This window comes from Spirulina sp. 06S082 (assembly GCF_034932145.1).
Taxonomy (GTDB): Bacteria; Cyanobacteriota; Cyanobacteriia; order Cyanobacteriales; family Spirulinaceae; genus CCY15215.
In genome coordinates this window covers 1-57,671 of record NZ_JAYGHV010000123.1, presented here as the reverse complement: position 1 = coordinate 57,671, position 57,671 = coordinate 1, and the positions used below count along the sequence as shown (strand labels likewise).

The following is a 57,671-nucleotide window of genomic DNA, read 5'->3' as shown; positions in this document are numbered from 1 at the left end:
CCCATTTTTGCGGGGATTTTTCAAGACTTGGGAACAACCCTACCGTTACTCACGCAAATCATGTTGATTTTGAGTAATTTATTCATTCCGGATGCTAACGATTGGTGGTTTTGGCCGAGCTTCATTGGTACGATTGTGGGGTTAAGCACAGCCTACAAGCTCTACTATAAGACCCCCGCCGGACACTTACAAATTGACGGATTCTTTTTAAAAGCCCCTTTAATCGGCGATTTGAATCAAAAAAATGCTGTAGCGCGATTTTGTCGGATTTTCGGGACTTTGACGCGATCGGGGGTTCCCATTCTCAACTGTATGGATATCGTGCGAGATGTTGCCGGTAATAAGGTGATTGAGGATGCGATCGAACGATCGAAAATGGAGATTCAACAAGGGGGAATGATCAGCATTGCTTTGGAAAGGGAAGGGGTATTTCCTCCTCTCGCCATTCAAATGATGAGTATTGGCGAAGAAACTGGGGAATTAGATACGATGATGATGAAGGTGGCAGACTTTTATGAGGATGAAGTCGAACAAGCAGTTAAGGCTTTAACCAGTGTCATCGAACCGCTAATGATGGTGGGGGTTGCGGGAATTGTCGGCGTGATCTTGCTGTCGATGTATCTGCCCATGTTTGCCGTGTTTGATGAATTAGGTTAGGGAAAGATTATGTCTGTCAAACAGTTTGCTTACGAAACTCTCCTGACGCAATATAGCGATCGCGATGGCGCGATCGCCTTGTTGCGGCAATATCGACCCTATTTAGAAATGATTCCCAGTTTGCGCCGTCCTCTCGAAAGCGTTCTGGTTTTACCGCTTCCGGTGGCACGCATTCGCACGCCAAAAACGGGGGAAAGTGCGGACAAACGCTTTACACCCAATACAGCGACTCAATTGCCTTGCGATCTGGCAGTTTTGATGTGCGATCCAGAGTGGAAGGTGAAAATGGGGCCGGAAATTGTAGTCTTTATTCATCGTCCCCATGAGGACTTTTCCGATCTTTTGATGCGCTGGCGACAGACTCAAATGTATTTGGATAAGGATTATGAATGGTTAATGCCTCATTTTTATGAGGATATTCTTTGCGAAGGGACGGATAAGTTATACCCGCTTTTTGTGCTTTCTTCTGATAGTCCCAGTCGCATTCTCAAGGGGTTAGCTGGCGCTCATCTTCCCTATGTGGTTCAGTCGATACCAACGATGCCTTTTGACGATGATGAACCGATTGAATCTTTAACCCTTGAAGATGGTTTAGAAATTGAGGAATGGGAGTAAATTTGGGGATTGAAAAAGGCGATCGCGTTTAAGGAGTTTTCGGGTAAGCGCGATCGTTTTTCAATGAGCAATGAACAATTTTTAACAGAAACGAGATTGTTTTGACTTTATAATATAAGGCATCAATAACCAATAAAACAATGGCTGAAATCACACTAGATGAAACTAGACTAAAAGAATTGCTCAAAGCAGCTATTTTTGAGTTAGTCGAAGAACAAAAAGATATATTTATCGAACTTGTATCGGAAGTTTTGGAAGATGTTGGTATGGACAATGCAATTAAGGCAGGGGAAAATACTGAGATTGTCAGTCGTGAAGAAATCTTTGAAATTCTGAATCGGAAGCTATTACCATCGATGCGATCGCCACATTTCAGGAAGTCGTCAATACTTTAAAACGCGATCGCCCTTAAGCAAAATTCATAGAGGTATTTTTCCGGACTTCAGAATGAAGTGCGGAATGTTGATTAGATACAGAGGGAGGCACCTCGTGCAGACAATGAAACCAGTCCGAGAAACTCCGGTAGTGCAATGCGACAGAGGTTCAAGGGATTATTAACAGATGCTCACCTTTTCTGCTAGAAACAATCGCACCTAACGGTCGGTCTATTATAGAAGAATTTGCTGTAGAAAAATTGGCCAGAACTGGTGACAGCGCTAGGAGGTGATGTAACAGAAGAGGCGATCGCCGAATTTAACCAACTCCGAGCGGACGATCTGGGTGTTGACGGGACTATCGATTAAACTTTACTGGGGATTAATTCGAGTATTCTAACATTTCTTGTACATCTTCGCGTTTTCGTCCCCGAGTCCACAACTCAACTTGGTACATTTAAAGAAGATTGTCAATTTGAGCATCATTAAGATGCGAAATTTCTACTAACACAGGGAGACTGCTTTGATGAACAATATAACCCCCTCAGTCGGCATTATTATGGGTAGTGATTCCGATTTACCCACCATGCAGGCCGCGATCGCCGTCTGCGAGGAATTTTCCGTACCTTACGAAGTGGCGATCGTTTCTGCCCATCGTACCCCCGATCGCATGGTTAACTATGCCCAGGAAGCCTGTCAGCGCGGTCTAAAGGTGATTATCGCTGGGGCGGGGGGGGCTGCACACCTGCCGGGAATGGTCGCCTCTTTGACCCCCTTACCCGTCATTGGAGTACCCGTCGCAACACGACATCTCCAGGGTCTCGACTCTCTTTATTCCATCGTGCAAATGCCGAGGGGAATTCCTGTTGCTACTGTGGCGATCGGCAATGCCCAAAATGCAGGTTTACTAGCAATACAAATTTTAGCATCCCATGACTCCAAACTTCTTGAAAAAGTTCAACAATATCGCCAAAATCTGGCTCAGACTGTCTTAGATAAACAACAAAAACTAGAACAAATTGGTTATCAAAAATATTTAGAGTTAGATTAAAAAATGTTGTTTATTACTTGTTGTTTGTTGGCTGTAAGTCTGTCATCAGTAAATTGATTGCCAAATAACGAATAACCAATAAGAAGCATTATGTCTTATTTTCTGGTCTGTAGTCCGAATAGTAACAACGAAAAAATTTTTAAGTTAAAGTGGGGAACAAATACTCTCGGCCGTTCTCAGAGTAATAGTATCTCAGTGAAACATAATAGTTTATCTCGTCATCATGCAGAAATTGTCATCAGTCGCGATCGCTCTATTGCTAAAGATTTGAATAGTTTAAATGGCACATTTGTTAATCGAAAAAAGATTAAACAGCAGACTCTTAAGCATGGCGACTTAATTATTTGTGGTACGATTGTTTTTAAATTCCTTGATGCTTTTGCCAATTCTGAAGATAACTTAGAAGACAGTGAAGATTTGCCCATTGTTCGTCAATTTTCTCCACAAAGCAATCAGGTTTCGATTGAAGATATATTAGATATTACCAAATCTTCTTCCTCCGCTTTACGCCTCAAACAAAAAGATGTTAATCGAAGAGATGTCGATAAATTAAGAATTTTGTTAGAGGTTAGCAAGCAACTTTCTTCACCGGAAAATCTAGATCAGTTATTGGATAAAATACTTGCGCTTTTATTACAAATAATGAATGTCGATCGCGCTGCGATTTTGTTGGTTAGTGAAGAGACAAAGCAACTAGAACAAAAGGCGGTATGTTCGCGATCGGGTATCTCTGTTAATTATCAATTTTATAGCACTAAAATTATTAATTATGTTTGTAAACATGGCAATGCAATTTTAACAGATGATGCGGGGGCAGATCGCCGCTTTCAAGGTTCAGATTCGATTTTAATTCAGGCTATTCGGGCTTCGATGTGCGTTCCTCTGCAAACTGGAGATTACATTTTTGGGGTATTATATGTGGATAATTTATCAAAATCTAAAGTTTATACCGAAGAAGATTTGGAGTTTTTGAGTGCTTTAGCGACTCAAGCTGCGATCGCGATCGATAATTCTCGCTTGACGGAAAAAATGCAGGAAGAAGCAATTTGGCGAGATAAAATGGAGCGCTTTTTTCCTAAAGCTATCAGTCGCAAACTTCGCGAGGAAGGACATCTTGAAATTATCGATACGGAAGTGACGGCACTATTTGCAGATATTAGTAATTTTACCAAAATGTCTTCAACAATGGAACCCCGTCAAGTGATTGAAATGTTAAATGATTATTTTAATGTAATGGTTGAGGAGATTGTTTTTGCTTATGAAGGCACGTTAGAAAAGTATATTGGCGATGCTTTATTAGCTGTTTGGGGTGCACCTTATGCCCAAAAAGATGATAGCGATCGCGCCATCCAAGCAGCTATTGATATGCAATATGCTGTTCGTCGTCTCAACCGAGAATGGGCAGCTAAAAAGCGCCAACCCATTGCTATTCATATTGGTTTAAATACAGGGAAAGTTGCGGCAGGAAATATTGGCTCAAAAAAACTGATTCAATATGCGGCGATCGGCGATACAACGAATGTAACGAGTCGTATCTGTAATGTTGCTAAAGCTAATGAAATTGTTATTTCTCAAAGCACTTATAATAAACTCAAACATCGCGAGGATTTACCTTTAGAAAAGCTACCTCTAGTCCGTGTTAAAGGCAAAGAAAAACCCTTACAACTTTATCGCTTACATTGGCAACGAATTTCAGTAGATCGGACTATTCCCTCTGAAGAAATTAATGAATCTTGACAAGATTTTTGATAAAGTAACTCATAATTCATAACTCATTATTGCTTTTTCCCAAATTTTCAAATCTTCGGGATAGTCAACATCGCCTAAAATCGGAAGTTGTGCGATCGCGCATCCTAAAGATTCAGCAATTTTTAGAGTTTGCGGTAAAACTTGAGAAGTTCCCCAGTTAATGTCTTGAAATAATTGAGGCAGATATCGACTTAAACCGACCAAATAATAACCCCCATCCTCTGCTTCCCCCAAAACCAAATCGTTGTTCTGGAGTGTCTCAAAGGCTTCAGAAAGGCGATCGCAATTCAAATCTGGACAATCAATCCCAATAATCATAACACCTTCCATTCCTTCCAAAAACCCCTGCTTAAAAGCACTTTGAATGCGTTCTCCTAAATCTCCTGTTGCTTGGGGAACATAAACCCATTCAGATCCCAACCAAGACTGCATTAATGTTTCATTTCCACCCGAAAAGTGAATTTCTAGAGAAAGAGAACGCATTTTAAGCAATTTTTGGGCTTGTTTTAATGTATATTCTGTCATTTTGCGCTGTAATTGCGCGGCACCTTCTGCACCTAATGCAGGAATGAGGCGAGTTTTTGTTTTCCCTGGTTCGGGGTAGCGTGTAAATATTACTAAACGTTCCACATTTCAAGGATTAATTACTAATTAGGGGAAGAATAACATAAAATGTTGTTCCCACACCGATTTCACTGGTAAAACTAATAATTCCCTCGTATAAATCAACCGCTTTTTTGACAATTGATAATCCTAGTCCCGTTCCTGAAATATCCTTAACATTTTTAGCACGATGAAAATGTTCAAAGAGACGCGATCGATCTTGATAAGGAATACCAATGCCGCGATCGCGCACTGTAAATTTAACCTTGTCTATTTCTCCATTAGTCCCAGTCGAGGCTATTCTCATCGCTGTAAAATCAATAATACCTCCATCTGGGGAATATTTTATCGCATTTGATAGTAAATTGGTAAAGATATGGCGGAGGAGTTTTTCATCCATACGAATTGAATCAAGATCGGCAGAACATTGCAACTGGATTTGATATTTTTCACCGGCTGTGAGTTGAAATTCTTCAACTAATTCTCGACAAAATTCTTCTAAATTCAATTTTATCGGTTTGACTTCTAATTTACCCGCTTCGGCTCGCCCAATTGTTAAAATATCTTCTAATAGTCTGGTCATCGTATCTGTAGATTGTTTGATCCGCTTCAAATGCTTGCTTTTTTTCTCTTCTGGCCAGCGATCGCCAAAATTTTCCAGCAGTTCAACGGACATTAAAATACTCGAAAGAGGATTGCGAAACTCGTGGGAAGTCATGGAAATAAAACGGGACTTTAAATCATTAAGTTCCTTTTCTTTTGCTAATGCTTTTTCTATTTCTGCTTCGGCTCGTTTTTGTTCGGTAATATCTCGCCCAATATAAATAAAAGCGGGAATTTTCTTTTCAGTTTGGATAACGCTGCAAGAAAAGCCAACAATTAAATTGCGACCTTGTTTTGTCCTGCATTTAACTTCAATATCCTCGATCGCTTCTCCAGCGAGTAATTTTTGGCGATCGCCTGCTAATAATTCTTCTCTATCACTAATAATTTCGACAATAGATAAGCCAATTAATTCCTCCTCACTATATTGAAATAATTGTTTAGCGGCTTGATTAACTGTTTTTATTTTCCCCGATCGCGTCGTGACAAAAAGAACATTTCCCATCGAGGAAATAATTTTATTAGTGTAGTCTTTAGTTACCGTTAATTCTGCAATAACGAGTCCATTTTTATTAATTTGCTGAAATAAAGTTTGATTGAGATTCATCATTGCGGTAACATCTTCAATTAAAACAATTGCGTTACTGCCGATCTTTTCAAAAAACAAGTCAACATAAACGAGATTTTCATCGCTCTTATTTTCATCCTTAATCTTTTCATGATTCAGAACCCGAGAAATTCCTTGAAACTTAAACTGATTTCTTTTTCCTTGGATAATTTCCAGCAAAATTTTTTCCAGTCCAATGAGTTCTGGAAAAGATAAACGAGCATCTTTTCCTAAACCAAACTCCTGCGGAATTTCAGAAAAACTTTCTAGATTTTCAGAATAGTCTAAAATCTTAAATTCTCCATCGAGAATAAAATATTTCAAATGACTAGGAATAAAAATCTCCGATGTAACCATTTGACTCATGAACTGTTTCCTCCTTCAACAATTGGTTAACCAAAGTTTATAGGCCAATTCTTGGAAAATTGTATCGACATTATTTCCGGTTTTAGCGGAAGTATTGTAAATCCCTAAAATACCATCGGGAAGACTTAACTTATTTTTCATTTCTAGCACTTCCTCCTCTTCCAATAGATCGCTCTTATTGAGGGCGATCGCAACTTGGCCGTGAGGATTAATTTCGCGATATTCTTGAATGCGATCGCCTAAATGATCGATAGTTTCCTGACGAGTTAAATCTGCAACCACTAAAACCCCGCTCGATCCTTGTAAATAAGCTGGCGAAATACTCTTAAACTTAGTATGCCCTTCAATATCCCAAATTAATAATTTTAATTCTTGTTCCTTTTCTGTTTGTACATCCTTAAGATGAACAGTTTTGCGAGAAATTTTTACTCCTACTGTCGAAAGATAGCGATCGCTAAACTGACGCTCGACAAAACGGCGAATCAGACTCGTTTTACCGACTCCAAAATCCCCCAGCATACACATTTTTTTAGAAATAACTGTCATTTAATTGATAGATTGTATTTATTTAATTTGCCTGAGTAGATGCCATTTTAACTTCCTCAAATCTCACGCAGCGATTGACCCAAAGCGGATCGTTTTGCGTGACCCCTGGAGGAAGTTGCAGATCCCCCTTAGTTGTTTCCAGTCTGTTGCTGGCAATTCCGGCATTTCTTAACACTTGTCTGACCACAACCGCTCGTCTGGGTGCGAGATCTTCGGTTAATTGAGCTTCTCCACTGTTATCTACGTGACCGATAATGCGAAGTTTCAGATCGGGATTTTCTTTGAGATAGTCAGCGAGGGGTAAAAGTTTGTTATTAATCTCTTGACGAGCTATTGTAATCCCCCCGCGATCGAAACAAACTCGCTCTTGACTGGGAACAGGTCGTGCGTTCAAGGTGAGCAAGACAGAATTCACCCCTGGAATTTTCTCAAAAGTTTCCACAATTTTTTCACTATTCTCGTTTTGGCTAATTCCTCCTTCTACAATAACGTTTCCTTTGGTTTCATCGTAACGCGCCGTAATTTTTACTCCCGGTAATTGATTGAAAACCAAACTCTGTCGCTGGATTTCTTGACGCAGGCGATCTGGATCTGTAGGTAATCCTACCGTGACGATTTCATTCCTTAATTGCCAACTGGGAGCGAGGGAAACTGCAATATTTTCCGCTTGTTGGCGCAAGCGATCGCTCGGGACTTGTCCGCTTAAAATAACTGTTTTCCTCTTAGCTTCAGCATTAATGCGATAAAAGGCTAACTCCGAATTGGAGAGCAAAGCCGCCATAACTTGGCGTTCCAACCCACGAGCGACCTGCTGGCGATAAATTGAGAAACCCCAAGGAATGCCCACAAAAATGAACAAAAAGAGGGCGATCGCCAAAACGCCAAAAGGTCGGCGTTTCTTCTTCGTTTTCACTTCCTCAATGGGATTATTGATGAGAGACTCCAGCAACTCGTAAACAGCGCGAGGAATCATGCTGGGATCGCCGTTATATTTCTCAATCAATTCCCCATAGCTGTAATTGAGAATAATGGCGCTCAGGGTATTTCTCAATTTAGTATAGAAACCCGCAGGGGGCTCCCCTTGAGTCACCGTGGCAATATAGCAATATCCCGCCACTTCCATCACAATTTGGAAACTTTCGTAATCAACCTCGGTTAATTCGGAAGTTTTCCCTTCTTGGGGGACGCACTCGCTGGCAAAACTGCGAATTGCCGTGAGCATTCCCGCCATCATATCAGCCTCGAGAGCTTGAGCATCGGCTTTTTGTGCCTCAGCAATCACCAATCCAGAATCTTTGTGAATTAAAAAAGCCGCTTGCACTGCAAAAGGGACCGATTGAGTGAGAATCAGTTCTGCTTCCGAAACACCCCGGATCCGAGCGCGAAATTTCCGATAAATCCCCTGTAAGCTAAAAGCATCCTCCACCTGCTTGTTAATACTTTTGATGATTTCTCCCATGTATTTGGAGATAGTATTGCCAATAACGGGATAAAGGGCATCCACCATAGCATCTTTATCAAGGCGAACTTGTTCCTTAATCGATCGCCCGATCGCTGGCGCGATCGCTTGAATTACTTCATCGGGAGCATCCCCAATTTGTTTGGAGAGGGCCCCAGGAATAACCCCCGCTAAGGCTTTACTCATAGCCGCTTTATCTTCTCGACCTCGTTCGCCAATCATCAGATCGATGAGGGGAACGAAAATTTCAATTACTTCTTGGGGGGATTGAGCAATTTTTCGCTGCAAAAGTTCCCCAAAAACCGGAAAAATCAACTTTCCTAGGGTTGCGGGATCGTGCAGTTTCCGGTCGATTTTGGCGATTTGTCTCTGAGTTGCTTTGTTAAAAGAAGGGGCTTCTTGGTTGGTATTATTGGCGGAGAGATTTTCTTCGAGGAGCAAGTCTAAGAGCAACAACCGCAAGCGTTCTACTGTTTCTTCTGTTTCCTCTACTTCCTCCCCGTACAACCATGCCGATAAAGAACTGGATTTTTTAGCCGAGGGAAATTTTTCCTGGGGACTTTCTGCAATCGTTTCGGCCTGAATTTCGACGATTTCCCCCTCATCGTCGTCGGGAGTGGCTAAGGGTAATTGTTCCTGTGCAGAAACCTCTAATTCCGATAAAGCAGAAGGAAGCGGAGGCAAGAACACGGGATCGTCATTCTCGCTCGTTTGTAAAAATTCTTCAAGTTCTTCGCGATCGAGGTATTCCTCTTGCCTGTTGCCTGTTGCCTCTTGCTTCTTGACCTCTTGCCTCTTGCCTCTTGCCTTCATCAGAGAAGGAGGAGGGGGAGGAGGAGGAACTTTGCGTTTTCTCTTATCCGTCAAATTCTCCGGCTTGGAAGGGTTAGGAGAATTTGCGAGAGCAATTTGCAGATCGCTCATCAGATTGAACAAGCCCTCAAGTTGTTCGGGGTCTTGAGGGCTTGACGGGGAAGATTCGGTCTTGGCTTCCGCCTCGGCCTTGGGGTTTTGAGGCGATAGGTTTTCTGACATAGCTGTCAATGAATTGAGCCGAAGCCGAGCGTCAAGCTGATACTCGGATTGCTATATTTTCAGTTTGCACCCTAATTTTGCAAATACAGCTTTAATGATCTGATTTTAGCCACATTTAGCAAACGCGAAACTCAGATTTTACCGATGTTTCTCGTTGATTCAGGGAATTTATTCCTCCATTAAGCTCGATCTGCTGGGGCTGTCTTGCTCTTCAGAATCATCGTCAGGCAAGAGAAACTCAGCTTGCAGTCGGCTTTCCATTGCTTCTTTGAGATCGGGAACAAATTCCGTCCCCTTGACTTTGATGCACAACTCAAATAGCACTTCTGCCAGATCCGTGCGGGAAACTTTACTTTCTTTAAGATTGGAAAAACATTTTTCGAGTTCCGCAAAAATTTTCGTCTTTAGGGTTTGACTGTCAGACTGAAAATGCTCGCGGGTTTGGGTTAGTTCGTCTTTAAGGGCGGAGGTTTTACTATTAAAATTTTTATTGAGTGCCTCGAGGGTACCGGATTGTTTTTGGTTGGTCTGATCGATTTTTTGCCATAACTTGGTGGTTTCCTCGTGGGTGGTCAAACTGAGATATTTCAGTTTTTTCTCCAGAGAATCCGCCATTGTTTTCATTTCCGAGGATAGAGAAGATTGCATTTGATCTAGGCGATCGCGCACTTCTCGTTGCAAGGCAACAAATTCAGCCTCCATTCTGTCAAATTGCTGCTCGTATCCCCGCAATTGCGTCCCAAAAAGGATTTCGCGAATTTGCTCGACGTTTCCGAGACGATCGCGCATTTCTTTTTTGTTGAGTTCAGCCATATCTACTCCTCGTGCTGTAGTCTTGTCGCCTTGTAATGGGATTATCTGCCCTTGCTGAATATTAGCAGGGAATGGAAGCAGTGGAGAGAGTGCGATCGCAAACCCAGATAAATTAATGGATTTAGGGAAAATGTTCAAATTTGTTGCTTCATTATTTTTTCCCTAATTTCAACAAACAAAAGACCCCGATCGCCCCGAATAATGCCAGAGAATCTCCCCTAAAAACCAAAGGGGAAGGCGCGATCGCCACATTTTCTATCTCCAATAATTGAGAAACTGCCCCACCTCTCACTTGTGGATTGCCCGGCCTCGGGTGAGTCGGTACCGCCCCACCATTATCCGCACAAGCACTCAATTGCGGATCGATTAACTTTACTCCTGCCGTTATTTTCGTATCCTTGGGATTAGGATCGGGAGATTGCACATTTCCCCCAGCGTCGCCAAAAGACTGCCCTGTATGATGATGGACGTTATAGCCATTGATACCGCGATTATTGCTCAAAATAGAATTAGCAATGCGGACATTGGCACCTCCCCCCCAAAAACCTCCCCCTTGAAAAGCGGCGGTATTGTTGGCGATCGTGGTTTGGGTAATGCGTCCCGGTACCCCAGCAATTAACATCCCACCCCCCAAATTAACCCCTCCACCCTCAGACCTGGCCTGATTGCCGCAAAATGAGCTATTGGCGATCGCAAAAGGAGAGTTATCCCCAATCCAAAACCCGCCGCCCTGGACATGAGCGCGATTGTTCGCAAACATCACATTTGTAATTGTTAATTCCGCACCCCCCCCAACTCGCAAACCCCCCCCAAAAGATTCGCCTTTGCGATCGGGAATCACTTCATTGTTGGCGATCATACTATTTTCCACTAGGATTTTATCGCCGCTATAGCCATAAAGAAATAACCCGCCGCCCTGTCCCGCCCCGCGACTACCCGCAATGCGACTGTTGCGGATGATAATTTGCCCTCGGGTGCTGGCATTGGGAGTCGCCGAGGCACCATCAGTATAAATGGCTCCCCCGTAACCGCCGCTACTAATGCCCCCCAGTCCTCCACCTCCTGCCGAAGCGTTATCGCTAAAAGTAGAGTTCTCAATGGTGAGGTTTCCTAACAGACTGTTAATTGCTCCCCCAACAGAACCGCGATTATTAGTGAAGGTACTGTTTTTAACTGTGAGATTGCCCTCACTTCCCCCCGCGATCGCGCCTCCTCCTCGTTCTTTCCGCCCCGATGTCCCATTATTCCCAACAAACGTACTATTAAGAATTGTCGTTGTGCTTTGATATCCCGTCCAAATTCCACCCCCTCCTTCTCCCGTGGAAACATTATTGCTGAGGTTGCTATTTTCGACGACAAGGGTTGTTTTTGCTTCCATCCGAATCCCACCCCCTAAACCATCTCCACCCGCTTTTCCGTCGGTAATGGTCAAGTTACGCAGGGTTGCGCTTATACCCTGTTGGTTCAGATTAAAAACCCGGCTCTGGCGATCGCCACTAATGGCGATTCCCCTAGCATCTTTTCCGTCAATTGTCAAGTTTTTGGGAATTATTAATTCTTCCCCGAGAGTAATGGTTTTTCCCGCGAGATTGGGTGCAAACGTAATCGTATCTCCTGGGGAAGCATTGGCGATCGCCTCTCGCAAACTGCCCGCACCGCGATCGGCTGTACTGGTGACAAGACTCATAAAATATTTACAGGTAGATTTCTCAATTATTGACCGATAGAGAGACGTAAAGTTTCCCAAGTTCTTGAAAAACAATATTAAATTTACTTGCGATTTGGTATTCTACCGTATATTTTGAGGATTAAGAGAACCAAAACTCAGTAATATTATGGATAATATTGAACGTATGGCGGCTCATTATAAAAAGCTGCCCCATCAAAAAGAAGCCCTAGAGTACATTGAAGAACAACTCGGGCAAGAAAAAACCAAAAAAGCCCTCGAACTCTATCGCTCTCCCCAAGATCCAGAAACCGGAGAGCCTTTACCAGGAGAAGTTCCTTATCCTGGCATAAAATTAATTAAACAATTTGAAGGTTGTTATCTGGAAGCATATCCCGATCCTCTATCAGGAGGAGATCCCATTACAATTGGTTGGGGAAGTACGAGAAAAAGAGATGGAGGTAAATTCCGACTCGGGGAAAAAATCAGCCAAGAAGAAGCAGACGATCTCTTAGAATATCAACTCGAACAAGATTATCTTCCTCCTCTCGAAAAAATTCCGGTTTGGTCGGAATTAAATAACAATCAACGCGGTGCATTATTAAGTTTTGGTTATAATTTGGGGGCGCATTTCTACGGCTTAACCGGTTTTGAAACCATAACTCGCAATCTCAAAGAACGCAACTGGGGAGATATGCGACGTGCCTTTTTATTATATGTTAATCCTGGCAGTAATGTAGAAGAGGGATTGCGAAGAAGAAGAACAGCAGAGGCAGAATTATTTCTCTCAGAAGCATCTTCTTCTAAACCTGTTGTAAATGCCGGAATTAATTGGAGAGATGATAATGCCAAAATATCAACATATTTTACAGTAGGCGAAGTCACGCAGCGCGATGTGCGACGAATTCCCGAGGATGCTAAAATCATTGCCAATATTTTCGCGATATCCAAAGAACTTGATATGATTCGAGATGAATGGGGACAACCGCTTTTAGTCACATCTTGGTATCGTCCTCCCAAGGTTAATCGAGAAGTGGGGGGAGCGAAAAACTCTCAACATTTGTATGGAGGAGCCGCCGATATTAAGCCTTTGAATAGAGATGTCGAGCAATTCCAAAGTTGGTTGGATAAAAGTTGGTATGGTGCCCTCGGATATGGTGCCAAAAAAGGCTTTGTTCACCTTGATATTCGCAATGGTAAAGGTTGGAAATCTGGGGGGGAAAAAGGACGACACTGGAATTATTAATAGGACTTACATGGTGTCCCCCAAATCTGGGAAAATTTTCTCCCGATTTGGGGATTGAGGAGGACTATAATGCCATTACTCATTTTTGATTACCCAAACCATGCAAATTCTTAGAATTAATCCTAGCCGCGCCATTGATATCAGTATTTTACGCTATCGGGTCAAACACCCCGAAGCCGAACCGCGTAATATTTTAGAGAAGATTGTTTGGTCGAAAGAAGCTGAAGTGGAAAAGATGCGCGATCGCGTCCCTTTGCTAGAATTGCAAAAACAAGTCTCAACTGTTTCTCCTCCTCAAGATTTCTTAACAGCTTTAAAAACAGGCAAAACGCAACCTGCTCTTATTGCTGAAGTTAAAAAAGCCTCTCCGAGTAAAGGAATTATTCGCCCTGACTTCGATGCCGTAGCGATCGCGCAAACCTATGAAAAAGCTGGTGCGAGTTGCATTTCCGTCCTCACCGATCGCGAATTTTTTCAGGGAAGTTGGGAAAATTTAGCCAAAGTTCGCGCTGCGGTTAACTTGCCCTTATTGTGTAAAGAATTTATTATTTACCCTTACCAAATCTTTTTTGCCCGCAGTCAAGGTGCAGATGCGATTTTACTCATTGCCGGGATTTTAGGCGATCGCGACCTGCACTACTTTATTAAAATTAGCGCAACGTTGGGCATAATTCCCCTGATCGAAGTTCATTCTCTGGCGGAACTCGACCGCGTTCTCGCAATTGAAGGTGTTAAGCTAGTGGGAATCAATAATCGCAATTTGGAAGATTTTTCAGTGGACTTGCAAACCACAGAGCAACTCTTGGCACAACGACAAGAACAATTGCGCGATCGCGATATCGTTATCGTTAGCGAGTCCGGTTTACATTCTGCCGCCGATATTGATATCGTGCGTAAAGCAGGAGCAAATGCCGTTTTAATTGGCGAATCCTTATTAAGGAAACCCGATCCGGCTGAGGCGATCGCGGCATTATTTCCCCGTTAAAATCTTTCTTTCTCAACCCGAACGAGACTATGGGAAAATTCCTATACTCTCTTCTGTTCTCTTAAACTCGGTCTTCAATGGATCAAATTCCTCTTCCTTCTCTCATTCACTATGAATTGCTCTTGCAACTGCTAGAGCGTAAAACTTTCTCTACGGTGGAAAAAAATCCCGCCCTCCGCGAACCCGTTCAACAATTGATTATTACCCTTCGCAAAGCCTTCGCGCAACAGCGTCAAATTGAGACAATTTGCGAACAGGGAAACATTCCCTACGAACATCGCTGGTCGTTGAATACTTTAAAGATCGAACCCGAACTTTTACCGGAGATTTTAGAAGTGATAGAAGACGACAAAACTGAAAATCGCGAAATTGTGTCGTAATTTTTGTTAAATTAACTACCAATTATCAATTATCCCTTACCGATTACCCCTTCTCGATTACTGATGGAAGACAAACAATTATTAATGATCCCTGGTCCAACTCCCATACCCGCGCGGGTTTTGCAAGCGATCGCCAAACACCCCATCGGCCACCGCAGCAAAGCCTACAGCAAAATTCAAGAGGAGGTGACGGCTAATCTCAAATGGCTACACCAAACGGAACAGGACGTGCAAGCCCTGACCGTTAGCGGAACTGGGGCGATGGAAGCGGGAGTGATTAACTTTTTGAGTGCTGGCGATCGCGTTTTGGTAGGCTGTAATGGTAAGTTTGGCGAACGCTGGGCAGAGATGGCTGCAACCTTTGCCCTGCGGATAGAATGTATCAGCGCTGAATGGGGCAAACCTCTCGATCCGGCTGCGTTTGAGGCGAAGTTAGAAGCGGACAAGGAGAAGCAAATTAAAGCGGTTATTATCACCCATTCGGAAACCTCAACGGCGGTATTAAACGACCTGGAAGGCATCAATAAAGCTGTAAAAGCCCACGGAGAGGCATTAATGATCGTTGATGCTGTCACCAGTTTAGGGGCAATGAATATTCCCATCGATGAATGGGGGTTAGATGTGGTCGCGTCTGGGTCGCAAAAAGGTTATATGGTTCCTCCTGGTTTGGGATTTGTAGCGGTGAGTGCCAAAGCGTGGAAGGCTTATGAAACGGCGACTTTACCCAAATATTATCTCGATTTGGGATTGCATCGCAAAGCAACGGCGAAAAACAGCACCGCTTTTACGCCTCCCATTAATTTAGTTTTTGGGCTGCAAGAATCCTTGAGAATGATGAGAGAAGAAGGGTTAGAGAATATTTTTGCCCGTCACGATCGCCTCAAACGAGCAACGCGGGCAGGAGTTAAAGCTCTCGGATTGGGTTTGTTGTGTGAGGATGAGGTGGCCAGTCCTGCGGTTACTGCGGTTATGCCAACAAATGTAGAAGCTGAGAAAATTCGCTCTTTGATGCAGGAAAAATTCGCGATTTCTTTAGCGGGAGGTCAAGATCATCTCAAAGGCAAAATATTCCGCATTGGTCATTTAGGTTTTGTCTGCGATCGCGATATCCTCACGGTAATTGCTGCTTTAGAAGCGGTATTACAAGAATTGGGACAAACCAATTTTACTCCAGGTGCAGGGGTTGCCGCCGCAAATCAAGTGTTTGTAGGATAAATTGGAGATGTAGTAGGTTACGTTGTGAGTAGCGTAACCTACTATTCATTTTGACTTGTTTCAGAATTCGTGTTTTTGAGTTGCGATAATAGGTTTTGAGTGAGTAAATTTTCGCTCAATTCGGATTCTTTATTTTTGGATATAACTTGCTGGAGAAAATCTTTAAAGTTACTGTTAAATTTCATTGTGTGAGGATGGTTGTCTCCTAGTTTTTGGAGTGCGATCGCCACAGCATCTAAATACAAAGATTCGGCTTCTTGATAACGATCTTGAGATTCATATAACCTAGCCAAATTGTTCAGGATAGAGGCAACATTAGGATGGTCTTCTCCGAGGAGTTTTCGTATCAATTCTAAGGATTGAACATACAAAGGTTCGGCTTCTTCGTAACGTCCTTGAGATTGGTACAGTGCAGCCAAATTGTTCAGAGAAGAGGCAACATTAGGATGGTCTTCTCCGAGGAGTTTTCGTATCAATTCTAAGGATTGAACATACAAAGGTTCGGCTTCTTCATAACGTCCTTGGGATTCATACAGTGTAGCCAAATTGTTCAGGACAGAGGCAACATCAGGATGGTCTTCTCCGAGGAGTTTTCGTATCAACTCTAAGGCTTGAACCAACAAAGGTTCGGCTTCTTCATAACGTCCTTGAGATTGATACAGTAAAGCTAAACTGTTCAGGGATAAGGCAACATCAAGATGGTCTTCTCCGAGGCGTTTTCTGCTCAATTCTAAGGATTGAACTAACAAAGGCTCGGCTTCTTCATAACGTCCTTGAGATTGGTACAGTAAAGCTAAATTGTTCAGAGAAGTAGCAACATCTGGATGTTCTTCTCCCCAACGATCGCGCGTCACTGACAAACATTGCTCCAGCCAAGGTTCAGCAAGAGTATAAAGTCCTTGCCCCTGATAATAACGACCTAAACCAACAAACGTCCAAATTAAGTCCTCATCTCGCACCCAAGCAATCAAATTTGTTACAGTTTCTATGAGGTGAGGAATGGCGGGGGAAATTTGCTCAATGTTTTTTAGAGTTGGTGTTTGAGGAATCTGCTTGGCAATTTTTACCATTTCCCGACAATATTTCTGTTTCAATTCATCAGCCCGATCGCCGCTCTCGATTTTTCTCTTAGCAAACTCTCTAATTAATGGATGTAATTGAACGATATCAGCCGAAATAGGGTTCAACAAACTGAAAGCAATGAGGCGATCGCGCAACTCGTTTAAGCCATCAAGATCGGGAAAGCAATTTTTAACAATTCCCCAAGGAATTGGGGCAAAGGCAAACAAACCTAGAAGACAGAAAAGTTCTTGCCCTTGAGAATTAAGTTCTAGCCAACTCAGTTCAAAAACTGCCGCTATATCTAACTCGACTGCCATTCCAAGAGTGCGAACCCGCAGAGCTTTTTGTTCTAGTATTTTGGCTTCTAATTGCTGTCGGAGATCGCTAAGGGATAGATCGGGTTTTTCGACCAAATAATGCCCCACCAACTCCAAGCCTAAAGGTAAATAGCCCAACCATTCACATAAATACTTTGCTTGTTCTGTTTCTGATTCGATACGGGATGAACCAAGCAAAGATTTTAATAATTCCAGAGCAGCAGATTCCTCTAGCACATTGATTGAAAGTTGCTCGATCGCCCCTTCCAAGCGACGCAGGCGCGTTGTTAGCAGAACTTTGAAGCGGGAATCATCTGGTGGTAAATACGCTTGAATGGCTGCATAGCTGGAAACATCATCAAACACGATCAGTACGTCACCATCTGGCCAATGCGTCCAGCAGTAGTGAACCTGTTCTAACAAATTCAAACCATCGGGAGCAGAGAATCCCAAGAGAGTGCGACAATAGTTAATAATTTGAATCCCAATATCGCGATCGCGGGCGTGCAGCCAACAGATTCCCCCTGAATAACTCTCTTTTCCATAGCGAAGGGCATATTGCAAGGCCAATGCAGATTTACCAACCCCTCCCATGCCTGTAATCGCTGCGATCGCCGCTTTATCTGCTTGTTGTAACCGCTCGTGCAATCCCTCTATATCTTGTTCTCTTCCAACAAAGACAGCATTACCACTAAGAGGCAAGTTTTGGGGAGGTGTTGATTTTAGCTCAGAGATAGAGGAACTAGGAATTGTTCTTGCTTCAATATCTAGTCCTCTAAAGTTGAGACTAACGCTATTTGTTCGAGCAAAATCAATATCAACACTCAAACGCAGCAGAAAACATGAACTTAAATCCGGCATTGCGCGACTTGCCTCAATTGCAAAGGAACGAGACATCCACCAAATCTGACGCAAAGAAGGACGAACCAAACGCTCGCGATTGAAATTGATCACCCTTAGCCCCTCAGATAAAGGAATTTCTTTGGCGATCGCCGTTGCCCAACCATTCACCGAAACGACACCAGACTCAATCGACTCAAGGCGATCGAGCAAAAAGTTCAAAACAACTGAAGGATGTTCCCATAGAGGCAGATGGATTTCGTGAAAAGGAATATCCCCTTCACGAAGTGATAATTTGAGTTGTTCGACGACCTCACGACGAGCAAATTCCGAAGAAAAACTAACCCGAGCCAGCCCCTGGGTTTTGCGACGACACCACAACGACAGCCGCGCTACAGCATTCTCAATACTTCCCTCAACTAATTTAGGACGTGCCACCAGGAATCCCTCCTTGCGAAGTACCGGGAATTCTCCCTTGAGCATTCAACAGATCGACCACCAAGGGATGAATGCTAAACCAACCGTCAAATTCTTGTACTGCGCGACAGTTTAAAAGCGTATAGAGAACCTGATTGGGGATATAAGCCTCTTTCTCGCCATCATAAATTCGTTTCATCAATTTGGCTTTGTCTTCGTAGACGATTTCCTTATCGTAAGCATTGGCACCAAGACTACGTTCGTATTCAGTCCGCATATTTGCGATCGCGATCGTGACATCCTCATCATTTATTTTGCTATTATCAGATTTTCTCAAAATCGCTGTATCAGCAGCATAGTTTGTCATTGAAAATAAATCCCGCAAATTCCCCCCCGACGCTACAATTATACGCTCCATTGCATTTTGTTCAAATAAGTCTGGATCGACTCGAGCCATTAATACTTCTCGAATTGCTCCGCGCCCTTTATCATTCGGTTCGTAGTTTTCCTTAAAAACTGGCATATCTGGGATCATCAGTCTATTTTCATGGGAAAATGGCAATTGCCCTGCATTGGAATCGGTGTAGATGCTGATGGGCAAATTAAAAATTAAATGTGTTTTGAGTTCGCTAAAAATATTTGCTTTTTCAATAAACAAAGATGTTAGAGATCGTGCTGTAATTCCCGCCTTATCAAAGTCCTCGCCAATAAATAACCAGTCGCGTCCGTTGTTTCCGTTGTTAGCTTCTCGTAAAGATTGATTGCATTCATCTAACAAGCGATTTGCCATATCAATTAAATCGTTAGTTCTTGCGAGACGATATTCTATAATCTCTTTTTTTTGGGTATAGGCGTATTTGAAATCACCTCGAAGAGAAGCAAATAATCCCAAAACTTTATTCCAGAGAGAATCTTCTTTAACTCCCGCACCAGCATTAACGGCGATCGCAGATTCTCCCGTCGAAATTCGTATTTTCTTTTCTGTTGAAAACCAGTCCCAAATTTCTTGTAAGATTTTTTCAGATGGCTTCTTTCTAGCCTCACCTTTTTCAAAAGCCATCTTGGTGTTTTCAGTAACCTCGACCATCATCAGCAATAGTACATCTAAGGGATTAAAATTACTTGGATCTAGATTGGTAATAACACTGAAGCGAATAACAGAAAACTGATTTTCTACTTCTTTAATTAATCTTGTGAGTTCCGTAGACTTGCCAACTCCAGGATGTCCCATTAAGCAACCTTTAAAGAAAATACGCTGCTTGTAAGCTCGTTCCAAACCCAGTTTTAAGCGTCCGATTTTATCTCCTCCTCGGACTTTATTTAGTGTTTCAATGTAAAACGCATCAATCTCTTCCTGAGTTTCTAAAGGTTTGGGCTTGAGAGTGAGATAAATTTCGTCTAGAGAGGTGGCACGAGTTGTTTGCATATCAGGACATTCTCGGAAGATTCACGTACAAATACTATACAGCAAACTCGGTAAGTTGAGCCATAAGCCAACGTGCAATAGCATCGTCACCTCAATTATCATGTATCGTAGTGGGAGCGTCTCGCTCCCTAGCTTCCTAAATTATGAGAGGAATCGCGCATCAAAAAGGCTAAAGATACCAGGGTGAATTAATAAGTTTTAGCTTCTTCGCAGAGTAACTTCTTTAATTTGTAATGGTACTTCAATATCTGGATGAGTTTTACGAATTTGTAGTAAGGTTTGAATGGCATTTGCTTTATCGCCGATCGCCACGGTTAGAGATTGACGAGTGAGAATTTCTGCGACAATTTCTGAGGCGATTTTGCTCTTTTTTGCTTCTTCTTGCAGGAAGTTAAAAATGCGCTGTTTGGCAATTCTACCGCGATTCACGCCGGATAAAACAGTGATAAAATAAGGTTTGAGTTGGGCAAGGCGATCGCAATTTCCGGCGGCATAATTCTCTAAATAATTAGTGGCAAACACCTGCATATCGGTGCTGGGATGTTCGCTAAATTTAATTAAATATTCTTGTCCGTCGTCGGCTTGGAAATAGCGGGTTACTAAGTCTCGTCCAAAGCGTCGCACGTCTTCTTTAATACTATCACAAGCAGTAATAATAACTTCTGGCGACCAATATTCTCGGGGTAAATCTTGAAATACTTGGAAGGCAAATTCTCGCGAATCTTCCCATTTTGCCTCTAATAGGCGCACGGCTGCCAGCATTTCTTCTGTATTCCCATTAATCATTATTAAACGTTGAGGAAACATTTTTCGTGCTGCTTCTCGCACCGTTAATATTTCGTGATTTGCGAGTTTAACTAACTCTTTTGTGGTAAAATTGGGGAAGAATTGATCGCAATTTTCTTGTAAGACTAATCCTGCCAATTCTTTAGCACTGGGAGATTTTGCTCGTAGCAATTGTAAGGCTTCCTCTTCTGCAATTTCTGGCATCCAATTCGGGATATATTCTCGCAGTAATGTTACTAAGTCTTTATGAACACCTTCGTGTCGTTGGGGTTCGACTAATAAATCGATAATATCGATGGCAAATTCGAGACCAAATTGGCGATCGCGATCGCTTAAACGACGAATTACTGGGCGAATAGAGATACGAAGATCGGGGCTAGAACTGACTGCCATTGCCAATAATAGCAGGCGATCGTTCATTAATGTTTCATCGGGTAATTGGGCAAAAATTTGTATCCCAATACCCCTTACAGATGCGTAAGGAGAAACTAAAAGAGACTCGATCAAATCTGTTGGAAGTTCGCTGGCGGGAGTTTGATGATTGAACAAAATTCTGCTGCCGATCGCCTGCACTTCTTCCATTGGATGTTGCAGTAAATCGAGAACGATCGGCAGTCCAATTGTTCTGAGGGGTAAGGAAAATGTTATTAATAAAGTTTCACCAATTTCTCGAACTAAATTCCCATCGGTTGTGCCGCGATCGCCCGCTAATAAAAATGCAATAATTTGACCAACTAATACTTGTATTGTTTCAGGATTTAAAATTGTAGAACTCAGCAAACGACGAATAAAAGCGCGGGTTTCAGGGTAAAAACTGGTTATTAATCCCATCACAAATTGACCCGATCGCAGGAAAATATCCTTCTGTTGTTCGATCCATTGATATGCTTGCGATCGCGCTTCTGGTAATATACAATTAGCAAGGGCAAGAACGAGATCGAGTTGAGGATTATTTTCATTATAGCGATCGCCTGCTAATTCAAAGGCAAATTGTACGGTTTCTGGATAAGATTGTTTTAAAAGTTGAATCAGATTTTCCTCCGTCAATTGTTGCCAATAATCCCGACAATCTCGCATCTCTTTGATGGCAAATTGATGAACAGGATGACAATAACTTTCAAGTAATAACTTTAACAGCGCTTCGGGGTGCTGTCGCCAAAGTTGAGGGAATGCTTCTTCGCGAATATTAGGGAGAAATGAACCCGCTTCAGATCCTTCTCTCAGTTGCCATGCTTTAAAGTGAGGAATATAACGGGGGCTATTTTCGTAGAGAAGATGATTGAAAACTTGTAAATGAGCAAATCGATCCCAATAAGTGGTAATGGAATCGTATCGGCGAGTTGTGGAATTATAACGTTTAGAAGTTTGGTTTTGAGGATAAGTCCCGTCTGTATCAGAGTATTGTAAAAGAGTATAGGTTGCAAGGTCGATATAAGCGCGATCGCCTTCTTCTCCTAACGCTTTCAAAGTCCGCCAAACTCGCCGCCGCAAATAGTCTCGCGTTTGTTTACTATAAGCACGAGTAGAGCGATCATTTTTCAATTCTTGTTCGTAATAACGATTTCCTGTGGGGCGATATCGGCGTTTTACGGGATCCCATGTCAATTTCTGAAGATTACTAAATCTGCCTGATTCGGTATCAAACCGATGTGCTAAAATTCCGAAAACTTCCCCATCTTGACGATATTCTGCCATTTTAAAAATATGGCGCAAAGGTTTAAAATAATTAGGACGCAAGGGGGCTGTTTTAAGGGTTGCTAATAAGGCAGGACGGACGGTATTATTATTAACTTGGTAGATTGTATCTAACACTGCAAAACGTCGATAATCGCTGCTATCTAGATAGGTGTGAAGCGATCGCGCAAACCTGTCCGAATTGTTATTTTCTGCGACTCCTCTCAACTCTTCTGGAAGTTCCCCTAATTTCACTCTTCGCATTTCCTCTCTTTCTCTTTCATCAGAGAGTTTAAACAGTGCTTCCCAGGCAATGCGTCGTACAAAATCTGGCGTAGCAGCAGAATTGAGCAAATTTCTCACTTCCGCGATCGCGATCGCATTTCCGCACCATCCCAACGACCAAACAATACTATAGTCCCTTAACTCTGTTCCTGTACCTAAAAGAGAAATGAGATCGGGAACAGCCTCTGCTATTTTCAACTCTCCCGCCCGCCAGATCGCCCGATCTAATGACCATTTGCCATCATCCCTAGCAGCTAAACGGTTGAGAATAGCTTGATGGCGGGGATCGTCACTGCTAGAGGACGGCGATCGCCTTGGAGCCGCATCGGGTTGGGGGGACGGGGTACTATATTCGATATTAGTTTCCTCACTCACATCGCGATAGCCACTCGCTAATTTAGAGGAGATTAGCTGATTGAAAATGCGCTCCCCTTGTTGTAAAGTAACAGGAGCAACGGTTTTTGAGCCTTCTTTGAGTTGTTTTCCCCGTCGTCCATATCGGAAGTTAACCAGATAGCGATCGCCGTCCATTCGACAAAGATCGACTTGATAAATTTTCTCCGATCGCCCTGCCTGATACAGTAAGGTTTTGCGATTGACCCGTTCCATATTCGTTGTTTTGTATTAGTCTCACAATACTGTTATACTATAGCATAGATGGAGTTGGCCAAGATAGTGAAATTTTGTGGCAATTTTGTCTACAGTAGACTTATAACCACGATAAACAACGCCGTATGTCAGCCGCGATCGTTGAAATTCTTTCCCCCGACGAAATGCGTCGTACCATTACCCGTCTTGCTTCTGAAATTGTCGAAAGAGTAAGCGATCTTTCTAATACTATTCTTTTAGGCATTTATACGCGAGGAGTTCCTCTCGCAAAAATATTAGCAAATCAAATCGAAATGTTAGAGGGAATTAAAATTCCCGTCGGTGCCTTAGATATTACCTTTTATCGGGACGATCTCGATCGCGTCGGAATGCGGACTCCGGCTAAAACAAAGATTCCTTTCGATTTAACCGGAAAAAATATTGTTTTGGTGGATGATGTAATTTACAAAGGACGAACCATCAGAGCCGCATTTAGTGCAATTCCCGAATATGGTAGAACAGAGAGTATTTATTTAGCAGTGTTAGTCGATCGCGGACATCGGCAACTTCCCATTCATCCAGATTTTACGGGCAAATATTTACCCACATCTTCGGAAGAAAAAGTAAAAGTTTATCTGCAAGATGTAGATGGGAGAGATTCTGTCGAGTTAATCCGTACTCATTAAAAGATAATTATTCAACTCCAATCAATGCAACCCACAGAAATTCACTCCCTCAGTCATTCTTTGCGACAAATAGATCGCAAACTCCTCAGTCACGACCGTATTGCGGGAATAGAGCGGGTATGGTATCAGGGAGGAGAACCGTATTTCGATCTCTTTATAGACCTGCGAGAAGATGAGATTGAATGGTTTCAGTTGACTTTGAGAGGGCGATCGATTTCTTGGCATCGTCAGGAGAATTGCTGGAAAACAGGTAATACCAATGAATTCCGTAATGATGATATAACCTTTTATGCCGCAAGCAAAATTGTTGAGAGCGATCGCACCCCCGATCGAGAATTTTTTGACTTAGCCAGGGCGATCGTGCAGAATCGGGCAGGGGAAGCCCTTTTTGATAGGCTTTCCGACCTTTTTTACACAACCCAAGCTCCAGTATCTTAGAAAATTTGCGCCTAGCTCTTCCCTTTTAGAAAATTTTTTGCTATCCTAGGTATTCGTGTGCAAAACGCACCTGGGTTGCTAGCTCAATGGTAGAGTATTCGGCTTTTAACCGACTGGTTCTGGGTTCGAGCCCCAGGCAACCCATTTTGGGCTTTGGTGCGTGCATAGTGCTGTATAGCGCCCTCTTTCGTCATCAAATAGAACATGAGAATGATAGCGATCGGGAATAGAATCTCGGAATTCAGCGTGTTCTCGTAAGATATTTTTAATGATTTCTTTGTATTTTATTGTGGTATCCATAACAAGAGACTTAATTTTATTTTTCAGAAGCGCGATCGCAGAATACGGTAAAATTAAAAGATGCGATATTGGGAGAGTAAAGATGACAAATCCAGAATCAGTTTTATTGGAAAAACTGCGTCGTTTACCTTCAGAGCAGATTGAGGTTGTCGAACAGTTTATTGATGAATTATTGATGCAAAGAGAAAAACGATTTTTAGTGCGTTCTGCTATGACACTCTCAGAAAATTCATTAGCAAAAATATGGGACAATTCTGAGGACGCAGAATATGACAATTTATAAGTTTGGAGATGTTATTTTAGTTCCGTTTCCTTTCACCGACCAAACAACTATCAAAAAGCGTCCGGCTATTGTTATCAGTTCTGATATGTATAATCAAATTCATATCGATCTCATCGCAATGGCAATTACCAGCCAATTGAAAAGTACGCTCGTTTTAGGAGAGCTTGTAGTGAATGATTGGAGTGCAGCAGGTTTACTGAAACCTTCAATTATTAAACCCGTTGTCATGACTGTAGAAAAAAGTTTAATACTGAGGAAGTTAGGTGAATTGGAGAATAGCGATCGCTTGGAATCAAAAAAGATGTTACAATCTGTTTTTGGTTAATACATTACTAGCGCTTTTTTCTATTCTGGCACATTTACAGGATCGCTCGTCCATTTTCCGTAATAATAATTTTCTCTTTTTGGCTGTCTTGAAGTACGGTTTTGAGGTTTGCTTGTGCTTCTGCGATCGAAATTGTTTTCATAATTCTTTCAAATGAGCAGGTAAATCAATTTCTTGGAAATTCTCAACAGGTTCAGGAGGAATACCAGAAAGCTCTCGGATATCGCGAATTTTTCGAGTTAGCATGGTTATAAATGTTCCATTTTCTCCCAATTTTAGAATTTCATCTTTATCGAAAACAACAATATATTTTTGAGTTTTAGCATGAAAAATAACTTGGCGAAGTTTGCAATCACTAATTTTTCTTTGTCTGTTCGATTTTTCTGTTGTGGGAAAGCCTGTTGCTCCTTCTAAAGTAAAAAATATACCCAAGCCGCATCCAGTTAGATTTAACTCCATAATACTGCAAAGCCTAGCAAAATCTTTGTCTTGTAATTTATCTTTTCGCGCTTTAGATTCGGTGATAATTCCTCGCTGAGTAAAACCAAGATATAGCAGTTCACAGACAGTTTTCCATTTTTCATTATCTCCAGTTACCAAAAGATCGTACTGAGATCCGGCTGATTGAAAACTTTTAAAGCTCGTTGCACCTTTTAGTCCTTGGAAAACAAGATATACAATTTGTTCTAATAAATTTCCTCGCTCTTTGAGTTGAGATTGACTGGGATTTTTGATTTTGAGATGCTTGGCAAATTTTTCTAAGGTGTTTGGGAGTCTTTTATCAGCCGTATAACAATAAGTCGCTAATTTATCTGTTGCAGGCTCGTCTCTATCTAATGTTTCTAAACTTTTTAGAATAGAGTCAACAAGCTCTTCTTGAGTGGGCATAATTTAATCAAGCAAACTCAATAGGTTCTTTAGCTTTTGCTAAAATATCAAACAATAATTCATCATAATCTTCAACTTCTATGTCACACTCAGGGCAAGACCAAGGTAAATTGGGGAAGCCTTTACCATAAGGAATTGAACCAACAGGAACATCTGGTTCGCATTGATGGTAAATTAAAAGTTGATTTTCACAGAGTCCTTCCGCTTCTAGAATGACTAATATTTCTAAAGCATGAGTGTAATCTATTCCAAGGAGAACTGCTAATTGATGTGCCATAGCGGTTTGATCGGGCTTGCTAAAGTGTTTGCTCAGCTTGGCCTTTTGGTCGCTGGATAGAAAATCTAATCGCTGATGCCATTGTAAGCTGAGCATGGTCTTAGCCTCCAAGTCCTAATTCCTTCAGTAAAAATCTCAGAGCGTTCGTACTACCTCCATAGTAACCAGAATAACATTTAAGATGCTGTAAAGAATCTTGAGTTTTAGATTCAGGTTTCAGTCCAAAATAGCAGTGAGCCTTGAAAAGTCCTGTGGTTTGTTGATTTTGTGCTTCATCTGTTTCAGTAGAGCTAGATGGAGTGTTTTGGTCAAGGCGGAACTCATAAGACTTTGTTCCCCATTCTTTAACTAGCGTGCGTAATACAGCATTTTCAGCACGCTCTAGTTTCTTTAAATCTCCTGAAACACCCACAGATTCTACTACTGACTCTGCTAATGTTCTCGATAAGGCTTGCAAACCTCTGACATCAATTTCTGATGCTCCTGCACTATGAGCATTTAAAGCAACTCCTGATGCTTCTGCTCGAATCCTCAAATGTTGCCATCGATAGTTATGATTCGTTGTATATTTGTCCCAAAGCGTATGAAGAACTAAACCATGTAAATTAGGTTCTTGCCATTGACCTTGCAAAGATTGTGATAATTCATCAAAACACTGAGGGATATAATATGATTTCCAGAAGGGAAACTGTCCGGGAACAATCTTGTTTTCATCTTCAACAATTTGAGTGTATGTAAAATTATTCCATGATAGAGCAAGGTAATTTTTTCCTACTTCAGCAATTACCGTCCATCGAATCTTATTGTCTTGAAACTGTTGTCCTGTATCAATATTTGTCTTAACATAGTACGGAATTGTAAAAGTTCTAATATACCATTTTGGGGAAAGATTTGAGGCTACAATGGGTCCATACCAAGTATTTGAGCCAAACTCTGTAAGTAATTTTTCAGGAGATTCAAATTTAGGAGCATTAACAGATTGACCAATTTTAAAGCTCAACCATTGTCTGGGTTGTTTAACGTATTCTAATAAAACGCGATTGTTAGAGATTGTACCTGTCTCAATTGCCTGAGAAATTCGTTTTGCTTTATTATTTTTAGTATCGTTTTGTCTTTCTGATGGATCTAAATTTTTTAGAGTGATGCTTTTAAAATCAGGACTGGACAAGAATGCAATACGAAATTCTTCGCGGGAGGAAAAGCCCGAATCTATAAAGGCTTGAGGTTTAGACATACAGTTTTACTCGTACTGCTTGGCGATCGCATTTCAAGATTTATCGTGTAAGCAAAAAATCTTGAAAGCTAAACAATCATTATAACAGTTTAAGTGAGTCGAAACTATAATTTTTCTGTCTATCTGACAGAGCTATCCTGAGATTCTAGGATTGCATTCTCAATGAAGTTATCGGAATTTCATCTAAACAAACAAGGAACTGAGTTAATTTCAGTTCCTTGTTCATTCTAACTCAAGCTCACACAGAGGAAAGAGCTTTTTCCTCACTCGCCACAGCATTCACTTCCGGCGTATCTGCCTCCGAAGGCGGTACCACCTGCCAGAACTTGCCTAAATACTCAGACCAGTTCGCCAGAATAGCCTTAGCCTTCGCACTTCCGGTTCGTGACTCATGGGCAGAAATCAACTCCTTCAACTGCGCCTCACCTGCGGGAGTTGTCACGCGCTGAATTGAGACGATCTCCGGGTTGACGCGGGCGGCAAACTTGCCATCTTCATCGAGGAAATAACCTAAACCTCCCGTCATCCCGGCACCGACGTTGCGACCCACAGAACCGATCGCCACGATCGTTCCACCAGTCATATATTCACAACAGTGATCGCCGGCACCTTCAATCACCGCGACACCTTTGGAATTCCGCACCGCAAAACGTTCCCCCGCCCGTCCGTTGGCGTATAATGTACCGCCAGTGGAACCGTATAAGCAGGTATTGCCCACGATCGCATTCTCGGAGGGGTCGTAGGTGGCTTCAGCAGGAGGAGTGAGAATAATCTCCCCCCCGTGCATTCCTTTACCCACGTAGTCATTCGCTACCCCCGATAGGCGCAGAATCATACCGGGTAAATTAAACGCCCCGAAACTCTGACCCGCAGCACCTTTGAAGTTCAAATTCAATTGACCCTCAAAGCCAGAATTGCCGTAGCGTTTGGCGATTTCCCCGGCGATCCGGGCTCCCGTAGCGCGATCGGTGTTCACAATGTCAACTTCCTTTGTTACCGCCCCTTGATGGGCGATCGCCGCCGCAATTTCTGCATCTTTTAAGAGGCGATCGTCTAACACGGCACCATTACTGTGAACGGGTTCGTGGTTTAAGAAGGTGCGATCTTCAGTGACAGGAGGCAGGGTAAAACAGGTTAAATTTAAGTGTTGGGTTTTGGTCACTTGCTTATGGCGCACTTTCAGCAAATTAGAACGCCCGATGACTTCCAAGAGGCTGCGATAGCCCAGTTTTGCCAATAATTGCCGCACTTCTTCCGCGACAAACAAGAAGAAATTCACGACATGATCGGGAGTACCGGGGAAACGCTTGCGAAGTCGTTCTTGTTGCGTCGCGACTCCCACCGGACATTGATTGGTATGGCAAACTCGCGCCATAATGCAGCCTTCCGCGACCATGGCCACGGAACCGAAGCCATACTCCTCTGCCCCCATTAACGCGGCGATTAGGACATCGTAGCCCGTTTTCAGACCGCCATCAGCACGCAATAGGACGCGATCGCGCAGCCCGTTTTCCATTAGCATTCGGTGAACTTCCGTGACTCCCAATTCCCAAGGAACTCCCGCGTGTTTGATGGAAGATAAGGGAGATGCCCCGGTACCGCCATCATGTCCGGAAATTTGAATCACATCGGCATTGGCTTTGGCAACCCCAGCCGCAACGGTACCGATGCCAATTTCTGCCACTAATTTCACAGAAACTTTCGCTTCTGGGTTAATTTGATGCAAGTCAAAAATCAACTGGGATAGGTCTTCAATGGAGTAAATATCGTGGTGGGGAGGAGGAGAAATTAAAGGAACTCCTGCTTTCGATCGCCGCAACATGGCGATATAAGGACTCACTTTCGGTCCAGGCAATTGTCCCCCTTCTCCAGGTTTAGCCCCTTGCGCCACCTTAATTTCTAGCTGTTTGCCACTCATTAAGTATTCCGGTGTCACCCCAAAGCGTCCCGAAGCAACTTGCTTGGTAAAGGAGGAAGCACTATCGCCGTTTCGCAGTCCTTTCAGGTGGGGGAAGGTGGGAGAATGTCCGTTTTCGTCCACATCGTTAATGGTGAGGAAGCGTTGGGGGTCTTCTCCTCCTTCTCCGGAGTTGGATTTTCCTCCTAAACGGTTCATGGCGATCGCCAATCCTTCATGTGCTTCTCGTGACAATGATCCCAAGGACATCGCCCCAGTACAGAAGCGCTTGACGATTTCTTCTACGGATTCCACTTGATCGATAGGAATGGAAGCGCGATCGCTTTGGAAGTCCAACAAATCCCGTAAAGCCGTGGGGGGACGGCCTTCCATGTATTGTAAATAGGTTTCGTAATGGTCGTAATTTTCGGCAATTAACTCACTTCCCTCTTTCCCCCCCTTATTAAGGGGGGTTAGGGGGGATTCATTGCGGCTTTTTTTCATCTCCTCGAAACCCCGCACCGCCTTATGTAAGGATTTGGCCATTTCCGGAGAACCCATGTGATATTCCCCACCGGGTTTATAGTTAATAAAGCCGAAATTCTTTAACTTTTTATCTGCCAATTCTGGGAAGGCGCGATGATGAAATGCACAAATTTCTTTAGCTAGATCGGACAGATTCATGCCGCCTAAACGGGAAGTTGTACCATTGAAACTTAGATTCACAACTTCTTCACCCAAGCCGATCGCCTCAAAGATTTGCGCCCCATGATAGGAAGATAGCAGGGAAATCCCCATCTTCGAGAGAATTTTCAACAGTCCGGCTTCAACGGCTTTGCGGTATTGAATTTGGGCAGTTTCTACGGTCATTTGAGGGACTCGGCCATTCTCCATCAACTTCTGAGTTTTAGGATTATGCCACCAACCGCGAATCGTTTCTAAGGTTAAATAGGGACAGATTGCTGAGGCTCCATAACTCACCAAACAAGCGAAATGATGGGTACTCCAACATTGTGCCGTATCTACGACTAAAGAAGCCTTCAGCCGCAATCCTTCGTGAATCAAATGATGGTGAACTGCCCCTACTGCTAATAAAGGAGGGATGTATAAATTATCCCCATTGATAACGGATAATCGATCGCTGCTCGGGGAAACGCGATCGCTTAAAATGAGAATCTTACTTCCTGCTTTGACTGATTCTGCGGCATTTTTGCACAATTTCTGCAAAGCTGCTTCTAAACCATTTAACCCCGTTGCTACATCAAAGAGAGTAGATAGTTGCGTGACAGCAAACCCAGAGGTTTTAATTTCTTCTAACTCTGCATTGTTCAAAATCGGGGTTTCGATTTTGAGAACTTTCGCGCTTTCCGGTTGAATTTCTAGGAGATTGCCGCGATCGCCTAGGGTCATATTCAAAGACATGACTAAACTTTCTCGCAAAGGGTCGATTGGTGGGTTTGTTACCTGTGCGAAGCGTTGTTTAAAGTAGTCGTAAAGTAAGCGTGGCTTATCGGAGAGTACCGCCAAGGGAATATCATCTCCCATACAAAAAGTCGGTTCTTTACCGAGCGTCGCCATCGGTACGACGATCATATCTACATCTTCGGCGGTGTAACCGAAGGCCGTCTGCACCTGCAATAATGCCGTTGGGTCTAAAGTTGGCGTTTCCGCGAAAGACTGGGGCGATACTTGTACCCGATACTTTTTCACCCACTCTCCATAGGGATGCTGTTTGGCAACGCGCTGCTTGATTTGCCAATTTTTCAGCACTTCATGGGTTTGTAAATCTACGGCAATGGTTTGACCTGGCCCGAGTCTGCCCCTTTCCACAATATCGGCTTCCGGCAGGTTCACGACTCCCGCTTCTGAGGAAACGACAATGTAATTATCCTTGGTAATACAGTAACGGGCAGGGCGCAAACCGTTGCGATCCAAGGTCGCACCAATGGTTTTACCATCGCTAAAGACCAATAAAGCGGGACCATCCCAGGGTTCTTGAATGCTGCTGTAGTAGTCGTAAAATTCGACAATTTCTGGATAATCATCCAAGTCCGGCTGATTTTGATAGGCCTCTGGTACCAGGATCATCGCCGCTTCTAAAGGCGATCGCCCCGTCCGTACCAACAATTCCATCGCACTATCCAAGTTCGAGGAATCGCTGTTTTCCTGATTGACAATCGGGGTTAAGCCCTTTAACTCTGTAGAAGTCCAACCGGGGAAGAGAAGATTATTTTGCCGTGCCGCCATCCAGTTAATATTCCCCAGAAGGGTGTTTATTTCGCCGTTATGCCCCAATAAACGCATGGGTTGAGCTAGATACCATTTGGGCATGGTATTGGTGCTGAAGCGGCGATGATAGACGGCAAAGGCACTGCGATAATCTGGGTTCGCTAAATCCTGGTAAAACTGCTCTAAAATCTCAGCGCGAACCATCCCCTTATAAACGAGGGTACGACAGGAGAAGGAACAGATGTAAAAATCATCGCTTAAGCGCTTACCGACGCGACTGCGGGCAATGTAGAGGGCGCGATCGAGTTCATCTCCCGCTAAAGTCGAAGATGTCACCATGACCTGTTCAATGCGAGGTAAATTTTCTTTCGCCTGTCGTCCCAATATTTCTGGAATAATGGGAACTTCTCGCCATCCCAAGAACTCTAATTTTTCCCCCTTAACCACTTCTTCAATGTACCCGCGATGTTCTTTTGCTTTTTCCTCATCTTGCGGTAGGAAAACCATCCCCACCCCCAACCGATCCAGGCCGGGCATTGTAATATTATTCTCGCTAAACCATGTTTGAAATATTTCTCGGGGAATTCCGGTCATCACCCCAGAACCGTCTCCTGTATCGCGATCGGCACTACAGGCACCCCGATGTTCCAAGCATCCCAAAGCAATTAAGGACTGTTGGACAAGTTTATGCGTTCTTTTGCCGGTCGGATCGGCAATAAAGCCAACACCACAGGCATCCCGTTCTTCTACCAGCCAAGGTTGACCGGGATAGGGATGTTCGGCAACGGAGAGGGTTGAGTGTTGCCGAAGCGAAGAGAAAGAGTTTCGGTTTTCCATATTTACGACTTGACTTAAACGAACAATAGCAACTTGGGGAAGGAGACAAGATTGAATCAAACGAAATGGCGAGAGACTATGAATTCTAGCCAGCTACATTTCTGAACCGCAAACGGCACAACTCAAAATGGATCTGGCGTATAAAAAAGGGGAAATAATGTTTCCGCTTGTCTTTTGCCCTCGCAGAGTCTCTGGGATCGATCCCACTGCGCTTTGCGTAGCAATCGATTGTAATACGATCTTGCGATTCAATTAAGGTTAGTCTGAACATTATCATGGGGAATGCTTGAACTTGACAAATTTTTCACATTATTTCGATCGCCAATCCGTCCAAGAAATCGCGTTTCGATCGCCAGGAGAGAAAAAGTATGAGTATGGAGAATCAGTATCGTAACCGAGAACGCAGCCGCCACTTGCGGCGCAGGAGAAGGGGTAGAATGTCTTTGCGCTTGGGATTGGCGATCGCGATCGCCTTACTCACTTTCGCGTTATTAATTTCCAGTTTATCAATGGCGCGAATGGTTTTCACCGCAGGCGATCGCGCTGTCCCATCTCCGTCTCCTACAGCCCTGCTGGTGGCCAATGATTCCCCTGTTGAAGTTGCCTCTGCGATCGCCATCGAGAAAGGCGATCGCCTCTCCCTCAATGGTAAAACTTTTTCTGGGGCATGGATACAGTGGCAAGATGGGGACGAGACGAGAACTGGACTCAGCGATACTGCGGCTGAAGCCATTTTAGGACTTGAGTTACTCGACACGGAGGATGCCAATGTTCAACCCGTTCGCTGGTTTGGCATCTCTCAAACCTTATCCGTCCATTTTATCGATGCTTACCGCTATCTCGATATTACGGATATCCTCACAGAGATTAACTGTCAAGTGCAAACCCATGAAAGTATTTTAAGTATCGATTTTTCTCCCCCCAGAATTAACAATATCGAACAACAACATCAGGGGGAAGGAGGAAAAATGACGATTTCTCTCGATCGCCCCGCATTTTGGCAAGTCAGCCAAAATCCCAAGGAAGGCGTTGTTATGCTGGAAGGAAGCAATATCACGGAGTTTCCCCTTGATAGCAGCGAAAATAGCAGCCAATCTCAAAATCTGCCTTTATTTTCTCAACTCTTCCCTTCCCGCAAAGATCGATCTGCAAAATTGAATGCGAAGATCGAACCAGGAGAATTACGCACTAAAATCCAGATTGACCTACCCACAGGAAACCAACTCCAAGTCACCTCGACGGCTTCTCCTCCCCAACTGATCGTTGATGTCCGTCCCGATGCCCTGACAGAACGAAATATTATTGTTGCACCTGGAATGCGCTGGCAACGACGTTATGTTCCTTCCGATGATACCCGTTTTCCCGTCACTTCCTTAGAATTTAATCCCCGCAATCCCAATATTGCCCTCAGACCGATTTGGGGCAACCCGCGATCGATGCAGGGCACCGAACCTTTAGTGACGATGGGACGGCAGTGGCAAGCCTTTGCAGCCATTAATGGGGGCTTTTTCAATCGCGATAATCGTTTGCCTCTGGGGGCTATTCGTCGGGATGGAAAATGGTTTTCGGGGCCGATTTTGAATCGGGGGGCGATCGCCTGGGATGACTCGGGGAATGTGGCGATCGGACGCTTGTATCTGCGGGAAACCCTTGTCACCTCAACTCGTCAACGCTTGTTTGTGCTTTTCCTCAATAGCGGCTACTTACAGGCAGGAATTGCCCGTTATACCTCGGAATGGGGGGCGCAATATACCCCCCTCACCGATAACGAAACGATTGTTCTAGTGGAAGGCGATCGCGTTACCCAACAACTTCCGGGGGGAAAAGCGGGACAGTCAGCATTTCCCATTCCTTCCGGGGGTTATCTTCTCACGATTCGCGGGGGCAGTGCTTCCTCTCGGGATCTGGCGGTGGGGACTCAAGTGAGTCTTGAAAGCGAAACCGTACCGCCCAATTTTGGCAATTATCCCCAGATTATGGGGGCGGGTCCGCTTTTGCTCCAAAATGGACAATTTGTTCTTAATCCTAGCGGGGAAAAGTTCAGTAATGCCTTCAATGGTCAAGCCGCTTCTCGCAGTCTTATCGGCATCACTCGCCAAGGTACTTTAATCATTGCGGCTATTCACAATCGTCCTGGGGGACGGGGACCCACTCTCAACGAACTGGCTCGGCTGGCCTTAAGGTTAGGCATGATGGATGCGTTAAATTTAGATGGTGGGAGTTCTACCTCTTTTTATCTGGGAGGTCAACTGGTCGATCGTTCTGCTGTCACGGCTGCCCGAGTTCATAATGGGATCGGGATTTACTTGAAAAGTGCTAACTCTCGCTAGTGACCTCTCTACAAAATGCAAAAAGAGGCGTAAAAATTGCTAGTATCGCAAAGTATTCTGATATTACAATACGACGGTAGAAAAAATGGACAAAACACCAGCAACAATTTTAGTCACTGGAGGCTCTGGATATATCGGTTCTCATGCCGTTCTTGCCCTACAAAAGGCGGGATATCAAGTTATTATTCTCGATAACCTTGTTTACGGACATCGAGAATTTGCCGAAGATATTTTAAAGGTTGAATTAATTGTAGGAGATACCTGCGATCGCCAACTCTTAGACAATCTTTTCGCCACTCGCAATATTACCGCCGTCATGCACTTTGCTGCTTATGCTTATGTGGGAGAATCTGTTACTGCACCAGACAAATACTATCACAATAATGTTGTCGGCACCTTAACACTCTTGGAAGCAATGTTAAAAGCAGGGGTGAACAAATTTGTCTTTTCTTCTACCTGTGCCGTTTACGGTGTTCCGAAAACTTTTCCTATTCCTGAAGATCATCCCACAGAACCCATTAATCCTTATGGACGGAGTAAGTTAATGGTAGAACAAATACTTACAGATATGGATTGCGCTTACGATTTTCGGTCGGTACGTTTTCGTTATTTTAACGCTGCCGGTGCCGATCCGCAAGGTCGTTTGGGGGAAGATCATAATCCAGAAACTCATCTCATTCCTCTAACTTTATTTACGGCTTTAGGGAAACGAGATGCTATCTCTATATTCGGCACAGATTATCCTACTCCTGATGGCACTTGTATCCGAGATTACATTCATGTAAACGATTTGGCCAGCGCCCATATTTTGGGATTAGATTATCTTTTAAAAGGGGGGAAAACTGAAGTGTTTAATTTAGGCAATGGTACTGGATTTTCGGTGAAAGAAGTGATTGAAGCTGCTAAAAAGGTAACTGGAAAAGATTTTACCGTATTAGAGCGCGATCGCCGCCCTGGAGATCCTCCGCAATTGGTGGGAACGAGTGAAAAAATCCGCAAAATCTTAGCATGGACTCCTCAATATACTGAAATTGAAGAGATTATAAACCATGCTTGGCAATGGCATCAGAAACGACATGGCGATCGCCAACAATCTTAAAGATTTTCTCTCTCTATCTTCCCGATCCGATCGCATCGCCAATATTCTCAAATCCATGTTCTTCTAATTTCCCTAGCAACCCTTTTAAAATGCGCTCGATCATCCAAGGACCCTCGTAAACCAAACCCGTGTAAACTTGAATTAAACTCGCACCAGCCGTAATTTTTTCCCAAGCGTCTTCAGGTGTAAAAATACCACCCACACCAATAATAGGTAATTGTCCCTCTGTCTGCTGCCAAATAAAGCGAATCACCTCAGTAGCGCGATCGCGCAGAGGTTTTCCACTAATACCTCCTGCTTCTTGCATGACAGGGTTTCCTGTTGCGGTAATGATGCTTGTTTTTAAACAATCCTTGCGGATGGTGGTATTGGTTGCAATAATTCCCGCAAGTTGATACATTTTAGCCAATTCGAGAACAGATGCGATCGCCTCCCATTCTAGATCCGGTGCAATTTTTACGAGGATCGGTTTTTGTCCTTGATTTTCCTGTTGAATAGCCTCTAAAATTGAGGATAGTTGCTGACTATTTTGCAGCGATCGCAGTCCAGGAGTATTGGGAGAACTAACATTAATAACGAAATAATTCCCTAAATTCTGCAAGCGTTGAAAACTGCCCAAATAATCCTCGGCTGCTGTTTCTAAAGGGGTTATTTTAGATTTACCTAAGTTAATACCCATGGGAATAGCAAATTGCTTCTCTCGCTGTTTTAAATTTTGTTGTAAAACTTCGCTTCCTTGATTATTAAACCCCATGCGATTAAGAACTGCTTCATCTTCTAACAAGCGAAATAAACGCGGTGGAGGATTTCCACTTTGAGGATGAAAAGTAACTGTTCCCAATTCTGCAAACCCAAAACCAATTTTATGCCATATTCCTGCCGCAATACCATCTTTATCAAACCCCGCAGCTAATCCCAAAGGATTGGAAAATTTATGTCCCCATAAAGTTTGTTCTAATCTACTATCTTTAATACAGCAAGATGCTTCTAAAGAATGTAGCAGAGAAATTGCCAGAAGATTTTTGGGATGAGAATCCAACCAATGGAGACATTTTAAAGTATTGCGATGAATCAATTCTGGATCGGTTTTTAATCCAGAAAATAAAAGCGGTTTAATTCCTAATTTATAAATATCCATTGAATTGTATTTTTAACCTTGAGTTCAATCTAAAATTAGTTTAACTGAGAGAATTGTCTAACAAATTAACTGCAAACTGAAGAATATAAGGTTGTTCGTTCTCGATAAGGGCGATCGCCAGCAATAATTGCTTGTTGTAAGGATTCCACGGTCATATTTGTTCCGCCTTTTGCTCCAGCCATTGTAGTAATATGTTCTTCCATGAGAGTGCCGCCCAGATCGTTACAACCCCATTTTAAGGCTTCTTGTTCGCCTTTTAGTCCCAATTTTACCCAACTGGGTTGATGATTAATAATCCAATTTCCCAAATAAATTCTTGCTACTGCTGTTAGTTGTAAAGTGGCTTCTAAATTGGGTTGATCTCGCCCGACTCGACGGCGTAAATTAGGAGGGGCAAATTGTCCGACAAAAGGCAAAAGAACAAATTCAGTAAATTTTGCTGGATAATTATTGTTAATTGCTTTTTGTTGTAAATTGCGTAAATGTTCTAAATGAATAATTTGTTGTTCCGGCTTTTCAATATGACCGGAAAGCATGGTACTGGTGGTATACATTCCCAATTTTTGAGCAGTTTCAACAATTTCTAGCCAGGTTTTTGTATCTATTTTTTCTGGACAAATAATACGGCGAATGCGATCGCAGAGAATTTCTGCGGCGGTTCCAGGCAGAGAATTGACTCCCGCCGCTTGTAATGCTTCAATAACCGTAGCATAGGACAAATTATCTTCTCGGGCGATAAACTGCACTTCTTGGGGGGAAAAAGCGTGTAAGTGAATTTGCGGAAATTCGCTTTTAATTGTCTCCACCAAACGCAAATAATAAGGAAGAGATTTACCCTCGATCTTAGCTTCTAAATTTAATCCCCCTTGCATACAAATTTCCGTTGCACCGCGTTTAACTGCATCGGTAGTCTTTTCTAAAATCTGTTCCCAGTCTAACCAGTATGCCCCTTCATCGCCTACATCTCTGCGAAAGGCACAAAAATTGCAATGCTGTTCGCAGATATTGGTAAAATTAATATTGCGGTTAACCACATAAGTGACAGTTTCTCCCACTTGGCGCTGACGCAGGCGATCGCCAGTTTCTCGGATCGCGGCGATCGCCTCGGGATGGGTCTCTTTGAGGAGAAAAACCCCATCCTCCGAGGTAATATCTTTACCTGCTAGGGCATCATCTAAAATAGATTCGAGAGTTTTGGTCAGCATTTTAAATTCTGTTTTTAAATCGTTTATAATGATTGCTAAGATTTATTTTACTCGATTTTATGGAACGAGGGTTACTCTGGTTGCCATTGCTATTTGGATTTTTCGGATTAGCTTGGGCAGGATGGAACGAATATCAAAAATTAGAGTCCTATAGAAGTTGGGCGAAAAATTTTGATAATGCCAAATATGACATTTATGCAGTTTTGGCGCATAAAGGTTGCGAAATTACCTGGGGAAAACCGACTCGAAAAGCACCAGTAAATCTACAAACTTTTTCTTTACAAGATGTCGCAAAAATTTGTCTTTTAGTGAACGAATGCCCCATTGATGAAGAAAATCTCCCCCAAAAAGGAGCGCCAGTGTTAGAATTTTGTTTGACGCATTCAGAGCGATCGATTAAAATTCCCTTTACTGAGATTGAATTGGCAGCAAAATGGCGAAAATATTTAGAGAAGGTGAAAAATGAGTAATTTTACTGTTTATCATTTGTTTTAATCGCTAATAACTTAAAACTATTATAATATAAGAGAGGTGAAAGCAATGCGATCGCAAAACAGTTTATTAGTTTTAACTCTATCATTTTTCGGAGTCCTCACTTTAAATGTAAATCTTAAAGTCATTGCTCAATCTATTACTCCGGCCAATGATGGAACGGGAACAACAGTTAATTTAACTGGTGATAATTTTACCATTGATGGGGGTTCGCGATCGGGGGATGGAACAAATTTATTTCATAGTTTTGAGCAATTTGGACTCAATTCTGGGCAAGTTGCTGAGTTTCTGAGTAACCCACAAATTCAAAATATTTTGAGTCGTATTGTTGGGGGCGATCCATCAATTATTAATGGTTTAATTGAAGTCACGGGAGGGAATAGCAACCTCTATTTACTCAACCCAGCAGGAATTGTATTTGGATCGGGAGCAAGTTTAAATGTTCCAGGAGATTTTACGGCAACAACAGCCACAGGAATTGGTTTTGGTGGGAATCATTGGTTTAATGTTTCTGGTAGTAACAATTATACTGATTTGAATGGCAATCCTGCTCAATTTGCTTTCGATTTAGAACAACCTGGAACAATTGTGAATGCAGGCAATTTAACCCTAAATCCAGAACAAAATTTAACCTTACTCGGTGGTGCAGTTATTAATACCGGAACCCTGACCACAGAAGGCGGTAATATTCTCATTGCTGCTGTTCCTGGCAGCAGCACAATTCGCATTTATCAACCAGGACATTTATTGAGTTTAGAGATAGAACCCCCGCGAGATAGTCAAGGAAATTTAGCGGCTTTTCAGGCGATCGATCTGCCAGAGTTATTAACAGGGACAGATACGGGAATTACAGCAAATGGAGAGGAAACGGTACAATTTAATGATTCGGGAACTGTTGCGCCTTTTGCTGCGGGAACAGCACTTTCGACGGGAATTATTGATAGTTCAGGAATGATAGGAGAAGGAGGAACAGTTCATTTTTTAGGCGATAAAGTTGCTTTACTCGATAATGCTCGAATTGATGTTTCTGGAGAGACAGGAGGGGGAATTGTTCGTGTTGGTGGAGATTATTTGGGAGGGGGAACTGTTCCCAATGCTCAATTTAATTTTGGTGGAGAAAATGTTTCCATTAATGCCGATGCTAGGAATACAGGTGATGGGGGAACGGTTATTATTTGGTCGGATGATGCAACTCGGTTTTATGGAAGTATTAGCGCGAGAGGGGGACAAAATGGAGGAGATGGAGGCTTTATTGAGACTTCAGGAAAGAATTATTTAGATGTTTTTGGTGCTTCTATCGATGCCAGTGCAGTATCGGGAAATGCAGGAGAATGGTTGCTCGATCCTCGTAATGTTACCATTACTAATATGACCAGTGGCGGGGGTTTCGCTGGTGGTATTTTTACCCCGACCAGTGATGATGCAAAAATTAATGTGACAGATATTTTAACCGCTTTGGCAACAGGCTTTAATGTTACAATTACAACAGGAAATACAGGCAATCAACAGGGAAATATTACCGTTGCCACGGCGATTAATCCAACTACGGTTTATGGCAATCTAACCTTAACTCTCAATGCTGCCAATGATATTTTCGTCAATGCCGATATTACCAATGGTGACATGAATAGTGGTAAGCAGTTCAATGTGGCGCTTATTGCGGGAGGTAATATCAATACAACCGCAGCAACAATTGATACATCTAAGAGTGTTACTACAGGTTTGTTAGCCTTTGGAGGGAATATTACCATGCAGGCGGGAGGCGCGATCGCGACAGGTAGCCTCGATACCAGTGCTAAATTTACTGGTGGTGGCACAACCGCATCAGGAGGAAATATTACCCTAACGGCGGGAAGTTCGATCGATATTACTGGGGCGATCGAGACCCATGGCAGGAATATAGATGGAGGTATGATGGCAAGGGGAGGTGATGTCACTATTATTTCGGGACGTACTCCAGGCAGCAATATTACCTTTACCACTATTGATACCACGGCAGGTGATGCTGACATTCTCCTGGGAGGAAGGGTTGCGATCGATGCCTATGGATTGGTGCGAGGATCGGGAATGTTAGCCAATGGTAATACAATCGACACCTCCACGGGAAGAGGTGCGGGAACGATCGCCATTACTCACGATGGAGGGTTTAATAATATTGATTTTACGGTAGGAGGTTCAACGACAAATGGGACGAAGGGAGGACTAAATGCTGCAACTCAGCTTGCTTCGGGTTCTTTTGCAGTGTTGGCCAATGGAGGACTCGCTTTGGGAACACCTCCTGGAATTAGTATTACTTCCATTAACAGTCCACCGACGATAAGCGCGTTTTCCGCAACGGTAAGTTCGGGAGATACCCTCACTTTAAGTTACGAAAATCTCGCTGCTTTGGCTAATGATGTGGATTTGGATAATCTTATTTTTACTTTGGATAATTTTACCAGTCTTGGCACCTTGACATTAAACGGCGCGGCGATCGCCGGGTCTTCTATCACCATCTCTCCTGGGGATATCCTCACTTATACTCCCCCGACAGATTTCCCCGGCACGATCGCCATTTTTGATGTTAATGCCAGTGACGTTGTTTCTTCTAATGCAGCAACCGTAAGTGCTAGTACAAATTCCAGTACAACCTTTGAGAACCCCTGTCTGCTTGAATGTAATGAAGCAACACCGGTTTTAAATTACAAAAACCCCATTGTAGAAAATCAGTCGGGAAATTCTCTCTTCGATCCTGGAGTAGAGGAAATTGAAGGGGCGATCGCCCAGGAATTTACAGACTATTTTAACTTGGATGATGTTGAGACTCCAACCCTTGAAGAAGTGCAGGACATCTTGCGAGATATTGCCAAAAAAACAGGCAGGAATCCTGCTATCGTTTATGTGATGTTTTCCGGTTCCGCGATCGCCGATCGCCCTTCCGAAACCCTTTTTGCTTCCGCCGATCTCCTCCACTTTAGCGATCGCGGCTTAGAATTATCTCAATCCTCCAATATCGGCGATCGGGATATCTTACAATTGGTGATGGTTACAACTAATGATGAAGTTGTCGTGCGACAATTACCCGAAGCTACCCGAGAGCGGGTAATGCAACAAGCCGATCGATTCCGAAGTACAATTACTAATGTTAACCGTCCCACCTCTTTCCTCCCCTCTTCTCGCCAATTGTACCAATGGATCGTGGAGCCTCTCGAAGCCGACCTCAAAGCACGAGAAATTGATAATATTGCCTTTATTCTGCATTCCGGCTTGCGATCGCTCCCCATCGCTGCTCTTCACGATGGTGAGAAATTCCTCATCGAACGTTATTCTGTGGGTTTAATGCCCAGTATTTCTCTCACAGATACAATTTACAAAGATGTGAGGAATATTGAAATTCTAGCGATGGGAGCCTCTGAGTTTACCAGCCAAAGCCCTTTACCCGCCGTTCCTTTAGAATTAGAGATTATTGGCAAATCTTGGCCAGGAGAATTTTTTCTCAATGAAGGATTTAATTTAGAAAAGCTCAAAAGCGAACGTCAGCAAACACCTTACGGCATCGTCCATTTGGGAACTCACGCCGAATTTACAACCGGAAAACCCAGTCAATCTTATATTCTACTGGGCGATCGCAAACTTCCCCTCGATCGCCTCCGAGAGTTGAACCTCAATAACCCTGCTACGGAATTATTGGTTTTGAGTGCTTGTCGGACAGCATTGGGGGATGCAGAAGCAGAATTGGGTTTTGCGGGGTTAGCCGTCGCAGCAGGGGTCAAATCAGCTTTAGGGAGTTTGTGGTATGTTAGCGATGAAGGCACTCTGGCTTTAATGGGGGGCTTTTACGATTACCTACGAGATGCACCTATTAAAGTTGAAGCCCTACGTCAAGCGCAGTTGGCAATGTTACGCGGAGAAACAAGATTAGCAGGAGGTAATATTTTCATCTCTGATACCAGTTTTCCCCTCACTCCCGAATTAGCAGAATTGGGCGATCTTGATTTCCGTCACCCTTATTTTTGGAGTGGGTTTACTTTAATTGGTAGCCCTTGGTAATCAGTTATCAGTTATCAGTTATCAGTTATCAACTATCAACTATCAACTATCAACTATCAACTATCAACTATCAACTATCAACTATCAACTATCAACTTTGCTTTCTACTAATCTTCGGCCAGATTCCGAGAATAATATTGAGGAGGTTTAGGAGTTTTTTAACTTGTTGAAGTTGTTGTTCTAGTTTACTGTAGCGATCGCGAAGTGCAGCGCTTCCTTGCTGTGCTTTATAAATATAACCTGGTGCAGGATGAAAGATATTATAAAGAGTGCGATCGAGAGAAATGAGAGTTTGCGTGACATTAGCGAGGGTTTTTCGCAAACGCAGAATTTTCCATGCGACATAGAAATTTATGAGAGCAAGAGTACAATTAAAAATTACGACAAAAAGTAACATACAAAAAATAACATATTAAAGTGCATCAAAAAAATAACACCACTTTAAGCATTTCTATGAAAACAAGACTACAGGTCAATCAACAAACTATAATACTGCATAATATACAGGAAAAGATAGCCAATCTATCTCTTTTGCAGTTGGAAAAGCTGACGGATGCACAGTTTGATTTTGCGACTTTGGAGGATTTGTTGCAGTGGTTGGAGAAGGAAAACTCAACCACTAATGAATAAGGCAATTTGCATCGCGATCGCAGATAAGTAGAGAGGTTAAATTTAACCTCTCTACTATTTACAGTAAAATCCAACAATGCGATCGCAATTTTCCAATGATAACCACCGACGATTTATTGAAACCCGAGATTCCCCCCAAACCCCAAATTGAACTCCCCACCATCTTCCGTTTGGGACTCTTTAACCTAGGACTGGGGATGATGTCCGTCCTTACCGTTGCAGTTCTCAACCGAGTCATGATTAGCGAACTCGGCATCCCTGGAGGCGTTACAGCAGGAGTCATTGCTGCTCCTTATTTTATCGCCCCCGCACGGGTTTGGTTCGGGCAACTCTCCGACGCAAAACCTCTCTTTGGTACTCACCGCACCGGTTACGTCCTCACCGGTACCGCCGTCTTTGGCGTGATGGTCTTTGCTGCGGTGCAAGTAGTTTGGCAACTGGCTAGAGTGATGGAAACAACAGGAGGTTGGGTCTGGAATCAGCAAACGACATTGTTAACAATCTTATTAGCAGGGATTTTTGCCCTTTATGGTTTAGCCGTCAGCGCCAGTTCTACCCCCTTTACCGCGATGTTAGTCGATATTTCCGAAGAAGACAATCGCTCCAAAATTGTCGCCATTGTCTGGTCTATGTTAATGGTGGGAATTGTGATTGGCGGCATCAGTGGTAAAGTCTTCCTCAAAAACATCGACCAAGTGGGAACCCTTACCCCCCTAGAAGCCCTCCAAGGTCCCATTAATACCCTTTTCCTCATTGTCCCCTGTATCGTCTGGGGACTCGCCGCGATCGCCACCTGGGGAGTCGAGAAACGCTATTCCTTATATGCGTCGCGATCGTCCTTCAACGAGAGAAGCGATGGCATGACCCTGGGTAAAGCCCTCAAAGTCCTCACCTCCAGCCGTCAAACGGGCTTTTTCTTCTCTTTTCTACTGGTTATGACCATTGGGTTATTTTTGCAAGAAGCAGTCTTAGAACCCTACGGTGGGGAAGTTTTCGGGATGTCCATCGGGGAAACTACTGCCCTCAACTCCTTCTGGGGTATGGGGATTTTATTGGGCTACGGTACCACGGGCTTTTTAGTGGTGCCGCGTTTGGGCAAAAAAAACACCACCAAACTGGGTTGCTTATTGGTCGCAATTTGTTTCCTGATTATTATTAGTGCAGGGTTTACCCAAAACCCCCTCGCCTTAAAAAGCGCCATGTTCGTCTTTGGGATCGCCGCCGGTTTTGCCACCATTGGAGCCATTAGCCTCATGCTAGACTTGACAGCAGCAGAAACGGCGGGCACCTTTATCGGAGTCTGGGGACTGGCTCAAGCCCTGGCTCGGGCGATCGCCATTTGGTCGGGAGGCTCTATTCTAGACTTAGGTAGATTTCTCTTTAAAGCCCCTCTCCTGGCTTATAGTTCCGTTTTTGTCCTGCAAGCCCTGGGAATGTTGCTGGCGATCGCCATTTTGGATCGCGTTGATGTCCAAGAATTCCAATCTACCTCCAAACAAGCTATTGCAACGATCATGGAAAGCGAGTTAGATGGATAGTAGTTGATAGTTGATGGTTGATAGTTGATAGTCAATCGCTAAGGGAATCAGGTCATGGCAGAGTTTTGGTATCGGGTTTTAGATTTTTGTAAAACAACCACGGAAGGATTGGGACATCGCTTGATGCGAGACTTTGGCCAGGTTAGCGCCGATCGCAAAAGCGATGGTAGCTTAGTCACTGAGTCCGATCGCTGGTGCGATCGCGAAATTCGCAGCGCGATCGCGGCCACTTTTCCCGATCATGGCATTCTCACTGAAGAAACCACTCACACCCTCCCCGATCGAGACTGGTGCTGGGTGGTAGACCCCATCGACGGCACCACCAACTTTACGCGAGGAATTCCCGTTTGGGGCATATCCTTGGGCTTACTCTATCGCGGCACCCCCGTCTTTGGCTTCCTGAATTTCCCCCCCCTGCGCCAAGTCTTTTACGGCTATTGGTCGGGTCAAACCGATCTGATCATGCCAAAAGGCGCTTACTTAAACGGGAAAACCATTCATACCAGCCCAGATGACCCCAGTTTCAATCATTTATTTAACTTCTGCGCCCGCAGTCTGGATATTCTCAAAAATCCCTTTCCCTGTAAATTTCGTTCCATCGGCGTTGCCAGTTATAACCTTGCCCTCGTCGCTTGCGGGGCATCCCTGGGGGGAGTGGAAGCAACCCCTAAAATCTGGGATATTGCCGCAGTTTGGGCCATCCTACAGGGTGCGGGGGGAGCCTTCGTTCACCTCGAACCCAACCGGGTTTTTCCCTTGAAAATAGGACAGGATTATGGCAGCCGCCCTTTTCCCAGTTTGGCACTCAGTCGCGCCGAACTCAGCCCCATTTTTAAACCCTTGGTGGGCTTTATTGGCGATCGCGTTGTTCGTCAATATAGAATTTGAGTGAGTTTATTGTTTTTGATTAAATTAAGGTTTGCATAATCGATGAGGATTTTAGTCTTAGCTTGGGAATTTCCCCCCCGCATTGTTGGAGGCATTGCCCGTCACGTTGCCGAATTGTATCCAGAATTTGTTCAGTTAGGTCACGAAATTCACCTCGTTACCGTCGAATTTGGCTCCACCCCCCGCAATGAAATCGTTGAGGGGGTTCATCTTCATCGCGTCGCCGTCCCCCCCGGAAATGACTTCTTTCATTGGGTGGCAAATATGAATGAAAGTATGGGCAGCTATGGCGGTCAATTATTGCGAGACAAGGGGGATTTTGCCCTCATCCACGCCCACGATTGGTTAGTGGGAGATGCGGCGATCGCCCTCAAACACGCCTTTAAACTGCCCCTCATCGCCACCATTCACGCCACGGAGTACGGTCGCTATAACGGTCTCTATAACGATACTCATCGCTACATTCACGGCAAAGAATACAATCTCATTTATGAAGCCTGGCGGGTCATTGTTTGCAGCCATTATATGAAAGAAGAACTCGGGCGGGCTTTTGGCACTCCTGGGGATAAAATCGACATTGTTTATAATGGCATTCGCCCCCATAAAAAAGAACGAGATCCGAATTTTAACTTGACCCATTTTCGTCGCCGTTTCGCCGAGGATCGCGAAAAGATTGTCTACTATTTAGGGCGCATGACTTATGAAAAAGGTATGTCTGTTCTCATCGCCTCAGCCCCTAAAGTCCTTGCCGAAATGGGGGGACATACTAAATTTGTGATTATTGGCGGCGGCAATACCGATCGCCTCAAAGAACAGGCATGGAATACAGGAATTTGGAACAATTGTTACTTCACTGGCTTCATGTCCGAAGAAGACCTCGATCGCTTCCAAACCATTGCTGATTGTGCAGTTTTCCCCAGTTTGTACGAACCTTTTGGTATTGTAGTCTTAGAAAGTTTTGCTGCTAGGGTTCCCGCCGTAGTTTCCGACACTGGCGGTTTACCCGAAGTCGTGCGCCATACCAAAACCGGAATAGTCACCCAAACCAATAACCCCGACTCCCTCGCTTGGGGCATTCTCGAAGTCCTCAAAAATCCTGGATATGCTCAATGGTTGATCGATAATGCTTATCAGGATTTACACGCCCGCTTTAATTGGTTCGATTTGGCTCAAGAAACCGAAAAGACTTACAAGCGTGTGGTTCAAGAGCGATCGCATCTCCTTAGGTAATCAAAAAATCCTCTCATCATGCACAACCATCGCCAACCCCTCAAACCCTATGATGCCGTTCTGGGCGGACAGTCTTCCTTGCCGCGAGGGAGTGCGGTTTTAGGGGGATTGCCTGGGCTGAAAGTTCGCTTCGAGAGTCGAGACGAAAATCTGCGCTTATCTGCCCTAGGGGACGTTCTACAATACGGTTCCCCAGGCATCGATCTGGCGATCGCTGCCCTACACGATCCCTCTCCGCGAGTTTGCTGGTTTGCCTACTGTTTGTTACGCCAATATTTACAAGAACAGAAGAGAACAGAATTAAAGATTTTGCTGTCCTTGAGAACTTATAACCCTTGGCAACTGTTTAGCTGTATTTTTACCATACAAGCTCACATTGCAGAAGTGACGGATTTAGCCGTCAGTCCCGATGGTGAAATTTTAGTGAGTAGCAGTCGAGATAAAACGTTAGGGGTTTGGGATATTAGCACCGGACAGCAAAAGAATTCTTTGATCGGTCATTCCGACTGGGTTTCGGCGGTTGCGATTCCCAGGAATGGTAACATCATCGCCTCGGGCAGTCGCGATCGCACCATTAATATTTGGCATTTAAAAACCGGTCGTTTGTTACGAACAATGGCAGGTCGCGCCAATTTTGTTAAATCCCTGTCCCTCACTGCCGATGGGAAAACTGCCCTGAGCGGCGGTATTGGCTGCACTCTCAGCCTTTGGGACACCAGTACGGGGAACCTCTTGCGAACCCTCACCGGAGCGGCAAATTCCCTCGATACCCTTGCCATCGATGGGCGATCGCAGTTCGTTGCCAGTGGCAATGGCGACGGCACAATTCAAGTTTGGGAACTGGCAAGCGGACAAATGTACCGACATTTTCTCGCCCATCGAGAGGGCATTACAGGATTATGTTGGAGCCGCGATCGCCAAACCCTTTTCAGTTGCAGTATTGATAAAACCATTGGAGTCTGGGACTTGTCCACGGGGCAATTAAAACATCGCTTTATCGGTCATTTGGGAGCAGTCAACGCTCTTTGTCTGAGTCCAGACGAACAAACCATTTTTAGCGGTGGTAGCGATAAAACCATTAAAATTTGGGATTTGCGAACCAAACGACTGCAATATAGTTTACAAGGCCATTTAGACTCCGTAATTGCCGTAGAGATCGATCCAGAGGGTCAGGGACTTTTCAGTGGAAGTCGGGATGGAATAATTAAAATTTGGGGCGTAAAATAAACTTCATCGAGAGAAAAATAAAAAACTTCTCAAGATTATTGCTCCGCAGGATCGCATCTTTGTGAACTGGGAGGAATGTAAACATAAACGCAAATTTTCAGGGTGCTACTCGTGGTCAAAGCCAAATGTTTTTTGACTATTTTCATGGCCGTCTCCTTGCTGGGAAAAGTAAATTGTTTCGCGTCCCCAGAGATTAATAATTTCGCAACTCGCTGCTGTCAGTGTTGTGATGTGAATGGCGAAAATTGTAAGTGTTGTTTGTGTAGTTAGTGTTGTCAATCGGTAGAGGAAAATAAATCGCCAATATTTTCCTCTTTCTTCTCTTTTTCCTCTGCTAAAAGAGTAAATCCGATGTTAAAAAGGCAAAAAGAGTATCTCTATTGCTAATCCGAAGAGTTTTTTCTGATTTGAGAAGACCTTTTTTTGCGAACAGCGTGTCAGAATAGGAGAATCTTATCGATCTGGGTTTAAATCTAGGTCAATAATGTAACTGGATTTTCTCTTTTCTTGAATGCGATATCCTTATGAGTTGGCAGGCATTTTTTCAGCAATTCCGATGCAACAGAGGATCTGAAATCCGAATGTGGCAGCGTTTTTTCGGCGGAGTTGCTGCTGCGTTAGCCGTTGGAGGATTGCAAATCGCAGGGTTTATTGAACCCTTGGAAAATCGAGCCAATACTTTGTTATTTCGCCTGCGAGGGTCGCGAAGTTGGGACGATCGCATCGTAATTGTTGGCATTGATGAAAAAGCGATTGAAGAATTAGAAACCCTTTCTTGGTCGCGATCGCCCTACACCAAATTACTCGCTATTTTAAAGCGATCGCAGCCCCAAGCCATTGTTTTTGACGTGCTGATGCCGGAGGACACCCAAGAAGATGACCTTTTAGCCCAAGGCATGAAACAGGGTATTCCTGTCATTCTTCCCGTCGCTTGGAATCGAAACGGTCGCTTATTGCATTCTCCCCCATCTCTGCAACAAGCCGCGATCGCCGAGGGTTACATTGCCCTCACTCAAAATTTATCCGGTACGACCCAGGCGATCGAACCTAAAGTCCAAGGCTTTCTCAGTTTGGGTTTAGCCGTCACCTCTATTAAATCCTTGGAGTTAAGTTTACCGCAATTAAATCGCCCTCTCTGGATCGACTGGCCGGGAAAGGCAAGAGAAGCAACGCAATATTCCCTAGCAGATACAATTCGGGGTAAAGTTCCCGAGTCTGCCTTTACCGATAAAATTGTTTTGGTGGGAGCGACGGCCATGGGTTTCGATCCCCTGAAAACCCCCTATGATGTCGATCCACCCACCAATGGCGTTTACCTGCACGCCGCCACGATTGATAATCTCTTGGGACGCGGTTTTTTTCATTCCCTATACCCCACCAATGCGATCGCCGCTTGGTTGATTTATGGGGCGATCGGCACTCTCCTCAGTTTTAACTTAACGCCGAAGCGGATGCGAACGCAAATCGCTCTGAGTTTGGGGGCGATCGTTGGTTGGTTACTTTTGTGCGGTTTGGGTTTTTATGGGAAATATCTCCTGCCCGTCGTTGCCCCCATCGCGGTATTGAGCGTTACTGTTTTCGTCACCCTCTTGCAGCGTCTCGTCCAAATGAGAGCGATCGCCGTGCGGGCAATCTTCTACGATTCCTTGACAGGATTGCCAAAACATTCCTACTTTTTGCAACAATTAAAACGAGTTGGAGTTAAAAAAGAGGAAAAATACGCCTTCTTGGTGCTGAATCTGGATCGCTTTGGCGATCTGAACGCCGATCGGGGTCAAGGATCGAGCGATCGCTTGCTCTTGGCTGTGAGCGATCGCCTGCGGGAGATTCTCAAAGGTTCATTATTTGGAGAATGTCTGTTAGGGCGTTGGGGTGCAGATGAATTTCTCATTTTTTATCCCTATCCTGCCAGCAGCGCTACAGTGATTTTTTTGGCTCGCACTATTGACGAGTGTTTACAAACGACCTTTCAACTAGAAGAACAGCAAGCATTTAGTCGTATTAGTATTGGCATCGCCCTATCTTGGGAATCCACACACTGCCCAGAAGAGTTGTTAAACCACGCTCGTATTGCCATGTATCAAGCCAAACTGCAAGGTAAGCAGCGCCATGCTATTTTCAACCCACAACTCCATCAGGCTGCAATTTCCCTGTGGCAGCTTGAAAGTGATTTTCGTCAAGCCCTTGGGGGTATTGAGACTCGATTAGAGCAAGAATTTCGCCTTCATTATCAACCGATTATTAAACTTGAGACGGGTAGAATTATTGGCTTTGAAGCCCTAGTGCGCTGGCAGCATCCCCAGCGCGGTTTAGTGTCTCCTATTGAATTTATTCCCCTAGCCGAAGAAACGGGTTTAATCGATCTTTTGGGACAATGGGTATTGTATAAAGCCTGTTATCAATTGCAGACTTGGCAAACTCAATTGAAGCATTGCTCTGGGTTAATTGTAGCGGTCAATCTCTCTCCCAGTCAACTTTTGCAGCCAGAATTGGTGACGCAAGTTCGTTCGGTACTTGAGGCTACTGGGTTGGATAGTCACTGTTTAAAGTTGGAAATCACTGAAAGTAGTTTAACCGCTAATGAAGAAGATGCGATCGCAATTCTGAATCAATTAAGAGCTTTGGGGGTTAACTTGAGTTTAGATGATTTTGGGATTGGTTATTCTTCCTTGAGACGGTTGCATCGCTTTCCCCTCAATTTATTAAAAATCGATAAATCTTTTGTGAAAGGATTAACTTACGAATCAGAAAGTTTAAATATCATCAAAACTATTTTAGAATTAGCTCGAAGTTTAGAGATTACCGTAGTCGCGGAAGGCATTGAAACCCAGGAGCAATTTCTGCAATTACGACAGCTTCAATGCGATTACGGACAAGGCTATTTATTTTCTAAACCCCTCGACGCGATCGCTGCTGAGACTTTATTAATTCAAAATCCTCTTTTTCAATGATCTCCTATTAACTATCAACTATCAACTATCAACTATCAACTATCAACTATCAACTATCAACTATCAACTATCAACTATCAACTATCAACTATCAACTATCAACTATCAACTATCAACTATCAACTATCAACTATCAACTATAATACTAGCTATTAATGTGGAAAAAAGCAGGCGATCGCGCAGGAAAATCCAGGTAAAAAAGGCGAATTTATTTCATCTTCAGCAAATAACGTTGCAGCTAAACTTAACTGGGCATTTTCTCGCCGATAAACTTCTACTTGTCGGTTAAAGCGATCGACGATCCAATATTCTCTCACTCCTTGTAGCGAATAGAGTTTGAGTTTAGCAGTGCGATCGCGGCGTTCATTTTGTCCTCCTCGCGAAATCACTTCTACCACCAATTCAGGCGCACCACATAAATGCCCCGCATCATCTTCTATTTCTTCTAATCGTTCGTGACTCACCCAAACCACATCCGGCGAGACATTATCAGCATCAGAGAAAATCAAACCAGGCATAATAATCGCTTCACCCAAATTATTAGACTCAGACCAAGCATCTAATTGCCGGAAAATTTTGCCGCTAATTTGTTGGTGTCTGCGATGAGGCGATCGCGTCATAAAAAGTTCTCCATTAATAATCTCATAACGAACCCATTCATTATCAGGAAGTGCTTCTAAATCGCGACTCGTCCAGCTAATACTTGCTAGAGTTTGACTCATTTTTCTTCATCCTTCGCTTTAGTTGACTTTTTCGCCCTTGTCGTTTTAGCTTTGGTCGTTTTTTTAGCTTTAGTTGTTGTGGATTTCCTCGTGGTAGATTTTCGCGTTGTTTTCTTCGTTGCTGCTTTTTCGGCCAACAACTTCAAAGCCATTTCTAAGGTTACACTTTCTACTGTTTCTCCTTCGGGAATACCAACATTAATTTTTTCATGCTTGATATATTTCCCGTAAGGACCTTCATAAATATTAATCGGTGCGTCATCATCAGGATGTTTTCCTAACTCCCGTAACGGCGTTTTAGAACCCTTTCCGCGTCCTTTTTTCGGTTGCGCCAAAAGCTCTAAAGCACGTTCTAAAGTAATCGTTAAAACATCATCGGGAGCCTTAATCGAACGATAATCTTTCTCCTTGCCTTGAGTTTGAACAACATAAGGTCCAAAACGTCCATTATTGGCCTGAATTTTCGCTTCTGTTGCGGGATGAACCCCCAAAGTTCGCGGCAAAGCCAATAAACTAACAGCAATATCGAGAGTCAAATCTTCCTGTTTCATTCCTTTGGGAAGCGAGGCACGTTTGGGCTTTTTATTCTCCTCAGTTTTTTCCCCTAACTGCACGTAAGGTCCGTAATTTCCCGTGAGAATATAAATCGGTTCTCCTGTCTCCGGATGTAATCCTAATTTATCAGGACCTTCCAATTTTTGCCGGATCAAAATTTCAACTTGTTCGGGATTCAAATCTGCCGGAGTTAAATCAGGAGGAATAGAAGCCGCAATCTTTTCCTCGCCATTTTCTACCTCAATATAAGGACCGAAACGACCGATTCTGACCTTCGCATCGAGATTTTCTAAATTAACAGCTTTGGCAACACCGGGATCGATTTCTTCCTCTCGAACTTTAACTTGATTTTCTAACCCTGTTTCCCCTAAATAAAATTCTTCCAAATAGGGCAACCATTTCACCTCTCCCGTGGCAATATCATCCAGGGTTTGTTCCATGCGGGAAGTAAAACGAGTGTCTACCAAGTCGTTAAAATGTGTCTCTAATAAACTGGTGACAGCAAAAGCGGTAAAGGTAGGAATTAGGGTTTTATTGCGGATTTGGGCATAGCCGCGATCGACAATAGTGCCAATAATACTCGCATAGGTACTGGGACGACCAATACCCTCACTTTCCAACATTTTTACAAGGGATGCTTCGGAATAGCGGGCAGGAGGCTTGGTTTCATGTTGTAGGACTTCTAATTCGTTACATTTAGGCGTATCCCCCGCTTTTAAAGTGGGTAACAACACCTCTTGGTTTTCCAAAGCGGCATCGGGATCGTCAGAACCTTCCACATAGGCGCGGAAAAAACCAGGAAAATCTATGCGCTTGCCGTTAGCGCGAAATCCCGCATCTTCTACCTCAATATTGACTGTGATTTGTGTGAGACGAGCATCCGCCATCTGACAAGCCACCGTCCGCTTCCAAATTAGATCGTAAAGTCGGAATTCGCGATCGCTTAACCGGGTTTCTTTGGGGGTGCGAAAGGTAGAACCCGCCGGGCGAATAGCTTCGTGTGCTTCCTGCGCCCCTTTACTTTTGGTGGTGTACTGTTTTGGTTTGGGGCTGAGATATTCCTTGCCGTATTTTTTCTCAACGCAGGATCGCGCCGCCGCGATCGCCTCATCGGACAAATGCACGGAGTCAGTCCGCATATAAGTAATGTAGCCTTCTTCATACAGTTTCTGCGCCGTCCGCATGGTATCCCGCGCCGATAAGCCTAATTTGCGGTTGGCATCCTGTTGCAGAGTAGAGGTGGTAAAAGGAGGATAGGGGCGGCGTTTGGTGGGACGTTCTTCAATATTGGCAACTTTCCAAGTTTTATCAATTAGGCGATCGTGCAGTGCGGTGGCTTCTTCCTCATTCAATAGAACCACATCTTTGCCCTTAGCAATTTGTCCGGTATTGGGGTCAAAATCACTCCCCGTTACCAGTTTTTTCCCCTTCAAGGTGACGAGTTTAGCTTCAAACAGGTTCTCATTTTGGTCCAAGGTGGCTTTTAAATCCCAATATCCCCCAGACATAAAGGCGCGGCGTTCTCGTTCCCGATGGACGAGCAAGCGTACTGATACCGACTGGACGCGACCGGCGGACAAACCGTAAGCAATTTTCTTCCAGAGAAGAGGAGAGAGAGTGTAACCCACCAAACGATCTAAAATGCGGCGAGTTTCTTGGGCGCGAACTAAATTTTCGTCAATTTCCCGACAATTTTGCAATGCTTTTTGAATGGCATCCTCAGTAATTTCGTGGAAAACCATGCGTTTAGTCGGCACCTTTGGCTTCAGGAGTTGCAGCAAGTGCCAAGAGATGCTTTCTCCTTCGCGATCTTCATCAGTAGCGAGGATGAGTTCGTCAGCCACCTTCAGGGCTTCCTTGAGTTCCTTAACGACCTTCTTCTTGGTCTTGGGGACGACATAGAGAGGGGCAAATTTATTTTTGACATCAACACCTAATTTTGCCCAGTCCTTGTCCTTGTGGGCGGGGGGAATTTCATCAGCAGAGGAAGGCAAATCGCGAACATGACCCATCGAGGCTTCGACGCGGTAGCCATTGGGTAAGTAATTGCGGATAGTCCGCGCTTTAGTGGGCGATTCGACAATAACAAGGGTTGACATTGGCGTTAATGATAAATATACGGACGTTGTATTTAACGCCCCTACAAAGGGCTTGGGGTAGACGATTACCCTGCATAGACGATAAGCAAAACAGGATTCTGCATTTGTGCCGCTTTTTCCTATCAATACCATATCCCAACAAAAATGGGGAAGAAGGAAAAAATTTTGCTGAGAGGAAAAATCGCTTCTCTTTACATTTCTTCTTTGTCTTTAAAGTGAGATTTGGGGTGAAATTTAACTTCTGCTGAATTTGCGCGATCGCCTCGTTTCATCGTTGTACGATCGAGTAACATCACGGGTTATAATGCTGAAATTGTCAACGATAAATCTCATGGTCGATCCTTTGCCTGAAGAACCAGAGTATTTAGAAGATCCAGAGGCTAAACTAGAGGAATGGGACGAGCAGGTGTGGGGTGATAATGAGAATGAAGCTCGCCGCAACTGTTTGGAAATTTCTCATAAGGTAAAGGCAAGACTGATGAGTGTAGAGCGTGTCAGTCGTCGATCTAAAAGATGGCTATGTCATTTTCGATCATACGAATAGGAGTAAAAAGAAATGACAACTTTCAAACCTTTTGTGGGATTAAATCGCTATGAAATTGGTATTCCCTTAGCAGGTTACAGTTATTTATTCATCAATTTGAACGATCTTAAAGATATCTCTCCATCGGAGGCGATCGCAAAACTTGAAGCAATGGGATACGATCCGCAACTTAGATACATGAGAAGCGTCAATGGATTAGAGATTTGTTTGTTACTTAAAACCTTAAAGTTAAGGAGTTTGGATGATAAAAGTCCATTCGGCGATGAGTGGGAAACTTTAGTGGAAACTTTGGGAACAACTAACTCTTTAGCGGTTCGCTGTTCGACAGGAAGAGGAAAAAAAGCGATCGCGTCAGAATCCGATCGCGTTACTGTTATTTCCGCTTAATCAAAAATGCGATCGCGTTGATGAAGTGATTTTAAGATTTGCGTTTTGGATTACTCAATTCTGGGTTTCTCAACCATTCTAATAGTTCTGTGCGGGTGGATTGCAGGAGCAGGGAAACGGCTTCTCGGGAGGGCAATTGTAAGAGGCGATCGATAATGTTTGTTAATTCTTCATCTACCGACCCAAAGCGCACGATCGCGATATTTTCTAACATCATACGCTGTCCTTGTTGCAATCCTTGTTGCAATCCTTGTTGCAATCCCTGTTGTAAGGTTTCTTCTCGCCATTGGAGATAAGCTGGGGATAGTGTCATGATTAACTCCCGTTCTTCTGCGGTAGGATTGGCTTGCATTTCCAAATTAACTCGCCAAATGGCGACTTGTTCTAGGGCGTGACTTCGCAAGGGATTATTTCTTGCGAGTGCGACTAATTCTAGGATAGCGCGTTCTTGAATTTTGCCTTTGCCTAATATTCTCAGCCAGAGAGTTTCTGGGGTTTCGGGTAAGCAGTTAATGGCGATGAGGGCTGTTTTTGGCGCTTCTCCGAGAAAATAGACTCCTTGTTCCCATTTGTCCTTACGGGAGAAACAAAAGCTCTTGAGAAGGCGATCGCTGGCTGAAGGGGTGAGAATCCACAATTGCGGGAGATCGTTTTCTGTGAGAGTGCGATTGCTTCGTTTGGCTTGGCGCTGTAGTTGACTGTGGAGAGAGTACAGTTTCAACATACAGTTACGAATATCGGTGTTACTGGGTTGGTTGCGGAAGGGTTCGAGAGAACAAGGAGTCGCGACGATTTGCCCGAGTAATCCCAAGTCTGGGGGTGACGGTGGAGGAGTGGGTGAGGGAGAAAAGTAAACATCCACTTGACGCACTTCTGAGGACACCTCTTGGCTGATTTTGACTTCGCCGAGAGGTGAGAGTAGCCCTTCAAGATATTGTTTGGCGAATTGATCGTGGGGTTGGCGAGTCATTGATAGTTGAATTTTTCAACAATTTTGATATTGTAGCAGTTTTGTTTGTGAAATTATGTGAATGACTGGTACAAATAATGCGATCGCGGTGATTATTTTGTTGTGTCTGAATTCTATCTAAGCCTCAATATACTCACAAATTGAAATGGATTCAGGAATGGTCAATCCTTCTTCTTTTATCCCTATACCTTAAAGAAAAAGAAAATAGAAAATTAGTCTCGCAACTGAACGGGCATTGCTAAATAGGTCATTTTTAAACCACTCAAAGGCTTGAAGATAACGGGTTGAGTTGCTGCATTGAGATAGATTGTAATTTCCTGACTTGAAAGTGCTTTTAATCCATCCATTAAATACTTAACATTAAATGCAATTTCCGGGGGTTCGTCGCTGGTAATTTGTGCGGGCATTGCTTCTCGTCCGCTTCCGAGGTCTTGAGATTCTACCGAGAGGAAAATTTCTTGATTTTCCTTGTCGATCGCGCAACGCACAACGTTATTTTTAGAATCAACTAATACAGAAATACGTTCTAAAGCACTTTGGAATTGCTTGCGATCGACGGTAACTTGGTTACTAAACTCTTGGGGGATCAGTTGACGATATTGAGGATAAGCCCCCTCTAATTTACGACTGACGACTCGACGATTTCCCAATTCAAAAATGACTTGAGAATCATCCATTTTTAACATTACTCCACCTTCTTGATTTTGCATTCCCAAAATCTTCTCAACTTCTCGCAATGCCCGCGCAGGAATAGTCACCTCTAAGGACGTTGTATACAAATCCCCATCACCCCCATCACCCCCATCACCCCCATCATCCCCATCATCCCCATCATCCCCATCATCCCCATCACCCTCATCACCTCGATCTCTCAAGGT

46 protein-coding genes and 1 tRNA gene (1 of these 47 running past the window's edge) are annotated in these 57,671 nt (G+C 43.7%); 25 read left to right on the top strand and 22 right to left on the bottom strand.

Features of this window, described 5'->3' with window-relative positions; translation table 11 throughout:
- The 5 genes from VB714_RS07665 to VB714_RS07645 all read left to right on the top strand — a co-directional run.
- Positions 1-657, top strand: partial view of a type II secretion system F family protein gene (locus tag VB714_RS07665; RefSeq protein ID WP_323222749.1) — the 3' portion only. 573 nt of this gene lie to the left of the window's left edge; only the last 657 of its 1,230 coding nucleotides appear in the window; its start codon lies off the left edge, out of view; the stop codon is at positions 655-657.
- Positions 658-666: 9 nt separating this feature from the next.
- Positions 667-1,272, top strand: a complete 606-nt coding sequence (locus tag VB714_RS07660; RefSeq protein ID WP_323222748.1) for a hypothetical protein — start codon at positions 667-669, stop codon at positions 1,270-1,272.
- A gap of 140 nt (positions 1,273-1,412) precedes the next feature.
- On the top strand, positions 1,413-1,667 hold the full coding sequence (locus tag VB714_RS07655) for a hypothetical protein (protein WP_323222745.1): 255 nt from the start codon (positions 1,413-1,415) through the stop codon (positions 1,665-1,667).
- A 505-nt stretch (positions 1,668-2,172) separates the two neighbouring features.
- The gene (gene purE, locus VB714_RS07650) at positions 2,173-2,697 is read left to right on the top strand and encodes a 5-(carboxyamino)imidazole ribonucleotide mutase (RefSeq protein WP_323222744.1); all 525 of its coding nucleotides are present in this window, start codon (positions 2,173-2,175) and stop codon (positions 2,695-2,697) included.
- A 90-nt stretch (positions 2,698-2,787) separates the two neighbouring features.
- Positions 2,788-4,434 carry an adenylate/guanylate cyclase domain-containing protein gene (locus VB714_RS07645; RefSeq protein ID WP_323222742.1) on the top strand — a complete coding sequence of 549 codons (1,647 nt, stop codon included), beginning with the start codon at positions 2,788-2,790 and terminating at the stop codon, positions 4,432-4,434.
- A gap of 21 nt (positions 4,435-4,455) precedes the next feature.
- Here VB714_RS07645 and VB714_RS07640 read toward each other — a convergent pair whose 3' ends face one another.
- The 6 genes from VB714_RS07640 to VB714_RS07615 all read right to left on the bottom strand — a co-directional run bounded on the left by VB714_RS07640 (position 4,456) and on the right by VB714_RS07615 (position 12,165).
- Positions 4,456-5,076: a TIGR04282 family arsenosugar biosynthesis glycosyltransferase gene (locus tag VB714_RS07640; RefSeq protein WP_323222740.1), complete on the bottom strand. Its 621-nt coding sequence runs from the start codon at positions 5,074-5,076 to the stop codon at positions 4,456-4,458.
- Between the two features lie 10 nt (positions 5,077-5,086).
- Positions 5,087-6,625, bottom strand: coding sequence for a sensor histidine kinase (locus tag VB714_RS07635; RefSeq protein WP_323222737.1), 1,539 nt, complete (start codon positions 6,623-6,625; stop codon positions 5,087-5,089).
- Between the two features lie 15 nt (positions 6,626-6,640).
- Positions 6,641-7,171, bottom strand: coding sequence for a Rab family GTPase (locus VB714_RS07630; protein ID WP_323222736.1), 531 nt, complete (start codon positions 7,169-7,171; stop codon positions 6,641-6,643).
- Positions 7,172-7,193: 22 nt separating this feature from the next.
- On the bottom strand, positions 7,194-9,665 hold the full coding sequence (locus tag VB714_RS07625; RefSeq protein WP_323222733.1) for a BON domain-containing protein: 2,472 nt from the start codon (positions 9,663-9,665) through the stop codon (positions 7,194-7,196).
- 168 nt (positions 9,666-9,833) lie between these two features.
- Positions 9,834-10,478, bottom strand: coding sequence for a hypothetical protein (locus VB714_RS07620; protein WP_323222731.1), 645 nt, complete (start codon positions 10,476-10,478; stop codon positions 9,834-9,836).
- Positions 10,479-10,629: 151 nt separating this feature from the next.
- The gene (locus VB714_RS07615) at positions 10,630-12,165 is read right to left on the bottom strand and encodes a hypothetical protein (RefSeq protein WP_323222729.1); all 1,536 of its coding nucleotides are present in this window, start codon (positions 12,163-12,165) and stop codon (positions 10,630-10,632) included.
- A gap of 148 nt (positions 12,166-12,313) precedes the next feature.
- Here VB714_RS07615 and VB714_RS07610 point away from each other — a divergent pair, with 148 nt between their 5' ends.
- The 4 genes from VB714_RS07610 (at position 12,314) to VB714_RS07595 (ending at position 15,970) form a co-directional block, all read left to right on the top strand.
- A complete protein-coding gene (locus VB714_RS07610) occupies positions 12,314-13,390 on the top strand; it encodes a D-Ala-D-Ala carboxypeptidase family metallohydrolase (protein ID WP_323222727.1) in 1,077 nt (358 codons plus the stop codon).
- Between the two features lie 100 nt (positions 13,391-13,490).
- Positions 13,491-14,375, top strand: coding sequence for an indole-3-glycerol phosphate synthase TrpC (trpC, locus tag VB714_RS07605; RefSeq protein ID WP_323222725.1), 885 nt, complete (start codon positions 13,491-13,493; stop codon positions 14,373-14,375).
- A 77-nt stretch (positions 14,376-14,452) separates the two neighbouring features.
- Complete coding sequence (locus VB714_RS07600) at positions 14,453-14,755, top strand: DUF5340 domain-containing protein (protein ID WP_323222723.1); 303 nt, start codon at positions 14,453-14,455, stop codon at positions 14,753-14,755.
- A gap of 63 nt (positions 14,756-14,818) precedes the next feature.
- Positions 14,819-15,970 carry an alanine--glyoxylate aminotransferase family protein gene (locus VB714_RS07595; RefSeq protein WP_323222721.1) on the top strand — a complete coding sequence of 384 codons (1,152 nt, stop codon included), beginning with the start codon at positions 14,819-14,821 and terminating at the stop codon, positions 15,968-15,970.
- 41 nt (positions 15,971-16,011) lie between these two features.
- Here VB714_RS07595 and VB714_RS07590 read toward each other — a convergent pair whose 3' ends face one another.
- From VB714_RS07590 to VB714_RS07580, 3 genes are all read right to left on the bottom strand, one after another.
- Positions 16,012-18,627 (bottom strand): tetratricopeptide repeat protein, encoded by a 2,616-nt coding sequence (locus VB714_RS07590; protein WP_323222719.1) that lies wholly within the window; start codon positions 18,625-18,627, stop codon positions 16,012-16,014.
- Entirely contained in the window at positions 18,614-20,032 is a 1,419-nt protein-coding gene (locus VB714_RS07585) for a hypothetical protein (RefSeq protein WP_323222718.1), read from the bottom strand. Before VB714_RS07585 ends, VB714_RS07590 begins: the two co-directional genes overlap by 14 nt.
- Positions 20,033-20,230: 198 nt before the next feature.
- Entirely contained in the window at positions 20,231-23,386 is a 3,156-nt protein-coding gene (locus VB714_RS07580; protein WP_323222716.1) for a hypothetical protein, read from the bottom strand.
- A gap of 125 nt (positions 23,387-23,511) precedes the next feature.
- On the opposite strand from VB714_RS07580, the gene pyrR reads away from it, so the two are divergent.
- From pyrR to VB714_RS07555, 5 genes are all read left to right on the top strand, one after another.
- On the top strand, positions 23,512-24,051 hold the full coding sequence (gene pyrR, locus VB714_RS07575; RefSeq protein WP_323222714.1) for a bifunctional pyr operon transcriptional regulator/uracil phosphoribosyltransferase PyrR: 540 nt from the start codon (positions 23,512-23,514) through the stop codon (positions 24,049-24,051).
- 24 nt (positions 24,052-24,075) lie between these two features.
- Entirely contained in the window at positions 24,076-24,489 is a 414-nt protein-coding gene (locus tag VB714_RS07570) for a hypothetical protein (protein WP_323222712.1), read from the top strand.
- 72 nt (positions 24,490-24,561) lie between these two features.
- Positions 24,562-24,633, top strand: a tRNA-Lys gene (locus tag VB714_RS07565).
- 238 nt (positions 24,634-24,871) lie between these two features.
- Complete coding sequence (locus tag VB714_RS07560) at positions 24,872-25,072, top strand: hypothetical protein (protein ID WP_323222711.1); 201 nt, start codon at positions 24,872-24,874, stop codon at positions 25,070-25,072.
- Positions 25,059-25,397 (top strand): type II toxin-antitoxin system PemK/MazF family toxin, encoded by a 339-nt coding sequence (locus VB714_RS07555; protein WP_323222710.1) that lies wholly within the window; start codon positions 25,059-25,061, stop codon positions 25,395-25,397. Before VB714_RS07560 ends, VB714_RS07555 begins: the two co-directional genes overlap by 14 nt.
- A 34-nt stretch (positions 25,398-25,431) precedes the next feature.
- Here the strand turns inward: VB714_RS07555 and VB714_RS07550 are convergent, their stop codons facing one another.
- The 5 genes from VB714_RS07550 to VB714_RS07530 form a co-directional block, all read right to left on the bottom strand.
- Positions 25,432-25,539: a type II toxin-antitoxin system prevent-host-death family antitoxin gene (locus tag VB714_RS07550; RefSeq protein ID WP_323222708.1), complete on the bottom strand. Its 108-nt coding sequence runs from the start codon at positions 25,537-25,539 to the stop codon at positions 25,432-25,434.
- A complete protein-coding gene (locus VB714_RS07545; protein WP_323222707.1) occupies positions 25,536-26,285 on the bottom strand; it encodes a hypothetical protein in 750 nt (249 codons plus the stop codon). The genes VB714_RS07550 and VB714_RS07545 overlap by 4 nt, the downstream gene beginning before the upstream one ends.
- Before the next feature lie 7 nt (positions 26,286-26,292).
- Complete coding sequence (locus tag VB714_RS07540) at positions 26,293-26,658, bottom strand: hypothetical protein (RefSeq protein ID WP_323222705.1); 366 nt, start codon at positions 26,656-26,658, stop codon at positions 26,293-26,295.
- 4 nt (positions 26,659-26,662) lie between these two features.
- A complete protein-coding gene (locus VB714_RS07535; protein ID WP_323222701.1) occupies positions 26,663-27,796 on the bottom strand; it encodes a hypothetical protein in 1,134 nt (377 codons plus the stop codon).
- A gap of 238 nt (positions 27,797-28,034) precedes the next feature.
- On the bottom strand, positions 28,035-32,759 hold the full coding sequence (locus VB714_RS07530) for a glutamate synthase-related protein (protein ID WP_323222699.1): 4,725 nt from the start codon (positions 32,757-32,759) through the stop codon (positions 28,035-28,037).
- Between the two features lie 368 nt (positions 32,760-33,127).
- On the opposite strand from VB714_RS07530, the gene VB714_RS07525 reads away from it, so the two are divergent.
- Together VB714_RS07525 and galE are read left to right on the top strand one after the other, a co-directional pair.
- Positions 33,128-35,089 carry a phosphodiester glycosidase family protein gene (locus tag VB714_RS07525; protein WP_323222696.1) on the top strand — a complete coding sequence of 654 codons (1,962 nt, stop codon included), beginning with the start codon at positions 33,128-33,130 and terminating at the stop codon, positions 35,087-35,089.
- Between the two features lie 85 nt (positions 35,090-35,174).
- Positions 35,175-36,188 (top strand): UDP-glucose 4-epimerase GalE, encoded by a 1,014-nt coding sequence (gene galE, locus VB714_RS07520; RefSeq protein WP_323222694.1) that lies wholly within the window; start codon positions 35,175-35,177, stop codon positions 36,186-36,188.
- Between the two features lie 13 nt (positions 36,189-36,201).
- Here galE and VB714_RS07515 read toward each other — a convergent pair whose 3' ends face one another.
- Positions 36,202-37,326, bottom strand: coding sequence for a quinone-dependent dihydroorotate dehydrogenase (locus VB714_RS07515; protein WP_323222692.1), 1,125 nt, complete (start codon positions 37,324-37,326; stop codon positions 36,202-36,204).
- Between the two features lie 65 nt (positions 37,327-37,391).
- Positions 37,392-38,531: a 7,8-didemethyl-8-hydroxy-5-deazariboflavin synthase subunit CofH gene (gene cofH, locus VB714_RS07510; protein ID WP_323222690.1), complete on the bottom strand. Its 1,140-nt coding sequence runs from the start codon at positions 38,529-38,531 to the stop codon at positions 37,392-37,394.
- Between the two features lie 59 nt (positions 38,532-38,590).
- On the opposite strand from cofH, the gene VB714_RS07505 reads away from it, so the two are divergent.
- Together VB714_RS07505 and VB714_RS07500 are read left to right on the top strand one after the other, a co-directional pair.
- Positions 38,591-39,001: a hypothetical protein gene (locus VB714_RS07505; protein ID WP_323222688.1), complete on the top strand. Its 411-nt coding sequence runs from the start codon at positions 38,591-38,593 to the stop codon at positions 38,999-39,001.
- Positions 39,002-39,071: 70 nt separating this feature from the next.
- Positions 39,072-43,052: a CHAT domain-containing protein gene (locus VB714_RS07500; protein ID WP_323222686.1), complete on the top strand. Its 3,981-nt coding sequence runs from the start codon at positions 39,072-39,074 to the stop codon at positions 43,050-43,052.
- 91 nt (positions 43,053-43,143) lie between these two features.
- Here VB714_RS07500 and VB714_RS07495 read toward each other — a convergent pair whose 3' ends face one another.
- Entirely contained in the window at positions 43,144-43,449 is a 306-nt protein-coding gene (locus VB714_RS07495) for a hypothetical protein (protein WP_323222684.1), read from the bottom strand.
- Between the two features lie 56 nt (positions 43,450-43,505).
- Here VB714_RS07495 and VB714_RS07490 point away from each other — a divergent pair, with 56 nt between their 5' ends.
- From VB714_RS07490 to VB714_RS07470, 5 genes are all read left to right on the top strand, one after another.
- Complete coding sequence (locus VB714_RS07490; RefSeq protein WP_323222682.1) at positions 43,506-43,682, top strand: DUF4351 domain-containing protein; 177 nt, start codon at positions 43,506-43,508, stop codon at positions 43,680-43,682.
- Positions 43,683-43,777: 95 nt separating this feature from the next.
- On the top strand, positions 43,778-45,220 hold the full coding sequence (locus VB714_RS07485; protein ID WP_323222680.1) for a BCD family MFS transporter: 1,443 nt from the start codon (positions 43,778-43,780) through the stop codon (positions 45,218-45,220).
- A 54-nt stretch (positions 45,221-45,274) separates the two neighbouring features.
- Positions 45,275-46,108, top strand: coding sequence for an inositol monophosphatase family protein (locus tag VB714_RS07480; RefSeq protein ID WP_323222679.1), 834 nt, complete (start codon positions 45,275-45,277; stop codon positions 46,106-46,108).
- Positions 46,109-46,150: 42 nt separating this feature from the next.
- Positions 46,151-47,338 carry a glycosyltransferase family 4 protein gene (locus VB714_RS07475; protein WP_323222678.1) on the top strand — a complete coding sequence of 396 codons (1,188 nt, stop codon included), beginning with the start codon at positions 46,151-46,153 and terminating at the stop codon, positions 47,336-47,338.
- A gap of 18 nt (positions 47,339-47,356) precedes the next feature.
- On the top strand, positions 47,357-48,565 hold the full coding sequence (locus VB714_RS07470) for a WD40 repeat domain-containing protein (protein ID WP_323222676.1): 1,209 nt from the start codon (positions 47,357-47,359) through the stop codon (positions 48,563-48,565).
- A gap of 105 nt (positions 48,566-48,670) precedes the next feature.
- Here VB714_RS07470 and VB714_RS07465 read toward each other — a convergent pair whose 3' ends face one another.
- Entirely contained in the window at positions 48,671-48,844 is a 174-nt protein-coding gene (locus VB714_RS07465) for a hypothetical protein (RefSeq protein WP_323222674.1), read from the bottom strand.
- 302 nt (positions 48,845-49,146) lie between these two features.
- Here VB714_RS07465 and VB714_RS07460 point away from each other — a divergent pair, with 302 nt between their 5' ends.
- Positions 49,147-51,516 (top strand): EAL domain-containing protein, encoded by a 2,370-nt coding sequence (locus tag VB714_RS07460; protein WP_323222672.1) that lies wholly within the window; start codon positions 49,147-49,149, stop codon positions 51,514-51,516.
- 152 nt (positions 51,517-51,668) lie between these two features.
- Here the strand turns inward: VB714_RS07460 and VB714_RS07455 are convergent, their stop codons facing one another.
- The gene (locus VB714_RS07455) at positions 51,669-52,238 is read right to left on the bottom strand and encodes a Uma2 family endonuclease (RefSeq protein ID WP_323222671.1); all 570 of its coding nucleotides are present in this window, start codon (positions 52,236-52,238) and stop codon (positions 51,669-51,671) included.
- Positions 52,235-54,892 (bottom strand): type I DNA topoisomerase, encoded by a 2,658-nt coding sequence (topA, locus tag VB714_RS07450; RefSeq protein ID WP_323222669.1) that lies wholly within the window; start codon positions 54,890-54,892, stop codon positions 52,235-52,237. The genes VB714_RS07455 and topA overlap by 4 nt, the downstream gene beginning before the upstream one ends.
- Before the next feature lie 556 nt (positions 54,893-55,448).
- On the opposite strand from topA, the gene VB714_RS07445 reads away from it, so the two are divergent.
- Positions 55,449-55,823: a hypothetical protein gene (locus VB714_RS07445; protein ID WP_323222668.1), complete on the top strand. Its 375-nt coding sequence runs from the start codon at positions 55,449-55,451 to the stop codon at positions 55,821-55,823.
- 31 nt (positions 55,824-55,854) lie between these two features.
- On the opposite strand, the gene VB714_RS07440 is transcribed toward VB714_RS07445, so the two are convergent.
- Positions 55,855-56,793 (bottom strand): hypothetical protein, encoded by a 939-nt coding sequence (locus VB714_RS07440; protein ID WP_323222666.1) that lies wholly within the window; start codon positions 56,791-56,793, stop codon positions 55,855-55,857.
- A 212-nt stretch (positions 56,794-57,005) separates the two neighbouring features.
- Positions 57,006-57,671: DNA polymerase III subunit beta (gene dnaN / locus VB714_RS07435; protein WP_323222664.1), on the bottom strand; the 666-nt coding region annotated here is incomplete at its 5' end.

Excerpts from the sequence above, each read along its gene's own strand:
- VB714_RS07630 (WP_323222736.1), bottom strand. The coding sequence starts at position 7,171 with ATGACAGTTATTTCTAAAAAAATGTGTATGCTGGGGGATTTTGGAGTC.
- VB714_RS07595 (WP_323222721.1), top strand. The coding sequence starts at position 14,819 with ATGGAAGACAAACAATTATTAATGATCCCTGGTCCAACTCCCATACCC.
- topA (WP_323222669.1), bottom strand. The coding sequence starts at position 54,892 with ATGTCAACCCTTGTTATTGTCGAATCGCCCACTAAAGCGCGGACTATC.
- VB714_RS07460 (WP_323222672.1), top strand. The coding sequence starts at position 49,147 with ATGTGGCAGCGTTTTTTCGGCGGAGTTGCTGCTGCGTTAGCCGTTGGA.
- VB714_RS07535 (WP_323222701.1), bottom strand. The coding sequence starts at position 27,796 with ATGTCTAAACCTCAAGCCTTTATAGATTCGGGCTTTTCCTCCCGCGAA.
- VB714_RS07615 (WP_323222729.1), bottom strand. The coding sequence starts at position 12,165 with ATGAGTCTTGTCACCAGTACAGCCGATCGCGGTGCGGGCAGTTTGCGA.
- VB714_RS07485 (WP_323222680.1), top strand. The coding sequence starts at position 43,778 with ATGATAACCACCGACGATTTATTGAAACCCGAGATTCCCCCCAAACCC.
- VB714_RS07440 (WP_323222666.1), bottom strand. The coding sequence starts at position 56,793 with ATGACTCGCCAACCCCACGATCAATTCGCCAAACAATATCTTGAAGGG.
- purE (WP_323222744.1), top strand. The coding sequence starts at position 2,173 with ATGAACAATATAACCCCCTCAGTCGGCATTATTATGGGTAGTGATTCC.
- VB714_RS07660 (WP_323222748.1), top strand. The coding sequence starts at position 667 with ATGTCTGTCAAACAGTTTGCTTACGAAACTCTCCTGACGCAATATAGC.
- VB714_RS07540 (WP_323222705.1), bottom strand. The coding sequence starts at position 26,658 with ATGCTCAGCTTACAATGGCATCAGCGATTAGATTTTCTATCCAGCGAC.
- VB714_RS07445 (WP_323222668.1), top strand. The coding sequence starts at position 55,449 with ATGACAACTTTCAAACCTTTTGTGGGATTAAATCGCTATGAAATTGGT.
- VB714_RS07525 (WP_323222696.1), top strand. The coding sequence starts at position 33,128 with ATGAGTATGGAGAATCAGTATCGTAACCGAGAACGCAGCCGCCACTTG.
- VB714_RS07560 (WP_323222711.1), top strand. The coding sequence starts at position 24,872 with ATGACAAATCCAGAATCAGTTTTATTGGAAAAACTGCGTCGTTTACCT.
- VB714_RS07530 (WP_323222699.1), bottom strand. The coding sequence starts at position 32,759 with ATGGAAAACCGAAACTCTTTCTCTTCGCTTCGGCAACACTCAACCCTC.
- VB714_RS07555 (WP_323222710.1), top strand. The coding sequence starts at position 25,059 with ATGACAATTTATAAGTTTGGAGATGTTATTTTAGTTCCGTTTCCTTTC.
- VB714_RS07635 (WP_323222737.1), bottom strand. The coding sequence starts at position 6,625 with ATGAGTCAAATGGTTACATCGGAGATTTTTATTCCTAGTCATTTGAAA.
- VB714_RS07655 (WP_323222745.1), top strand. The coding sequence starts at position 1,413 with ATGGCTGAAATCACACTAGATGAAACTAGACTAAAAGAATTGCTCAAA.
- VB714_RS07455 (WP_323222671.1), bottom strand. The coding sequence starts at position 52,238 with ATGAGTCAAACTCTAGCAAGTATTAGCTGGACGAGTCGCGATTTAGAA.
- VB714_RS07480 (WP_323222679.1), top strand. The coding sequence starts at position 45,275 with ATGGCAGAGTTTTGGTATCGGGTTTTAGATTTTTGTAAAACAACCACG.
- VB714_RS07600 (WP_323222723.1), top strand. The coding sequence starts at position 14,453 with ATGGATCAAATTCCTCTTCCTTCTCTCATTCACTATGAATTGCTCTTG.
- VB714_RS07620 (WP_323222731.1), bottom strand. The coding sequence starts at position 10,478 with ATGGCTGAACTCAACAAAAAAGAAATGCGCGATCGTCTCGGAAACGTC.
- VB714_RS07570 (WP_323222712.1), top strand. The coding sequence starts at position 24,076 with ATGCAACCCACAGAAATTCACTCCCTCAGTCATTCTTTGCGACAAATA.
- pyrR (WP_323222714.1), top strand. The coding sequence starts at position 23,512 with ATGTCAGCCGCGATCGTTGAAATTCTTTCCCCCGACGAAATGCGTCGT.
- VB714_RS07645 (WP_323222742.1), top strand. The coding sequence starts at position 2,788 with ATGTCTTATTTTCTGGTCTGTAGTCCGAATAGTAACAACGAAAAAATT.
- VB714_RS07490 (WP_323222682.1), top strand. The coding sequence starts at position 43,506 with ATGAAAACAAGACTACAGGTCAATCAACAAACTATAATACTGCATAAT.
- VB714_RS07470 (WP_323222676.1), top strand. The coding sequence starts at position 47,357 with ATGCACAACCATCGCCAACCCCTCAAACCCTATGATGCCGTTCTGGGC.
- VB714_RS07505 (WP_323222688.1), top strand. The coding sequence starts at position 38,591 with ATGGAACGAGGGTTACTCTGGTTGCCATTGCTATTTGGATTTTTCGGA.
- trpC (WP_323222725.1), top strand. The coding sequence starts at position 13,491 with ATGCAAATTCTTAGAATTAATCCTAGCCGCGCCATTGATATCAGTATT.
- VB714_RS07610 (WP_323222727.1), top strand. The coding sequence starts at position 12,314 with ATGGATAATATTGAACGTATGGCGGCTCATTATAAAAAGCTGCCCCAT.
- galE (WP_323222694.1), top strand. The coding sequence starts at position 35,175 with ATGGACAAAACACCAGCAACAATTTTAGTCACTGGAGGCTCTGGATAT.
- VB714_RS07625 (WP_323222733.1), bottom strand. The coding sequence starts at position 9,665 with ATGTCAGAAAACCTATCGCCTCAAAACCCCAAGGCCGAGGCGGAAGCC.
- VB714_RS07545 (WP_323222707.1), bottom strand. The coding sequence starts at position 26,285 with ATGCCCACTCAAGAAGAGCTTGTTGACTCTATTCTAAAAAGTTTAGAA.
- VB714_RS07475 (WP_323222678.1), top strand. The coding sequence starts at position 46,151 with ATGAGGATTTTAGTCTTAGCTTGGGAATTTCCCCCCCGCATTGTTGGA.
- VB714_RS07550 (WP_323222708.1), bottom strand. The coding sequence starts at position 25,539 with ATGAAAACAATTTCGATCGCAGAAGCACAAGCAAACCTCAAAACCGTA.
- VB714_RS07585 (WP_323222718.1), bottom strand. The coding sequence starts at position 20,032 with ATGCAAACAACTCGTGCCACCTCTCTAGACGAAATTTATCTCACTCTC.
- VB714_RS07580 (WP_323222716.1), bottom strand. The coding sequence starts at position 23,386 with ATGGAACGGGTCAATCGCAAAACCTTACTGTATCAGGCAGGGCGATCG.
- VB714_RS07515 (WP_323222692.1), bottom strand. The coding sequence starts at position 37,326 with ATGGATATTTATAAATTAGGAATTAAACCGCTTTTATTTTCTGGATTA.
- VB714_RS07500 (WP_323222686.1), top strand. The coding sequence starts at position 39,072 with ATGCGATCGCAAAACAGTTTATTAGTTTTAACTCTATCATTTTTCGGA.
- cofH (WP_323222690.1), bottom strand. The coding sequence starts at position 38,531 with ATGCTGACCAAAACTCTCGAATCTATTTTAGATGATGCCCTAGCAGGT.
- VB714_RS07495 (WP_323222684.1), bottom strand. The coding sequence starts at position 43,449 with ATGTTACTTTTTGTCGTAATTTTTAATTGTACTCTTGCTCTCATAAAT.